Raw genomic sequence first — 55,284 nt, 5'->3', positions numbered from 1 at the left:
CCGCGTATTCGTCCCAGTTCATGCCGCCGCGCCCTTCAGCCTTTGATGGATGGAATTTGTCTTCCACGACAGGTCTTCGTCGATCTCGACGATTTCCAGCGATACGATCATGTGCGGCTCGCGCAGTTCGCTGGCAAAGAAGGTCTCTGCCGCCGCCATCAGCGCCTCGCCGACCTCTTGCCGGGTCTCAACCGACCGGCCGGTGCCCATGCGCAACACCATATCGGCGCAAACATTGTCCCGATGCCCGTCTGCCAGCGCCTCTGCCGGGACGGTCCAGGCGCGCACGCGCACCCCGCCGGGATCAAAGCAGCGCTGCGCGATCAGCACCTGTCGAAGCTGGTCACAAAGCACAGTCATATCGTGGCGCTGCCCGAGCGCCGGAGAATGCTGAATTGTCAGATGTGGCATGAGGGTTCCCGCGCAGCGTTGACGCGAACGTGGGAAACTTCGGCGCGTGTGTCAATGCCGCTGACCGGACCGGACGGACCTGAACAGGGCAATATGGCCGCCCGGAACGCGCCGGGGAACAGGGACGGAAAAAGGGGGCAGCGCTGCCCCCTTCCCCCTGGTATCATTTCTGTTCGAAACACCCGGTCATCTGGTCCGTCATATCGGTCAGCAGACCTGCATAGAAATCCGCGCCCGGTGTGCGTTTCATGCCGACAGGGTCCAACTCTGCCGAGGGCACCCCGGCCCCGTCAGCCAAAGCAACCGTGAGAGAGGCCGAAAACTGCGGCTCCCGGAAAATACAGCCGATCTGCTCCGCCTCGACCAGTGCGCGCAGTTCATTCAACCGCGCCGCCCCCGGCGACACCGCATCCGAGGTCGCAATCGCGCCCGAGGCCTGAATGTCGAAGCGGTTCTCGAAATACTGATAGGCGTCGTGATACACCAAGTATCCCTTGCCCCGCACCGGCTCCAGTTGCGCATCCAGCTTCTGGGTCAAAGCCGCAAGCTCGGCCACGGCCGCATCCGCATTGGCGCGGTAGGTCGCGGCGTTCTCCGGATCGGCGTCGGCCAGCACATCGGCGATCACACCAAGCCAGACCTGCCCGTTCTGCGGGTCGAGCCAAGCATGCGGGTCGATCCCGTCATGGCTATGCCCGTGGTCATCATGGCCCGCATGATCGTCATGGTCATGATCGTCGTGGCCTTCATGTTCTTCATGATCGTCGTGACCTTCGTGATCGTCGTGACCTTCGTGATCATGGTCGTCATGGCCCGCATGGTCTTCGTGGTCATGATCGTCGTGACCTTCATGATCGTGGTCGTCATGATCCGCGTGTTCTTCATGGTCATGATCGTCATGCCCCCCATGGTCATGATCGTCATGGTCATGCCCCTCATGATCGGCGTGATCGACACGGCCTTCATGCGCATCATGATCGTCGCCCGCCACCTTGAACACGGCCAGTTTGCGCGAGTCCAGACGGATGGCCCCGTCTGCATCTATCAAGGGGACCGAGGTCGCATCGCTCGCCAGCCCGTCCATCGCGCGCTCCAGCCAGGGCGTCAGTTCAGGCCCGATCCAGAACACCACATCCGCAGCCTGCAACGCCGCCGCTTCGGACGGGCGCATCGCGTATCCGTGCGGTGACGCCCCCGGACGCAGCACCAGATCCGCCTCGCCAAGATCGCCAAGCACTTGCGCCACAAGGCTGTGTACCGGGGCGATATCCGTCACCACCTTCGGCGGGTCGGCAAGCAAAGCCGCGGGGAGGATACTCAGCGTGGAAGACAGAAGGATGGATCGGATCACGGCGGATAGCCTCCAAGTTATATTATAACAGTCGGAGCGCTTGTTAATGGAATTGATATATCATAACAAGACCAAATCTCATTACAGCCGGACGGAACAGATGGACACCCTCAGCTTCACACCGCATGACCACAGCGCCTGCATCGCCGACGCGGTGCGCACCGCCGAGCAAACCTGCCGCGAAAGCGGCCTGCGCCTGACCGCGCAGCGCAAGCGGGTGCTGGAAATCCTGCTGTCCGGGCACCGCGCAATGGGCGCATATGACATTCTCGATATCCTCAAGGAAGAAGGGCAAACCGCGCAGCCGCCGATCGCCTATCGCGCGCTCGATTTTCTGGTGCAGCACGGGTTTGCCCATAAGGTCGAACGGCTCAATGCCTTCATCGCCTGCGCCCATCCGGGCGAAGACCACGCGCCAGCCTTCCTGATCTGTAGCGATTGCCGCCGGGTGGCAGAGACTCCCTCCGCCCCCGCCCGCGCCCTTCTGGCCGAAGCCGCCGCAGAGGCCGGGTTCCGGATCGACACCGCCGTGATCGAAGCCGTCGGCCAATGCCCCGACTGCGCGGAGCCTGCCGCGTGACCCGGAATACGGCCCCCTTGGTCGAGGTGACGGATCTGACGGTGAGACTGGGCGGCCAGACCGTGCTGAGCCATGTGAACCTGACCATCTCTCCGGCGGAGATCGTCACAATCGTCGGCCCGAACGGGTCCGGCAAATCGACCCTGCTGCGCGCCGTTCTGGGCGCTGTGCCGGTGGCAAAAGGCACCGTGCGCCGCGCCGATGGGCTGCGCATCGGCTATGTGCCGCAAAAGCTCGCCATCGACCCGACGCTGCCCCTGACCGTGGACCGGTTTCTGTCCCTGCCCCGCCGGGTATCCGCGCAGCGCCGCAAGACCGCACTGGACCGCGCCGGGGCCGAAAACCTTGGCAACCGCCAGATGACCGACCTGTCCGGCGGGCAATTCCAGAGGGTTCTGCTGGCGCGCGCGCTTCTGGACACGCCGCAATTGCTGATCCTTGACGAGGCGACACAAGGGCTGGACCAACCCGGCTCTGCCGCCTTTTACGAACGCATTGCCGAAGTACGCAGCACGCTGGGGTGCGCGGTGTTGATGGTCAGCCACGAATTGCACGTGGTCATGGCCGCCTCGGACCGGGTGATCTGCCTGAACGGTCATGTCTGCTGCCACGGCACACCGGAGGTCGTGGCCTCCGCCCCGGAATATCGCGCCCTGTTCGGCACCGGCACCCATGGCGCGTTGGCGCTTTACCGGCACGAGCATGACCACAATCACGACCACACACATGACCATGGGCATCACCACGCCGACGACCACACCCACGACCATGAACCGACCCCATGACCGGACCTGCCTCCCCCTTCGAAAAGGCTTTGCCTGATGCTTGACGACTTCTTCCTGCGCGCGATCGTTGCCGGAATTGGCGTGGCCCTTGCCGCCGCGCCTCTGGGCTGCTTCGTGGTCTGGCGCCGCATGGCCTATTTCGGCGACGCGACCGCCCATGCCGCGATCCTTGGCGTCGCCATCGCGCTGGCGCTGGACATTCCGGTGTTCGGTGCGGCGCTGGTCGTGGCGCTGTGCATGGCGCTGGCCGTCACGGCACTGGCCGGGCGCGGCTATGCGACCGATACGCTGCTGGGGGTGATGGCACATTCCGCCTTGGCAATCGGGCTGGTCGCGGCATCGTTCCTCAGCGGGGTGCGCATTGACCTCATGGCCTATCTTTTCGGTGACATCCTGGCGGTCAGCAAAGGCGATATCGCCCTGATCTGGGGTGGCGGCGCGCTGGTCGTGGCGCTTCTGTTCTGGCGCTGGCAAGCGCTGCTGACCGCCACGCTCAACCCCGATCTGGCCATTGCCGCCGGGCTGGACCCGCGCCGCGAACAGCTTGTCCTGACGCTGACACTGGCGCTGGTCGTCGCCATGGCGATCAAGGTCGTGGGCGTCCTGCTGATCGCAGCGCTGCTGCTGATCCCTGCCGCAACCGCCCGCCCCTTCGCCCGCACGCCCGAGACAATGGCCGCCCTGGCCGCCGGGATCGGCGTATTGGCGGCCCTTGGGGGGCTGCGCGCCTCGTGGGTCTTTGACACGCCCGCCGGCCCCTCCATCGTCTGCGCCGCAGCCGCACTGTTCCTGCTATCGGTGATCGTGTCGCAACTGCGCCGGGCCCGCGTGGGCAGCTAACTGCCGGAAAACCGCACAATGCACGCGCCCTGCCAGCGCTGAAAGATTTGCGGCGCACAGTATTGGACACTTTTGTATAGACAGGTGAAAACGCGCGCCCTAGCGTCCTTGGAAACAGATCAGGGCGACAGGAGAGTCGGAGATGAAATCGCAGTATCGGGTTGTCGTCATTGGCGGCGGTGTCGTTGGGGCGTCGGTGCTTTATCACCTCGCGAAACTGGGCTGGACCGATGTGGTCATGCTGGAACGGCGGCGGCTGGCCTCAGGCTCGTCCTGGCACGCGGCGGGCGGCATCCACGCCCTGAACGGCGATCCGAACATGGCCGCGCTGCAAGCCTATACAATCGACCTTCTGTCCAAGATCGAAGAGGAATCGGGCCAGAATATCGGGCTGCACATGACCGGCGGCCTGTCGCTTGCCGGCACCCCGGACCGCTGGGAATGGCTGCAATCGAACTATCGCATCTTCCAATCCATCGGAATCGAAGACTGCGAATTGCTCACCCCCGAAGAGGCGCAAAAGCGCTGCCCGATCATGTCCACCGACGGCATTCTGGGCGCGATGTGGGCCGACCGCGAAGGCTATATCGACACGACGGGCACCGTGCAGGCCTATGCCACAGCCGCCAGGAAACGCGGCGCGGAGTATTACGAGAACACCAAGGTCGAAAGCCTGACGCAAACCGCCGATGGCTGGATCGTGAAGACCGACAAGGGCGACATCACCTGCGAACATGTGGTCAATGCCGCCGGGCTTTGGGCCAAGCAGGTCGGGCGCATGGCGGGGATCGAACTGCCGGTCTCGCCGCTCAAACACCACTACCTTGTGACCGATACGGTGCCCGAAGTCGCGGCGGCCGATTTCGAAATGCCCATGACCGTGGACCTCGAAGGGTTCACCTATATGCGGCAGGATCAAAAGGGCGTGCTGGTCGGCATTTATGAAGTCGATCACGAACATTGGGCCATGGACGGCGCGCCGTGGAACTATGGCGAAGAACTCTTTCAAGAGCAGATGGACCGGATCGAAAACGAGCTGACCCTTGGCTTCGCCCGCTATCCCGCGATCGAGAATGTCGGAATCAAGACATGGGTCAACGGCGCGTTCACCTTCTCGCCCGATGGCAACCCGCTGGTCGGCCCGGTGCCGGGCAAGCGTGGCTACTGGTCGGCCTGTGCCGTGATGGCGGGCTTCCTGCAGGGCGGCGGCGTCGGCAAGACCCTCGCCGAATGGATGATCGAGGGCGAACCGGAAGCCGATGCCTGGTCGATGGATGTGGCGCGCTATGGCGCCTATGCCGAGAACCGCCAGTATATCCGCGAAACTACCGGGCAATTCTATTCGCGCCGCTTCGTGATGACCTACCCGAACGAACAACTTCCGGCGGGGCGGCCTCTCAAGATGGCGCCGGCCCATGACGCGATGACCGCGGCCGGGGCGCGTTGGGGGGTCAGCTGGGATCTGGAAACGCCGCTCTATTTCGCGCCCGAGGGCTTTGTCGAGGCCCCGACGCTGCGCCGGACCAACGCGCATGACATCGTGGCCGCCGAATGCAAGACCGTGCGCGAAGGCGTCGGCCTGCTGGATATCACCGGCTTTTCCCGCTTCGAAGTCACCGGCCCCAATGCCGAAAGCTGGCTGAACCGGATCATGGCGACGAAACTGCCCGCGCCGGGGCGCGCACGTCTGGCGGTGATGCTGTCGGAAAGCGGGCGGCTCAAGGGCGATCTGACGCTGCTGAACTGGGGGCCGGATGCGTCTGGCACCCCCCGCTACTGGATCATGGGCAGCTACTACCTGCGGGCATGGCACATGCGCTGGTTCAACGACCACATGGCAGAGGGCGTGACGATCCAGGATCTTGGCGAGGATATGTGCGGCTTTGCCCTTGTCGGGCCGGACAGCCGCAAGGTGATCGAAAAGACGACAGAGGACGCGGTCGGCGCACTGCCATTCATGGGCTGTATGCGCGCCGATATAGGCCTGACCCGCGCCCATGTGGCGCGCATGTCGGTCACTGGCGAGATGGGGTTTGAAATGAACTGCCGCATGGGCGATCACGTGGCGCTGCGGCGCACGCTTTTGGCCGCCGGGGAAGAGTTCGGCATCCGCGAAGTGGGCTTCAACGCGCTATTGTCGCTGCGTCTGGAAAAGAGCTTCGGCATCTGGAACGCGGAATTCACGCAGGACCGCACCCCCGGCATGACCGGCATGGATCGCTGGATCGCATGGGACAAGGGCGACTTCATCGGGCGCGAGGCCGCTTTGGCCGAACGCGATGGCAGCGGCCCGGCGCAACAGATCGTCACGCTGGAAATCGACGCGGGCGACGCCGACGCCAGCGGGTATGAGCCGGTCTGGCAAGCAGGCAAGAAGGTCGGCTTCGTGACCTCTGGCGGCTATGGGCACAGCCTTGGCAAATCCTTTGCGCTGGCGATGGTTGACGCGGCCGCTGGCGCGCCCGGCACCGACCTGAGTGTGCATGTCGTCGGGGTGGAACGCGCCGCCAAAGTGGTGCCGCCCTCGCCCTATGACCCGGACGGCAAGGCGATGCGAGGATGACACGGATGCAGCCCAAGCCACACGCGGCAAAAGTCGGGGGACGGCACCATGGCTGAACGCTCTGGACGCCGCCGCGGCAAACAACGCGATGCCGCTCCCGCCCGCCGCACCGATTACAGCCGCCTGCGCAATCCCTTCCCGCCGATGGACGTGTTCTCTGCGGACGAGATCGCGGCGATGCACGAAACCGCCCTGCGCACGCTGGAAGAATTGGGCGTCAAAGTCCTGCTGCCAGAGGCGCGCGCGCTCTTCCGACAAGGCGGCGCGCGGGTGGATGACAGCACGCAGATGGTCACAATCGGCCGCGAGATGGTCGAAGCGGCGCTCGCAAGCGCCCCCAAATCCATCCTCGCACGGGCAGGCGCGCGGAACCGGGACGTGCTGCTGGAACTGGGAGTGCTCAACTTCCAGCCCGGCGCAGGCGCGCCCCATGCCACCGATCTGGAGCGGGGCCGCCGCCCCGGCACGGCCCGCGATTTCCGCGAACTGACCCGGCTGACACAGGCTTTCGACGTGCTGCACATGTTGCCGCCGCTGGTCGAACCGCAAGACGTGCCGACCCATCTGCGCCACTATTTCACGATGGAAGCGCAACTGACCGAATCCGACAAGCTGCCCTTTGTCTTTGCCCGCGGCACGCCGCAAACGCAGGACAGCTTTGAGATGCTGCAAGGGTTCCGCGGCCTGTCCGATGCCGACTTCGCCGCCGCGCCGCATTGCTATACGATCATCAACACAAACTCGCCGCGCACGCTGGATATTCCAATGGCGCAAGGCTTGATCGACTTCGCCCGCGCGCGCCAAGTCGCCATCGTCACCCCCTTCACACTGATGGGCGCCATGGCCCCGATCACCGTGGCCGGGGCGATCACGCTGAGCCATCTTGAGGCGCTGGCCGCGATCACGCTGTCGCAACTGGCCCAGCCGGGCGCGCCGATACTCTACGGCACCTTTACCTCGAACGTGGATATGAAATCCGGCTCTCCCGCCTTTGGCACGCCGGGGCATTTCCACGCCTCACTTGCCGCCGGGCAACTTGCGCGTCATATCGGCCTGCCCTGGCGCTCTGCCGCCGGATCGGCCGCCAATATGAACGACGTGCAAGCCGCCAATGAAAACCAGTTCGGCCTTTGGGGATGCCTCATGGCCGGGGCCAGCGTGGTGATCCATGCGGCGGGATGGCTCGAAGGGGGGCTGTCCGTCTCCTATGAAAAGCTGATCTGCGATATCGAAGTGCTGAACATGGTGGCCGAACTCTGCGCCGGGGCGCAGGCTGGCGCGGACGAGATCGGCTTTGACACCGCCCTGTCCACCGTCCAACCCGGCGGCCACTTCTTCGACGCGCCCCAGACCATGGCCCGCTATCAGACCGAATTCTACCAGCCGGTCGTCCACAGCTACGCCAATTTCCGCACATGGACCGAACGCGGCGCGGAAGACACCTCTGCGCGGGCAACCGGCATCTGGAAATCCATCGTCGAGGCCGGGCCGGGCATCACGCCAGACGCCGCGCGCGTCGCCGCCATGCAGGACTTCATCGCCAAGCGCAGCGCCGAAGGCGGCGCGCCCCCGGAAAGCTGATGCGCCGCCCTGCCCCGCCCCTGCACCGCGACGATCCCAAGAAGGAACCGTTGGTCGGCCATGTGAAAGTCACCCGCGAGGACTGGCTGAATGTCGCGCGCGACATCCTCGTCAGCGACGGCGAGGCCGAGGTCAAAGTGCTGACGATCTCCACCCGGCTGGAGGTCTCCCGCTCCTCCTTCTACTGGTATTTCAAAAGCCACAAACACCTGCTGGACGCGCTTCTGGACGAGTGGGAGAACTGGAACACCCGCCTGATCCGCGAACATTGCGAACTGCCCGCACCGACGATCACCGCCGCCGTGTGCAACTTCTTTCGCTGCTTCATCGACCCGGCCCGTTTCGATCAGGGGCTGGACTTTGCAGTGCGCGAATGGGCCCGCCGCGATGGCAAGGTGCGCGCCCGGATCGACCGGGCCGACAGCGCCCGACTCAAGGACATCGCGGCGATGTTCGCCCGCTTCGACTATTCCGCGGACGAGGCCGACGCGCGCGCACGTATCCTTTATTTCCAACAGCTTGGCTATCACGCACTGGAACAGACCGAAGCGCTTGAGGACCGCATGGCCCGCCTGCCGCACTACCTGCTTGGCTTCACAGGCCGCGCACATACCGGCGACGAATGCGACGCGCTCAACGATTTCGCCCGCGCCGTTCTGGCCCCGCCGCAGGAGTGAAGCGTTTGACGCCGCAGCGCCGCTGCCCGAAGATGCGCCACCCGACCTAAACCCGAGGCCAAGGCTCCCATGACCAAACCCTGCATCATCTGCGTTGCCATCACCGGCTCCGTTCCGACCAAGGCCGACAATCCCAACGTGCCCACCACCGTGTCAGAGCAGATCGAAAGCACCCATGCCGCGTTCGAGGCCGGCGCCACGATCTGCCACGCGCATGTGCGCAATGCCGACGAGTCCCCCTCCAGCGATCCAGAGAAATTCGCGGCCCTCAAGGAAGGCGTCGAAAAGCATTGCCCCGGCATGATCGTCCAATTCTCCACCGGTGGGCGTTCCGGCGCAGGCAAGGAACGGGGCGGGATGCTGTCGCTGGCCCCTGATATGGCCTCACTTTCGGTCGGCTCGAACAACTTCCCGAAACGGGTATACGAGAACGCGCCCGACCTTGTGGATTGGCTGGCCTCGGAAATGCGGCGCTACAAGATCAAGCCGGAAATCGAAGCCTTTGACCTAAGCCATATTCATCAGGCCGTGGCCCTGCACCGCGACGGGCGCATCCCGCAGACGCCCTATATTCAATTCGTCATGGGCGTGAAAAACGCCATGCCCGCCGACAAAAACGTGTTCGATTACTACGTGGAAACCGTCAAACGCCTGAGCCCCGACAGTGAATGGTGCGCCGCCGGGATCGGTCGCCACCAGCTAGAGGTCAACGAATGGTCCATCGCCGCAGGTGGCCACGCGCGCACCGGGCTGGAGGACAACATCCGCCTCGACGCAGCCACGCTGGCCCCGTCCAACGCGGCGCTGGTCGAGCGCACGGTCGAGGTCTGCGCGCGCTTCGAACGCCCCGTCGCCACCCCCGCGCAGGCCCGCGCCCTTCTGGGCCTCAGGGCCGCGTAAGGGCCATGCGGATGGCCGCGCCACTGCATAGGACGGGTTGACGGGATGGAGCGTATACTGATCTCCGCCTGCCTGATCGGCCAACCGGTTCGCTATAACGGCACTGACAAACGCTCCGGCGCCGAGGCGATACTAAGCCGTTGGCAGGAAGAAGGACGTCTGGTCCCGATCTGCCCGGAACTTGCCGCCGGTCTGCCCGTGCCCCGCCCGCCTGCGGAAATCATCGCAGCCCCGGACAAGGCCGGGCCGCACCCCGATGGCGCGGATGTGCTGGCCCGGCGCGCAGAGCTGCGCGATGTCACCGGGGCCGATCTGTCGGACGCCTTTCGCCGCGCCGCAGACCACGCCGCCCGGCTCGCCGCCCGACACGGATGCCGCCACGCCGTGCTGACCGACGGCTCGCCCTCTTGCGGGGTGACGTTTATCCACGACGGGACGTTCACGGGCCGAACCGTGCCGGGATTCGGCACCACGACAGCCGCCCTGCGCGCGGCGGGGCTCACCGTCTGGCCCGAAAACCGCATCGCCGCGCTTGACGCGCTCTTGCAGGCGCAAATCTCTGAAAATCCGCGAAAACATTAACCATAGCCGCAGCGCAGTATCTTGTCGCCGCCCCTCGCCACAGATACGGTCCCGGTGACAAATGCTGCCTAAGGACCGGACCATGGATGACTTGCTACTCGGAAGCGTAGAACAGCTTTCGCAAGCGATAATGAGCAAGAAAGTGTCCGTTTCCGAAGTATTGGAAGCGACCTTCGCGCGGGTCGACCGGATCAATCCCGACGTGAACGCCGTGATCTGGCAGGATCGCGACGCGGCGCGGCGGGAAGCGGCGGCCTGTGACGCCGATATCGCCGCAGGCAAGTTCCGCGGCCCGCTTCACGGCATTCCCGTAACCGTCAAGGAAAGCTTCGACCTGACAGGCGCGCCTTCGACCTGGGGCGTTCCCGAATGGGCCAACAACATCGCGTCCGAAGATTCCGACGCCGTGGCCCGGTACCGCGCCGCGGGGGCGATCGTCTATGGCAAGACGAACGTGCCGCTCAAGCTGATCGAATGGCAAAGCTTCAACGAAATCTACGGCTCCACGTCGAACCCTTGGGATGTGACACGCACGCCGGGCGGCTCGTCTGGCGGCTCTGCGGTGTCGCTGGCAACCGGGATGGCGGCGCTGGAAGCGGGCAGCGATATCGGATCCTCCATCCGCAACCCGGCGCATTACAATGGCGTCTTCGGCCTCAAACCCACGTGGAACGCGGTCTCGACCTGGGGCCATACGCCACGCGGACAATACGGATCGAAAGACATTGCCGTTGCCGGGCCGCTGGCTCGCAGCGCAGGCGATTTGGCGCTGGCCTATGGCATCTTGTCCGGGGCCGACCGGTTCACCGCCGACGCGTGGCAATTGCGGCACCTGGGCGACAAGCGGCAAAAGCTGTCTGAGTTCCGCGTGGCGCTCTTGCTGGGGGATTCGGCCTCTCCCGTGGATGAGAACTATCTGAATCTGCTCGAAGATTTCGCGGACGAGCTGGAAGAAGCCGGGGCCAGCGTGGCCCGCGCCGACTGGCCCGATGTGGATAGCGAGGCGCATTTCACGCTTTATCTGCGGCTCTTGGGGGCGGCCATGTCCTTTGGGTTGAGCGATGCGCAAGTGCAAGAACAGATGGACATGCTCAAAGACGCGCCCGAAGACATCCGGCGCATTCAGGGCAACCGTTTCGCGGGCATGACGCTGAGCCACCGCGAATGGCTCGCGCTGGACAATGCACGGCTTCAGGCGCGGATGCGCTTTGACGCCTTTTTCGAGAATTACGACGTGATCCTCACCCCGGTCGCCGCCTCTGCCGCGTTCAAAAAGGACGAGGTCGGGCCGCGCTGGCAACGGCGGATACCGATCAACGGGCATCAGCAGTTGGAAAACCAGCAGCTGTTCTGGTCCGGTTATTCCGGTGTGGTCGGGCTGCCATCCGTGGTGGGACCGATGGACAAGCTGGACGGGCTGCCCGTCGGTTATCAGGCGATCTGCGGCTATGGCCGGGACATGACGGCGCTGGCCTTTGCGCGCGCTGTGGAACGTGAAATCGTCGGCTATACCCCGCCGCCCATCGCGCTGAGCGAGCCTGACAAAATCAAATTCTGACCAGCGCAGGCTGAACGCTGCGGCCACGCGCATCACGCGCCGAAGGCTGGCCCTTTCGCCCGATTTTCGGCTAACATGCCGCAAGGCGCGGGCCGCGCTTGACGAAGGGGGGGAACATACATGACCGTATTGATTGCCGGCGCAGGTATCGCAGGCCTGACACTGGGTCTGACGCTACACCAGATCGGCCAGCCCTTCCGCATCTACGAATCCGTCGCAGCGCTGAAACCGCTTGGCGTCGGGATCAACCTGCAACCCAACGCGGTGCGCGAACTCTTTGAACTGGGATTGGAGGATGTGCTTGACGGCTGCGGCATCCGTACGCAGGAGTATGGCTTTTTCACCAAGACCGGGCTGGAAATCTGGACTGAACCGCGCGGGCTGGGCGCGGGATATCACTGGCCGCAATATTCCGTCCATCGCGGCAAGTTGCAGATGGGTCTGTATGCCGCGCTGCTTGAGCGCGCCGGGCCCGATGCAATCGTGACAGGACGCCGGGCAGTCGGCTTTGACAGCCATGACGACCACGCGGTTTTGCATCTGGATGGCGGCGAAAGCATACGCGGTGCGGCAGTCATTGCCGCCGACGGCATCAACTCCGCCCTGCGCGCGCAGATGTACCCGGAAGAAGGCGCGCCGATCTGGAATGGCGCGGTGTTGTGGCGGGCCACCACGCAGGCAAAACCTTTCCGCACCGGGGCCTCCATGATCCTCGCAGGGCATGACCACGAACGCATCGTCGCCTACCCGATCAGCCCGGTCGATCCCGATACCGGCCTGGCACAGATCAACTGGATTGCGGAAATTCGCCGCGACCCGGCCGGGGGTTGGCGCGCGGCCGATTACAACAAGGCCGTCGATATCGACACGTTCCTGCCCACCTTCGCCCACTGGGATTTCGGCTGGCTCGATTGTGCGGCACTGATCCGCGGCGCGGAAAAAGTTCTGGAATATCCAATGATTGACCGCGACCCGCTGCCGCGCTGGACCCATGGGCGTGTCACCTTGATGGGCGACGCGGCGCACCCGGCCTATCCTGTCGGCTCCAACGGGGCGAGCCAAGCCATCGTCGATGCGCGCCTCATCGGGGCGCAGTTTCAGGCCAAGGGCGTCAGCACCGACGCGTTGCTCGCCTTTGAGGAAATAGTCCGCCCGCAAATGGCCAATGTCGTCGCCGCCAACCGATCCGGCAATGGCCCCGATGGGGTCATGCAGATGGTCGAAGACCGCTGCGGCGGCACGTTCGCCCGGATCGAAGATGTGATCCCCCGCGCCGAACTCGCCGCCCATGCGGAAAAGTTCAAAGCCTTGGCAGGCTTCGGGATCGACGCGCTCAATGCGCGTCCGTCGCTGATCCGGACCTGAAGCGCGCGCTTAACCGGCAAAGCTGATAGTCGCTCCAACGGCCCGTTTCCACGTGGCATAGCGGGCCGCGCGCATATCCTCTGGCATCGCAGGATCAAAGCGGGCGTCCACCGCCCAGCGGGCCGCGAACTCCTCCATCCCCGGATAGATTCCGGCCTTGTGCCCGGCCAGCCACGCCGCGCCCATCGCCGTGGTTTCCAGCACGCGAGGCCGTTCCACCGGCGCGCCAAGAATGTCGGACAGGAACTGCATCGTCCAGTCAGAGGCCGTCATGCCCCCGTCGACGCGCAGCGCCGTTTCGCCCAGCCCCGACCAATCGGCCTGCATCGCCTCCAGCAGATCGCGGGTCTGGAACCCGACGCTTTCCAACGCTGCCCGCGCCATCTCTGCCGGGCCGGAATTGCGCGTCAGCCCGAACACCGCGCCGCGGCTTTCCGCGTTCCAATAGGGCGCGCCCAGCCCGGTAAACGCGGGCACGAGGATGACCTCTTGCCCCGGATCGGCCTGCCCGGCCAAGCCTGCCGTCTGCGCGGCGTCGTCGATCAGGCCCAGCCCGTCCCGCAACCATTGCACCACAGCCCCCGCGACAAAGATCGACCCTTCCAGCGCATAGGTGGTCTGCCCGTCCAGCTGATAGGCGATGGTGGTCAGCAAGCGGTTATTCGACCGCACCGGATCGCTGCCGGTATTGAGCAGCGCAAAACATCCGGTGCCGTATGTAGATTTCATCATGCCCGGCTGAAAGCAGGCCTGCCCGACACAGGCTGCCTGCTGATCCCCCGCCACGCCAAGGATCGGCACGGCGCGACCGAAAAGCTCTGGCATGGTGTCGCCAAACGCGCTGGCGCAATCGCGCACCTCCGGCAGCATCTGCATCGGGATATTGAGCCGCGCGCAAATCTCCTGCGACCACGCGCCCGAACGAATATCATAAAGCATGGTGCGCGCCGCGTTGGTGGCATCCGTCACATGGGCCGCCCCGCCGGTAAGGTTCCAGATCAGCCAGCTATCGACCGTGCCAAAGGCCAGATCGCCCGCCTCTGCCCGTGCGCGCGCGCCTTCGACATTGTCGAGTATCCACGCCAGCTTGGTGCCCGAGAAATACGGATCAAGCAGCAGCCCGGTCTGCGCCGTCACGGTGTCCTCGAACCCCGCGTCCCGCAGGCTGCTGCACAGCGGCGCGGTGCGGCGATCCTGCCAGACAATCGCATTATGTACCGGCACGCCGGTCGCCCGATCCCAGACCAGCGTGGTTTCGCGTTGATTGGTGATCCCGATGGCGGTCACCGCGTCGATGCCGACGCCTGCGGCCTTCAGCGCGGCGCGGCAGGTCTCCAACGTGGTGGTCCACAAATCCGCCGGATCATGTTCAACCCAACCGCTTTGCGGGAAATGCTGCGGGAACTCCTGCTGCCCGGTCCCGGCAATTGCGAACTGGTCGTCGAACAGCATCGCCCGGGTCGAGGTCGTGCCCTGGTCGATTGCGAGAATATAGGTCATGTGCCGCCCTCCCTTGCGGTCCAAACCGTAAGCCGCGCGCCTAACCGGTGCAATCGGCCCCGTGCCACCGGACCCAACGTCCATGGAAGTCGGCGCGGCCCAACACCAGCTCGTCCCCGCCCGGCCACATCCGCAACAGGATCGGCGCGCCGCCCTGCCCGTGCAGGTCGCCGTCGGTTTCAAGCTGCATCCATGCCAGCGGGCGCGTTTGCGTGGCGCGCGCCCCGGCCGCGTCGATCAGCGCCCGTCCGCGCGCCTGCGCCTCTGCCGGGAAATACTGCCACGCCACGGTGTTCTGGATCAGATGCACCTGCCCCTCGGACGCGGCGTCCAGTCGCGCCGCAAGCCAGTCGATCGCATCCCCTTGATCCACGGGCGCAGGCACGGCCCCGGCAGCCGCGCGCGTGTTGGTCAACCGGTGCGGCTGGTCGGGCCAGAGATAGGCCGTGAGCCGCAGCAAATCTTCGTCATCCGTCGGATCAAGCGGCGACAGGTCCACGCCGCGCCGTGATGCAATGACCGGGTCCGCACCGCCGGGGGCCGGGCCGTCCCATTCCGGGCGCAGCGTGACCACCGCATCGGCGGGGCCGACACGCCAATCCGCCGCCTCCAGCGCGAAGCGGTCCCACATCAGGTTCAGCCCGCCCGATGCGCCAAGTTCCGACAATGTGATCGGCAGGCCGAACCGCGCCGCCACCAGCCGTGCCGCCGGGATCAAGGCCGCAGAACGGCGCAGTTCATTCGTCTGCGGCGGGCTTTCGACCCATGCGGTCAGGAAATCGTCATGGCGCTCCAGAGCGTCCAGAATGGCCGCGCGGAAGGGGTCGTCTGCAACGTCCTGTGGTGGATAGACCGCCGCCAGCGCCGCATCGCCGCGCAGCCGCAACGCATGAAGCCCGCCCGCAACACGCAGCGGAACTGAAACCGACGCCGGGCCAAGATCACCGGTGAAGGCAGCACAGCGCGCCGCCAGCCGGGACCGGGTCGGCCAGTCCTCTGCCAGCAGCGACAACAGCCGCCCCATGAAGGGCGAGCCGAGCGTCGTGCAGGCTTTCGCCTGATCCGCAAAGGCGGTCTGCAATTCCGCGCTCATTTGAATTTCTCGACAAGTTTCTGGAGGGCGGACCGCGTGTCCGGCTCTGGTACCGGGTCCGGTTTGGGCGCGGGTTTCGGCTGCGGCGTTCCGGTCTCTTTCGCCTTGGTCGCGGCAGCCGGTTTTTCCCCGGACGCGCCGCCCTTGGCAGTGCCGGTACCTGAACGCGGCGGGTTCACACGCAGCGCCACGGCGTTCTGGAACTTGCCCCAATCGCCTTCCGCCAGATGCGCGGCCCCATCGGAAATGCCGCGCAGCATGTCGTCCAGCCAATCCTGATCGGCCTTGGCGAAATCGCGCAGCACATAGCCGGGCACGGCCTCTTTCCGGCCCGGATGCCCAACGCCCAACCGCACGCGGTTGTAGCTTTCGCCAATATGCCCATGGACCGAACGCAGCCCATTATGCCCCGCATGACCGCCGCCCTGCTTGCAGCGCAGCTTGGCCGGGGCAAGGTCGATCTCGTCATGCAGGACGATCACATCCTCGGGCTCCAGTTTGTAAAAGCGCATCGCCTCGCCAACCGATTGGCCGGACAGGTTCATGAAGGTTTCGGGTTTCAGCAGCACGACCTTTTCGGATCCAAGCCGCCCTTCGGCCATCAAGCCCTGAAACTTGGACTTCCACGCGCCAAAGCCGTGATCTTCGGCAATGCGGTCAACCGCCATGAAGCCGATATTATGCCGATTTCCCGCGTATTTCGCGCCGGGATTTCCCAGCCCAACGATCAGTCTCATGCGCCTGCCCCTGTTTTGCGCGCAGACCATACCAGCGTCCGCCCCGGTGAGGCAATCGCAAGGAAACCTGCGTAGAACCCGGCCCCGTAGCTACATTGCGCGTCTGCGGCGGCCCAACGTCGCGGCGCGACCGATCAGGACAGATGGTGTCCCTTGCACGCTTTCCGGCGGCTTTGACACGGCCCCGGCGCCATCGCTTGCCCATGCGGGCCCGCAGCCTGACGTTTCGCCACCCTTTAACGCGCCTTCCCCTGCCCGGCCCTTGATGCCGCGCGGGGCCTTCGGCGTGGCACTTACCAAAACGGGGCCGGGTTTCCCCTGCCCCGATACCGGAAGCGCGCGAATGCGGGCCGCCCGACCGCCCGAAACCACGGGCCCCGGGCGCTGCGGCCTTAGTCGGCTTCGCCCATCTCCAGCCCCAGCGCGCGGGCGACGGTAAAGATGTCTTTGTCGCCGCGACCACACATGTTCATGCAGATCAGGTGATCCTTGGGCAAATCCGGCGCGATCTTCATCACATGGGCCAGCGCATGGGACGGCTCCAACGCGGGGATGATCCCCTCAAGCTCACAGCAAATCTGGAACGCCTCCAGCGCCTCGGTGTCGGTGATCGAGACATATTGTGCGCGGCCAATATCGTGCAGCCACGAATGTTCCGGCCCAATGCCCGGATAATCCAGCCCCGCCGAGATGGAGAACCCTTCAAGGATCTGCCCGTCATCATCCTGCAACAGATAGGTCCGGTTGCCATGCAGAACGCCCGGACGCCCGCCGGTGAGCGAGGCGCAATGCTCCATCTTTTCGTTCACGCCCTTGCCACCCGCTTCGACGCCGATGATGTTCACCGACTTGTCGTCAAGGAACGGGTAGAACAGGCCCATCGCGTTGGACCCACCGCCAATCGCGGCGATGATCGTGTCGGGCAAGCGGCCCTCGGCCTTGTGCATCTGTTCCTTGGCTTCCTTGCCGATGATGGCTTGGAAATCGCGGACCATCGCCGGATAGGGGTGCGGCCCGGCCACGGTGCCGATGCAATAGAATGTGTCGCGCACATTGGTCACCCAGTCGCGCAGCGCGTCATTCATCGCGTCCTTCAGCGTGCCCCGCCCAGAGGTGACCGGCACGACTTCCGCGCCCAGCAGCTTCATGCGGAACACGTTGGGCTTTTGCCGCTCGACATCATGCGCGCCCATATAGACGATGCATTTCAGGCCGAACTTGGCACAGACGGTTGCGGTCGCCACACCATGCTGGCCCGCGCCGGTTTCCGCGATGATGCGGGTCTTGCCCATACGGCGGGCAAGGATGATCTGGCCCAGAACGTTGTTGATCTTGTGCGCGCCGGTGTGGTTCAACTCGTCCCGCTTGAGGTAAATCTTGGCGCCGCCCAGATGTTCGGTCAGCCGTTCCGCATGATAGAGCGGCGACGGGCGGCCCACATAATGGGTCCACAGATCGTCCATCTCCGCCCAGAAGGTCGGATCGGTCTTGGCCTTTTCATACTCCGCTTCCAGATCGAGGATCAGCGGCATCAGCGTTTCGGATACGAACCGACCGCCGAACTTGCCGAACCGACCTTTTTCATCCGGACCGGTCATGAAGGAATTGAAAAGGTCATTCATCACGCGCACTCCTCTTGGCTGCGCTTCGATGTAGCGCCAAGCCCACATAGGGTAAAGCGGTCTTGTGACGCATTTGCCCGTGACGGGCGGCGGCCCGGCCCGCGATTACAGCCCCGGACAGATGATCTTGTTCAGCAAGCCATAGCAGCGCAGCGGATCGCCTTGCCCCAAACGCAGCGTCGCGGTGGAATACAGCACGCGGTCTTCCCAGCGGATGTCCATCAGCGATCGGACAAGACGCGCGCAGCCCGAGGCCCCGAACTTGCAGCCTGTCAGCAACAGCCGCGTTGCCTCGTCTTCGGCATCGTTCGGGTCCATCGCCTCGATCTGGGCGACGATCTGTTCTTCGACCTGCGCCTCGAACATAGCCCGGTTCGGCGAGGTGGCAAAAAGCGCGCCCGCCGCAATGGCCAGCAGCGCCACAAGGATCAGCGCACGCATCATGGGCGCGCCCCTCCGGGTTGTGCCGCCTGCCCTGCCTGCGCCGCCGTCACGAAATCATGGATCAACACCGCGTCCTTGACGCCCGGTGCGCTTTCCACGCCAGACGACACATCGACCTGCCGCGCGCCGGTGGCGGCCACGGCCTCGGCGACATTCTGTGGGGTCAGACCACCGGCCAGCATCCATGGCTTTGTCCATTCGCGCCCGGCGATCAGCCGCCAGTCGAACCGCAGTCCGTTCCCGCCCGGCAAATCCGCATGGCGCGGCGGCTTGGCATCGACGAGGATCTGATCGGCCACGGCCTCATAGGCGGGCAGCGCCATCAGGTCTTCGCGATCCGCGATGCCCACCGCCTTCATCACCGGAAGCCCATAGCGCGCCTTGATCTCGGCCACGCGCTCCGGCGGTTCGGAGCCGTGCAGTTGCAACATGTCCAGCGGTACGGTCCGGGTCAGATGATCTAGGAAGTCGGTTTGCGCATTGACCACCAGCGCCACCTTGGCCAGCCCCGGCGGCGCCGTCAGCGCAAGCGCGCGCGCCGCATCGGTTTCCAGATGGCGGGGGGATTTGGCAAAGAAGACGAAGCCCGCATAGCGCGCCCCGGCATCCGCGACAGCCGCAAGCTCGGCCTGCAACCGCAGCCCGCAAATCTTTACTGCAATGGCCAAGGTCTTAGCTGGCTTCGTCCAGCAGGGCGAGAACCTCGTCCTTGCCTTCGTGCTTTTCACCCTTGAGGCGGCGCACCTGGCGTTCCAGCTTGCGCTTTTCGCGCGCCATCTTGGCCGCTTCGGCGCGCTGGCTGTATTCGCGCATCCATTCCCAGATGAAGCCGACCAGCAGACCCGCCAGAATACCGCCAAAGATCACGGCAAACAGCGGCAGCTCTATCCGCGGCGCAAGAGAGAACCAACCGGCAATCTCGGAGGGCAGCAGCTTGAGTTCGACCATTTGGCGATTGGCCAGAGCAACCGCAATCAGCGCCACCGCAAAAATGGCAATCGACATATACCGAATATAACGCATCAGGCTTTCCCGTTCAGACGATCACGCAGCAGCTTGCCGGTCTTGAAGAACGGCACGTGCTTTTCTTCCACTTCGACACTTTCGCCCGTGCGCGGGTTGCGCCCGGTGCGCGCATTGCGCTTCTTGACGGAGAACGCGCCAAAGCCGCGCAGCTCCACGCGATCACCGCGCGACATCGCATCAGTGACCTCATCGAAAATCGTATTTACGATACGCTCAACATCACGTTGGTAAAGATGCGGATTTTCATCCGCGATACGCTGAATCAATTCCGAGCGGATCATGTGTATCCTCCCCATCCCCGAACCGGGTGGTTATGTTTTATCCGGTGACTATAGAAACAAACCGATCAGTTCGGAAGTCGCCGCTTTGCGCTTCGCACCGATTTTCCCCGGTGTTTTTCGCAAGTTGGCACGAAATTGCCCGTCTTTGCTCGCCCATCGCGCGTTTTGCACAGCCCGTCCGCCCGTATGACGAAATCTGCGATTCGCGTCGATTTCATCGGCGGGTCGGTGATTCTGCGCCGCGCCGGAGGGAACGCTTGGGCGTTCCGGCGGGTGCTCGGTTGCATGGTCCCGCAAAGGAAAAAGGCCCCGCGTTACCGCGAGGCCCCTGATCTTGTGTCAGCTTCAGCGAAGCCGCGACGGATTACTCGTCGCCCTTCAGCGCTGCGCCGAGGATATCGCCCAGCGATGCACCAGAGTCGGAGGAACCATACTGTTCGACGGCCTCTTTCTCTTCTGCGATCTCACGTGCCTTGATGGACACGCCCAGACGACGGCTCTTGGCGTCGATATTGGTGATGCGCACGTCGACCTTGTCACCGACAGTGAAGCGCTCGGGGCGCTGCTCTGCACGGTCACGCGACAGGTCGGAGCGGCGGATGAAGGATTTCATGCCTTCGTATTCCACTTCGACGCCACCATCTTCGATCGCGGTCACTTCCACGGTCACGATGGAGCCACGCTTCACGCCGCCAACGGCTTCTGCGAACTTGTCACCGCCCAGCGCCTTGATGGAGAGCGAGATACGCTCTTTCTCGACGTCGACTTCAGAGACAACGGCCTGAACCATGTCGCCTTTGCGGTAGTTCTGGATCGCATCCTCGCCACGCTCGTCCCAAGACAGGTCGGAGAGGTGAACCATGCCGTCGATGTCGCCGTCGAGGCCGATGAACAGACCGAATTCGGTGATGTTCTTGACTTCGCCTTCGACCTCGGTGCCTTCCGGGTGTGTCTCTGCAAAGACTTCCCACGGGTTGCGCATGGTCTGCTTGAGGCCCAGGGAAACGCGGCGCTTGGCGCTGTCGATTTCCAGAACCATGACTTCGACTTCCTGCGAGGTCGACACGATCTTGCCCGGATGGACGTTCTTTTTGGTCCAGGACATTTCGGACACGTGGACCAGACCTTCGACGCCCGGCTCCAGCTCAACAAAGGCACCGTAATCGGTGATGTTGGTGACGCGGCCGGTATGCGTGGATTCCAGCGGGTACTTGACCGCAACCAGATCCCACGGATCTTCCTGCAACTGCTTCATGCCAAGGCTGATGCGGTGCGTCTCTTTGTTGATCTTGATGACCTGAACATTGATCGTCTCGCCGATCGACAGGATTTCGGACGGGTGGTTGACCCGGCGCCATGCCATGTCGGTAACGTGCAGCAGGCCGTCAACACCGCCCAGATCGACGAATGCGCCGTATTCGGTGATGTTCTTGACAACGCCTTCCACGGTCTGACCTTCGGTCAGGTTGCCGATCACTTCCGCACGCTGTTCGGCGCGGGATTCTTCGAGGATCGCACGGCGCGACACAACAATGTTGCCACGGCGACGGTCCATCTTCAGGATCTGGAACGGCTGCTTGAGACCCATCAGCGGGCCMGCGTCGCGCACGGGGCGCACATCAACCTGAGAACCGGGCAGGAACGCAACCGCGCCGCCCAGATCGACAGTGAAGCCGCCTTTGACGCGGCCAAAGATCGCGCCTTCGACACGTGCGTCGTCGGCATATGCTTTTTCCAGGCGGTCCCAGGCTTCTTCGCGGCGGGCCATCTCGCGGGAGACGACTGCTTCACCACGGGCGTTTTCAGCCGCGCGCAGGTAGACTTCTACCTCGTCGCCGACTTCCACTTTCGGGGCTTCACCGGGTTCTGCGAATTCTTTCAGATCGACGCGGCCTTCCATCTTGTAGCCGACATCGATGATGGCTTGGCCCGCTTCGATTGCGATGACCTTACCTTTGACAACAGACCCTTCTTCGGGCGTGTCCATCTCGAAGCTTTCTTGCAGGAGGGCTTCGAATTCCTCCATGGTTGTATCAGCCATATGGCGTTTCAAGTCCTTTTCAATTGTTGCTGGCCGCGCGGTTGTCTCCGCCGGTCTTTGGGTTGGTTGAAATAAACACAAACAGGGCCGGATTTCCGACCCTGCTCGCCTGTGCGGGTGTTTCCCCGCTTCAACGCGGGCGCGTATACGTGAAGATCGGCCCGTTTGCAAGAGCACCGCCCTGGAACGCCCCCGAAAACCGCTTGCCACCGCCCAACTGGCGGAATTCCTGACTTGCGGCATTTCGGGGCCGCCTCGTACGCTAATCGCACCGGGTCGAGTTTGCCCCGGATATTTAAGTGAAAAGGAGATGTTCATGACGATTTTTCATAGAACCATACTACCCCTCGCTGCTGCCGGCGCCATGTGGCTTGCCACAACTGCGTCTGCTGCGGTTATCGAACTGGACGTGACGGCCAGCTGGACTGCCGCTGATTTTGACGTCAGTTCCACCGGCACCTCAAGCCCGTCCGCTCCGCCGGAAGACAATGATGATCTCGTCTTCGGCATCGCGCCGTCCGCGGGATCGATCAACTTCACGCTGTTGGTGGATACCGCCAGCGTCGTCAGCTATCCCGCCGGAGGGTCGGTCGCCGTAGTCCATGATCATTTCGGTTATTCCGACGTGTCGCTGAAAGATCCGGTCACCCTAGGCAGCGCGACGTGGGAAACATCGGATATCCTGACAACCCTTATTGGACCCGATGGCGCAGAGGCCGCCCTGTGGACCGATACCGACCTGACCGCCGGTGATCCGACCCTTCTGTCCTTCCGCATGTTCGGGGAATGGGCAGGCACAGGCGGCACGGGCACGGCCGACTTGTTCTTTGGCAGCCGCTCCGTCGGCCCGTCGGGGTATCAGATTTCCGACAGCTTCCTGGCTTGGGAGTATTTTGGTGGCGAGGAAATCCGCACCACCGGCTATTCGGCCAGTGTCGCGCCGGTGCCACTGCCAGCCGGGGCCGCCTTGCTGGCCACCGGTCTGCTTGGCTTTGCCGCAACCCGCCGCCGCAAGAGCTGATCTGGCGCGGTAGAGATACCGCAACGGGCGGAGCCATGCCCCCGCCCGTTGTCTAATTTTGCCTCGTTTCGGGCAGCCTCAGGCCAGTTCGGTGACGAATTCTTCGCGCGGCTTGCGGACTTTCTTCATGTTCACCAGCCAATCCTTGTCGGCCTCGCGGTAGCCCAGCGGCAGCAGCAGGACGGACCGCAGCCCCTTGTCCTTGAGGCCGAGGATTTCATCGACCTTCTCAGGGTCGAACCCTTCCATCGGCGTGCTGTCGACATCCAGTTCCGCCGCCGCAGCAAGCGCGAAGCCCAGCCCGATATAGGCCTGACGCGCGGCGTGGTTGTAGTTCACCTCGGCATCGCGCGGCAGGTAGTTAGCCTTGAGGTTCTCGTAGTAATTGGTCAGCAGTTCGGCCTTGCCGCGCTCTTGCTCAAGCTGCGACAGAACCGCGTCGATCCGGCCTTCGGAATAGTTGTCCCACGCGGCGAAGACCAGCAGGTGCGATCCGTCGGTGATCTGCGCCTGATCCCATGCCACCTTGCGGATTTCCGCCCGTGTTTCCGGGTTGGTCACGACAAACAGGTGATAGGGCTGCGTGCCCGACGAGGTCGGCGCCATCCGCACCGCTTCGACGATCTTGTCGACCTTTTCCTGCGGAACCGGCTTGGACGGGTCCATCTTCTTGGTTGCGTAGCGCCAGCTCAACTTGTCAAACAGGGTCGTGCTCATGAGAGTCCTCATCACAGTGGTATAAATTTGTAACTGGCGATATAATCGACACTGACGCGCCTGCAAGAAGGCACATTTCGGAATGTCGGTTACAAAAAGGGAACCACCCATGATGGACGGCTCGGATTGCCCCGATTGCTCCCGGATCAACGAAGTGCTGTCGCGGATCGGCGACCGCTGGAGCATGTTGATCGTGATCTCGCTGGATTACGCAGAGGTGATGCGCTTCAACGAACTCAAGCGGCATCTGGGCATCTCGCAGCGGATGCTCAGCCTGACCTTGCGCGATCTGGAACGCGACGGGCTGGTGCGCCGCACCTATTACCCGACGATCCCGCCCAAGGTCGAATATGCGCTGACCCCGCTGGGCAAATCCTTTTGCGCACCGGTCCGGGCGATGGGGGAATGGGCGCTCAAGAATCTGCCCAATATCGACGCGGCCCGCGCCAAGTTCGATGCCGAAGCGGCGCGCACGGTGGAACCGGTCTGACCCGGCGCCGATCAGGGTGCGGGCACTGGCATGTGCGGGTCTATAGCGCCTCGCCCTTTTTCAGAAGCTCTTCGAGAAGGCCGCGATAGATGTCATTCGTGTCGCCGCCGCCAAAGATCATCGCACCGCCCGAATAGGCCGATCCATAGGTCCGGGCGAGGTTGATCGTCTGCACCAGCCCCGACAGGAATTGCTCGCGCTCCAACGGTGAAAGCGGGTGGATGAACACGCCCCACAGCCGCCCCTGCGCCACCGCGTAGCGCGCATCCAGCGCCGAATCGAAATTGGCCTGCATCAGCCGCATCAATTCGTCCGGCGACAGCCCCTCGGCAGAGCGGATCGGCACCATCGCCCGCATCCGGTCCGCGCGTATATCGGCCACCACGATGATGGGAATGTCGTCCAGCGTGAATTCGACACCATTGCCAAAGACCCGCGCCTCCGGATCAACAGCCGTCACGATCGCGGCCAGACGTGCAAAGGTCATCGGCGGTTCGACCGCAGGGGGTTCAGAGGCGGGCGGCTGCGGCAGTTGCGGGTCCGGCTTGGCAGAACCCGGCGCGTCCTGCGCCATCGCCATGGCCGCACAAAGGCAAAGCCCCAGCGTGGCGGCAATTCCCCGACCCGGTGCCAATAGTCTGCGTTGCATGTCGATCCCCCCGTTGCTGGTCTTGCCAGCCTAGCGCGGGTCGCCCCAATCCCGAAACCACTCTGTCGTGATCGCCTGTGAGGCTTAGCAATACCGCTCTGGCCCGACCCACTGATCCGCCGAATAGCGGTCGCCATGCGCCCAGCCCACCGGCAGAACGGTCTCGATCCGGGCCACGTCCTCGGGCTTCAGCTCCGCCTCGGCCCCGGCCAGCAACTCGCGGAAGTGAGCGACCGAGCGCGTGCCCGGTATCGGGATCACATGATCGCCCTTGGCCAGGCACCACGCCACCGCAAGCCCGGCGGCGGGCAGGCCCATTTCGGCGGCCAGCGCGCGGAACGGTGCGGTGAGTTCCAGATTGCGCGCGTAGTTGGGCGGCGCAAAGCGCGGGTTGGGCGCAAGGAAGGGCAGGCTGGGAATGATGTCGGCATCCAGCGGATGGTCGGTCAGAAGCGACCGCCCCACGGGCGAGAACGCGACCAGCGCCACGCCCAGTTCGGCACAGGTCTGCACCAGCCCCAGTTCCGGCGCGCGGGTTTGCAGCGAATATTCCGACTGCACCGCCGCCACCGGATGCACCGCATGGGCACGCCGCAGCGACGAGGGCGCGATTTCGGAAAAGCCGACGGCGCGCGTCTTGCCCTTGGCGACCAGACGGCCCAGCGTTTCGGCCACCTCTTCGATGGGGCGTTCAGCCTCGCGCCGGTGGACATAGAACAAATCCACACACTCGATCCCCATCTTCTCGAGCGAGGCATCAAGTTCGCTTTCCAGATGCTCGGCCGAGTTGTCGAAGAACCGCGCCCCGTCCCGCCGGGTGATCGCCGCCTTGGTCGCGATATGGAAGCTGTCGCGCGCGCCGGGATGGTCCTTCAGATATTGGCCGATGGCCTTTTCCGATCGGCCCATGCCGTAGACATTCGACGTGTCGATATGCGTCACGCCCGCGTCGCGGCAGGCATCGAGTATGGCGAAGGAGTTTTCTTCCGTTGTCGGCCCGTAGAATTCGGCAAAGGACATGGCCCCATATCCCAGTGCCGACACCGCCGCTTCACCGATTTTGCGCTGTTTCATCGCCGCCCCTCTTGTCGCCCGATTTTCCGGGTCACAGTGACCGGCAGGCGCGGACTGTCAAGCCCGGCGCGGGGAGGTTATGCGCCCTTGCGGGCCTCGATCGCGGCAATGGCAGCGGCAATGGCGGCGTCGATGTCCAACTCGGACGTGTCGATCAGCACCGCACCCTGCGCCGGTTTCAGCGGCGCTTCGCTGCGTTCCATATCGCGGGCATCACGGGCTTTGACATCGGCCAGGACCGTGTCGAAATCGGCCTCGATCCCGCGCCCGATCAGTTCCTTGCAGCGGCGATCCGCCCGCACCTCTGCGCTGGCGGTGACGAACAGCTTTGCCTCGGCCCGTGGGCAGATCACCGTGCCGATGTCGCGCCCATCCAGCACCGCGCCACCTGCCCGGCGGGCAAAGGCGCGCTGAAAGTCGAGCAGCGCGGCACGCACCTCGCCGATGACCGCCACCTTGGAGGCCGCCTGCGCCACATCCGGCGTGCGCAAGCTGGGGTCTTCCAGATCCTCGGGCACCAGCGATTGCGCGGCCACGATCGGGTCCACCCCGGCCAGCAGCTTGGCCCCCACCGCCCGATACAGCAGCCCGGTATCCAGATGGGCAAAGCCGAAATGCGCCGCGACCGCCTTGGAGATCGTCCCCTTGCCCGCCGCCGCTGGCCCGTCGATGGCGATAGTGAAGGCCATCAGTCGCGCCCCCGCACCAGCGTCACCAAAAGCCCAAGCACCGCCAGCATCGCCGCCGCAAGCAGCGCGACCCATTTGCCCTGCGTGGCCGAGGATGCGATCAGCACGGCATCCGCTGTCACCCCGTCGGCCCCCGTGCGCAACAGCGCCGCGACAGAGGCGTTTTCGACGTAATCGGCCACCACGTAGCCCGCCGAAACGAGGATACCCAGCACCGCAATGGCGGGCGCCGGACGCCACCACAGCCCCCAGATCGCCGATGCGACGACACCGAAGACCGCCACGGGAAAGACCGTGTCGATCCAGCGATAGAATGTCAGATAGGCGCCGGTTTGCCCGCGCGCGTCCAGATCGCGCAGATAGTCCTGTGTGCTGGTCAGGTCATAGCCGCCAAAGCGCAGATCGAAGGGCAGCGTTTCGACAGCCGTAAGGCCCGGCACCAGAAAACGGAACGCGGCGAGGCACAGGATCGCGACGACGAGGCTGAGGATGAAGAACCGGCCCATGATCACACAGCCTCGATCCGGGCTCCCAATGCGTGCATCAGGTCGGTGAAAATCGGGAAAGAGGTCGAGATCGGGCCGCCATCATCGACGCTAACCGGCGCTTGCGCGGCCATGCCAAGGATCAGGAAGGACATCGCGATACGGTGGTCCAGATGCGTCGCGCAGGTGCCGCCGCCGGGCACCCCTTGCGGGCCGAGCCCGTCGACCGCCCACCAATCCTCACCCTCGTCCACGGTAACGCCATTGGCGCGCAGCCCCGTGGCCATCGCATCGATCCGGTCGGATTCCTTGACCCGCAACTCCTTGACGCCCGCCATCATGGTGCGCCCGCGCGCGGTGGATGCGACAATCGACAGGATCGGGTATTCGTCGATCATGGAGGCCGCACGCTCTGGCGGGACGTCGATCCCCACCATGTCGGGCGAATACCGCGCGCGCAGGTCCGCCACAGGCTCGCCGCCCTCTTCGCGCTCATTCTCATAGGTCAGATCCGCGCCCATTTCGCGCAGCGTGGTAAACAGCCCCGCCCGCGTCGGGTTCAGCCCGATGCCCGGCACCAGCACATCCGATCCCGGCGTGACAATGGCCGCGCAGACAGGGAAGGCCGCAGAAGACGGGTCCCGCGGCACGGCGATGTCCTGCGCGGTCAGTTCCGGCTGCCCGGTCAGCGTGATGACGCGGCCTTCTTCCCTGTCCTCGACCGAGAGCTCGGCGCCAAAGCCGCGCAGCATCCGTTCCGTATGGTCGCGGGTGGCTTCCTTTTCGATCACGACCGTCTGACCCGGCGCACCAAGACCCGCCAGCAGAACCGCCGATTTCACCTGCGCCGACGGCATCGGCACCACATAGCGCACCGGCACAGGTTCTGCCGCGCCGACGATGGTCATGGGCAAGCGCCCGCCGGACCGGCCCACCGCCTGCGCCCCGAAGAGCGCCAGCGGATCGGTCACCCGCGCCATCGGCCGCTTGTTGAGCGAGGCATCGCCGGTAAAGGTCGCGCTGATCGGCGAGGTCGCCATGCAGCCCATGATCAGCCGCACACCGGTGCCGGAGTTGCCGCAATCGATCACCTGGTCCGGCTCCGCAAAGCCGCCAACGCCAACCCCATGCACATGCCATGTGTCGCCGCGCTTTTCGATCTCGGCCCCGAAGGCGCGCATCGCCTTTGCGGTATCGAGCACGTCCTGCCCTTCGAGAAGGCCCGTCACCCGAGTCTCCCCCACGCTCAGTGCCCCGAGGATCAACGCGCGGTGGGAAATCGACTTGTCGCCGGGCACATCGGCCACGCCTGTAAGCCCCGTCACCGGGTGGGAGATCATCGGAACCGGATCGCCATGACCTGACATCGGCCACTCCTTCTTGAGATATTGCCGCCTGATACCAATCCCGCGCGCGAAGGTCCATCACCGGGACGTTCCAGGCGCGCGCCGGAAACCGGCACGGTTTCCGGGACGGATTTCGTGCCGAAATCCGGCACCCGGCCTTAGATTTTGCGGAAAGTCAGGTAATGCGGCACCCGGCCCTCGCGCAGCGCCTTTTGTTCGTAGCGCGTCGAAATCCAGTCATCCCACGCGACCCGCCAATCCTGTGGCCCTTCGGCCAGCCATTCGAATCCATGACGCGGCACCTGTTCCAGCGTCTGGCGCACGTAATCGGGAATATCGGTGGCCACGCGGAACTCCGCCCCGGGCTTGAGCACCCGTGCCAGCGGCTCCAGATGTTCGGGCGTCACAAAGCGGCGACGATGGTGGCGCGCCTTGGGCCACGGGTCGGGATAGAGCAGAAACGCCTTGGAAATCGACGCGTCCGGCAGCACGTCGAACATGTCGCGCGCATCGCCCGGATACACGCGCAGATTCTGGACACCGGCCTTGCGGATCTTGCCCAGCAGCATGGCCACACCGTTGATATACGGCTCACACCCGATGATTCCGACATCCGGGTTCTGCGCGGCCTGATGCACCATGTGCTCGCCGCCGCCGAACCCGACCTCCAGCCACAGATCGCGCCCGCCGAACAGCGTCGCCACATCCAACGGTGTCCGGTCCGGGTTCACGTCCCAGTCCACCGCGCCGGGGCTCAACGCGGCGAGGTCTTCTTCGACATAGCGTTCTTGACTGGCCTTCAGGTGCTTGCCCTTGCGGCGGCCATAGAAATTGCGGTGCGGGCGTTCAGGAGTTGTCATGGCCCGGGCCTTTACCCGCGCCGCCGCACCGGGGCAAGCGCCAGAGCGGCCACGGCCGCTGAAACCATGCCGCGCGGCGGCCGCCCCCTTTCCGAAAAGCAACAGGCGCCCCCGGAATGGGAGCGCCCTCGAATACCACTTGCCAGAACAGGCCCGATCAGACGGCTTTCTTCAGCGCCTCGACCAAATCGGTCTTTTCCCAGCTGAACCCGCCATCGGCTTCTGGCTCGCGGCCGAAATGGCCATAAGCCGCCGTGCGTTCATAGATCGGCTTGTTGAGGTCCAGATGCTCACGGATGCCGCGCGGGGTCAGATCGACCACCTTGCCGATTGCCGTTTCGATCACCGCATCGGGAAGTTCGCCCGTGCCGTAGGTATCCACATAGATCGACAGCGGCTTGGCCACGCCGATCGCATAGGACAGCTGCACCGTGCATTTCTTTGCCAGACCCGCCGCCACGATATTCTTGGCCACGTAGCGCGCTGCATAGGCCGCCGAGCGGTCCACCTTGGTCGGGTCTTTGCCGGAGAACGCCCCGCCCCCGTGCGGCGCCGCGCCGCCATAGGTGTCCACGATGATCTTGCGGCCCGTCAGACCCGCATCGCCATCCGGCCCGCCGATCACGAAAGTGCCGGTCGGGTTGACCCACCATTCAGTTTCCTCGGAAATCCAGCCAGAAGGCAGAATCTCGCGGATGTAAGGTTCCACGATGGCGCGGATATCGTCGGAGGTTTGATCCTCGCTTTCATGCTGCGTCGACAACACGATGGAAGACACCCCAACCGGCTTGCCGTCTTCATAGCGCACGGACAGCTGCGATTTGGCGTCGGGGCGCAGCGTGGGCTGCTCGCCGGATTTACGCACCTCGGCCAGACGGCGCAAAATTGCGTGGGAATACTGGATCGGTGCCGGCATCAATTCGGGGGTTTCGTCGGTCGCATAGCCGAACATGATCCCCTGATCGCCCGCGCCATCCTTGTCGACGCCCTGCGCGATATGCGCCGATTGCTCATGCAGGAAGTTCAGCACATGGCAGGTGTTCCAGTGGAACTGCTCTTGCTCATAGCCGATATCGCGGATGCAATCGCGCGCAATCTGGCCGATGCGGCCCATGTAGTTCTTCAGCTTGTCCTGATCGGACAGCCCCACCTCGCCACCGATGACCACCATGCCGGAGGTCGCGAAAGTCTCGCACGCGACGCGCGCTGTCGCCTCCTCTGTCAGGAATGCGTCAAGGATCGCATCTGAAATGCGGTCGCACACCTTGTCGGGGTGCCCCTCCGAAACGGATTCCGAGGTGAAGGTGTAGTTCTGTCTGGACATGAAAGTGCTCCGTTATGATACGTCGCTGCTACGCCAGGAAGCCGTTGTAGCAGCCGTCGAACCGACATACGCGGGCGTCAGGCGACGGTCAATGCGATTTCCCTTTCCGCGCGAGACCGGGCGCGGCGTTCACCAAAAAGAAACCCGCCATGAGCACGAAAAAGGCAACCCAATCGCCGGTGCGCGCATAGAATGTCGGTGGCAGCGGCGCGGGCAAAGGCGCATCGACAAAGCCATGGGTGCCCAGCGGCAAGGACGCCAGAACCTGCCCGGTTGGGCCGATCATCGCGGAAATCCCGGTATTTGCCGACCGGACCAGCGGCAGGCCCTGTTCGATGGCGCGCATCCGCGCCTGCGCCAGATGCTGCTGCGGGCCGGCATAGGTCCCGAACCACGCATCATTGGTGATCTGAAGCAAGAGATCGGGCCGCCCTTCTGCCGCGCGGCCATATTGCGGGAAGACGGCCTCGTAGCAGATCAGCGGAAGCGCGCGCAAACCGCTGGCCGTGATCATGCGCGGCCCCGGCCCGGCGCTGTAGCCGCCATCGGCCCGTTCGGCCAAGCCGCGAATCCCGAGGTTTCGGAACAGCGCAGGGAACGGCATGTATTCCCCGAAGGGCACAAGGTGGTGCTTGTTATAGATGTCAGACACGGTGCCATCCGCCGCCACCACGATCAGCGCGTTATAGAACCGCTTTTGCGGGTCCATCCGTTGAATACCAAGCACGACATCGGTGCCGCCCGCAGCCCCGGCCACGATGTCCAGCGCCTCATGCGCGTTGTTCAAGAGCATCGGAATCGCGGTTTCGGGCCAGACGATCAGGTCCGGGTCGCCTGCGGCCTCTGTCGCTTCGACCTGCCGCCAAAAGAAATCGCGCCACTTATCGGGATCGAATTTCTCGTGCTGCGGCGCGTTGGGCTGCACGATGCGGATCACCGGGCGGGCCGTGTTCGCATCCGCTGGAACCGGGGCCAGACGCACGGCCAACCCCGCCAGCAGCAGCGCCGCCCCAGCGCCCAGCGCCGCACCGCGCCAGTCGCGCCCGGCCAAAGCGGCGATGCCGAAACTCGCCAGCAGGGTCAACAGCGCCACGCCATGCGGCCCCGCCACGGAGAGCGCGCCAGAGATCGGCGTATCGACCCAGATTTGCGCCAGCCCCGCCCAGGGAAAACCCGTAAACAGATAGGCCCGCGCAAATTCCGCAAGGCACAGCGTCAGCACCAGCCAAATCCCGCGCCGCCCGGCCCCGAAGCGGATCGCGCTCCATCCCGCCGCGCCCCAGAAAAGCGCCAGCCCCGCCGCCATCAGCGCCAGCGCAAACGGGGCCATCCAGCCGAAAATATCGGCCTCTACCTGAAAGGGTTCGAGAATCCAGCGCAGCCCGGTGACGAAATACCCCGTCCCGAAGGACCAGAGCCAGAACGCCCCCTGCCACGGCCCGCGTGCCTGTGCAAACAGCGCAAGCGCCGCGCCAAGGGCGATCAGCGTGACAAACCAAAGGCCCAGCGGCTGCAAACCTGCCGCCGACAGACAGCCCAGCGCGGCGAAGATCACCGGAAAGCTCCAACGCGGCAAACGCGCCGCCGCGTCCAAAATCATTCCTGGAGGTCCGGCACCCGGACACGAAGCCGCTTGATCCGGCGTGGGTCGGCGTCGATCACTTCAAATTCGGGCCCTTCCGGGTGCGGAACGACCTCACCGCGCGTCGGCACCCGGCCCGACAGCATGAAGACAAGCCCGCCAAGCGTATCGATTTCTTCTTCGTCGACCTCGTCATGGGCGGTCAGCGACTGGCCGATCTCGGCCTCGAATTCCTCAAGCGGGGTCTTGGCCAGTGCGGTATAGACGCCGGGTTTTTCCACGACCCAATGCTGATCTTCGTCAACGTCGTGCTCATCCTCGATCTCGCCGATGACCTGTTCGATGAGGTCTTCGATTGTCACAAGCCCGTCGACACCGCCGTATTCGTCGATCACCAGCGCCATATGCCGCCGTTCCGCCTGCATCTTCGTCAGCAGCACACCGATGGTCATCGATGGCGGCACGAAAAGCAGCGGGCGCAGCATGTCGCCCAGGTCAAAGCTGTGTCCATCCCCGTTGAACCCATGGCTCAACGCGAGATCCTTGAGATGCGCAAACCCGATCGGGTTGTCCAGCGTGCCGTCGTAAACCGGCAGGCGAGTCAGCCCGCTTTCCTTGAAGACCGAAACAAGTTCGGGCAGCGTGCATTGCAACGGCACCGCGACGATGTCCGCCTTTGGCACGGCCACGTCCTCCACCCGCATCCGGCGCAGGTTGACCATGCCGGTTGTGCGCGCGCCTGTGACAGGCTCCTGCGTCGGTTCCACTGTTTCGTTCGTTTCGGCGGGGCTGAACGCCTCGATCATGCGGGAAAAGAACCCGCCCGAAGTTTTTGCCATTTCCGTGTCCGGCTGCGCGCCCTGCGCTGCACCAGACGAGCCGTCCGTATCGCCCATCGTCCCTTTCCAGATACCGCGCAGCAGGGTTCGCCGCGCCGTTTCACGTATATGGGTCAGAAAGACCCAATTTGCCAAGTACCACGACCTCCAACCCCTCCATCAATGTGGCATCTTCGTCGCGGATGTGGTCGTAACCTAAAAGATGAAGGATTCCGTGAACAAGCAAATGCGTCACGTGATCGGCCATGGGCTTGCCCTGTTCGGCGGCTTCGCGCGCACAGGTGTCATAGGCCAGCGCAATATCGCCAAGGGGCAGACTGCCATCGGGATCGGCCTCTGGCGCTTCGGGCGGGACAAGATCCTGCGCGGGCCAGCTGAGCACATTGGTCGGGCTCGGCTTGCCCCGAAATTCGGAATTGAGAACGGCGATCCGGTCATCGTCACAGGCGAGAATGGCGATCTCTGCCGCGTCGGGGTCCAGATCGAGATGGGTCAGCGTCGCGGTGATGGCCGTGGCGGCCAGCGCCTCCAGCCCCAGATCCGCCCAGCGCGCATCTTCTTCAACGATATCGGGGGTCACGCGCTGCCCTTTCGCCCAAGGGCGCAAGCCAGCCGGTGACAGCGCGCCCCGTTACAGACCGTCGACATCGGCCTCATACGCTTCGATGATCGCCGCCACGAGCGGGTGACGCACCACGTCCTTGGAGGTGAAATAGTTGAAGCCGATCTTGCGGATGCCCTTGAGCAGTCGTTCCGCGTCATGCAGCCCCGATTGCACCCCGCGCGGCAGGTCGATCTGCGTGCGGTCGCCTGTGATCACCATGCGCGAGCCTTCGCCAAGCCGCGTCAGGAACATCTTCATCTGCATCGACGTGGCATTCTGCGCCTCGTCCAGCACCACGAAAGCCCGGCTGAGCGTGCGCCCCCGCATGAAGGCCAGCGGCGCGATTTCGATCTTTTTCTCTTCGATCAGCTTGGCCAATTGCTTGCCGGGCAGGAAATCATGCAGCGCGTCGTAGAGCGGCTGCATATAGGGATCGACCTTTTCCTTCATGTCGCCGGGCAGATAGCCAAGCTTCTCGCCCGCCTCCACCGCCGGACGGCTGAGAATGATCCGGTCCACCTCGCCCGAGATGAACATGTTCACCCCCACGGCCACCGCCAGATAGGTCTTGCCGGTCCCTGCCGGGCCGATCCCGAAGGCCAGATCGTTCTCGAACAGGCTTTGGACATAGGCCTTTTGCGCATCCGTGCGCGGCTCGACCAGCTTCTTGCGTGTCTTGATCTCGACCCGCGGGCCGCCCACATCCATTTCCAGCTGGTCGCCCTCGCGGCTGCCGGTGCCATCCTCGGACCCGCCCATCCGCAATTCGCGGTCGATATCCTCCGCCTCGACGCTGCGACCCTGTTCGAGCCGGGTATAGAGCGTTTCAAGCAGCTTCACCGTTTCGGCCTGCGCGTCACCATCGCCCATGATCGCCAGCTCATTGCCGCGCCGCACGATCTGAACGCCTAGGCGTTGTTCTATGTCGGACAGGTTGCGGTCGAATTCGCCGCATAGTTCGATCAGCAATCGGTTATCAGGGAAAGCTACGAGGGCCTCTGACACCCCATCGGAATGTTTGACGTCAGCGGACGTGAATGTACCGATGTCCAAGGGCTGCTCCTGAGTCTTTTCGTTGTCTTGAGGGTGCCACCGGCGGGCGATTAGCGCAAGCGCCGCGGGCCTGTTTCCGGCGGTGATTTGCCCCCCGGATGCAAAACGGCGCACCCATGGGCGCGCCGTGTGATGTTCGGCAATATCTGCGGGGCTGACGCGACCGCAAGATCATTCGGTCGGGATCACCGTTGGAACGCCGGATGGCCCCGGTATGCGGTCCGTCACCCCGGAATTGCTGCTTTGATACGGACCGACCACCGTGCCCGGCGGATAGGCATCGTTGCAGATCGGCTTGCCGGAGACCGGATCGTACCGGTTGTCGGCATAGGCCTCTACCCCGTCATCGATATACCAGACCTGGCACCCATCGGGCGTGTAGACCACGGCAGGATGGCTATCCTGGAACGGGCCTTCATCCTTGCCCTTGTCCGTATTGGTCGCGATCACCGAATTGGGCCCGCTATAGGTGCCAGTGCCTTCGACGCAGGCGCCAAGCGCCGCCAGCGCGGCACAAGGCAGGATCAGCCGGCTTTTCAGAATTGCTTTCATCGCGATTACCACCTGTAGCAGATCACTTCGACGCGGCGGTTGGCCTTGCGCCCCGCTGCGGTCTTGTTCGTCGCCCGGGGACGTGTTTCCCCGAACCCGTATTGCTGTTCGATCACCGCCCCGACAGAGCGCCCGTAATTCGCAACCGCCGCTGCGCGCCGCTTGGACAGGCCGCGGTTATAGGCATGCGAGGCGCGGCTGTCCGTATGGCCATAGACCGCGTATCCAAAGACGTCCTTTTGCGTGAAGACCTTGTGCAGATTCTTGCGGGCATGGGCCGTCAGATGCGCGCTGTCGGTGGCGAAATGGGTATCCCCCTCGCCGACATAGCATGTGTCGCGCTTCAGGCAGACCGGCTTGCCGGTTTCGGGATGCAGACGCGAGACCATGACCCCTTCGATCCCGCCATCGGCCCACCAGTGCATACAACCGTCCGGGTCCACATAGACGCCCCATTCGATCTTGCCGGAAGGCTGACCGCGCGGAATATCCTGCGCCACGGCGGTCGATGAAACAGCGAATGCCGCAACCAGGGGCAGCACCAGCTTCTTGAAAATTCCTGTCATCGGTCCCCCTATTTGAACGCTATATATGGCAGCAGCGCTGGCACCCGATAACAATATCATGGCAGCACTTCCCCGCGCTGCAAAGCAAAATGTCACCTGAACCGGCGGCTTTTTCGACTTGAGGTTGCAAATCGCCAGTTATCTTCGCGTCACGCCGCACGCAGGCCGGGAAGACGGCGCTCCATCTTGGGATGCACCGAGGGGCCGTCATCTCGGCGCGCCGTCCTTCGCGCCGGGCGGCACCGCGCGTGCCCAATGTTCGGCGATATCCCCGGCGCGGGTCAGCCAGACCTCGTCCCGGTGGCCCGCCACATGGGTCAGCGCGCGCGCCAGATGGCGCAGCCGAAAGGGTTGCCCGACGATATACGGGTGCAAGGCTATGCCCATCACAAGGCTTTGCCCCTGCGACTGGTCCAGCATCTCGTCAAAGTTGTCCACGATCATATCGGCAAAATCGGACGCGCTGTCCTTTCGCGCGACGATGGCGGGAATGTCGTTCACCTCTTGCGGATAAGGAACGCTGAGCAGCGGGCCGGAGCGGGTTCGCATCCAGACCGGCTGATCATCCATGCACCAGTTGAGCGTATAGCGATACCCCGCCTCGGCCAGCAGGTCCGGCGTGACCTTGCTTTCTGCGATCCAGGGGCTCAGCCAGCCCGTGGGCGCCACACCTTCTGCCGCATGGATCGTGCGCGTGGCCTCTTCGATCATGGCGCGTTCCTGCGCCTCGGACATGGTGCTTTGCCGATCGCTATTGGTGCGGCCATGACCGGCCACCTCGTCGCCACGCGCGCGCACCGCCGCCATCAGTTCCGGCGTGTAGCCATACATGGCGCTGTTGGCCAGCACGGTCGCGGGAAAGGACAGCCGGTCCAGCAGGTCAAGCATCCGCCACGCCCCGACCCGGTTCCCGTAATCGCGCCACGCATAGTTCAGAATGTCGGGCTGCGGGCCACCGGGCGCGAGCTCTGCCCCCAGCCCTTCTGCGAAGGCGAAATGTTCCAAATTGAGCCCGATATAGACGGCCAGCCGCTTGCCCTCGGGCCAGGTCACCTCTGGTCGGCGCGTGATCGGCACATAGTCATAGCGCCCGTGATCCGGCAGGCTCATAGCGGTGCCTCGGCCAGCCCGGCCCCATGCAGCAGGATTTCGGCGCTGTCATTCCAGACCTGCGTTTCCACGATCAGCCCGTCCTTGACCACAAAGATATCGATATAGCGATTGCCGTCGAAGGCCGTCCCGTCCGGCCATTCCCCATAAAGATGCCCTGTATTATAGACGCGCACCTCTCCGGTTTCGGCGTCCAGCGCGGCATCGGTCCGCAGGAACCGCTTCTTCACCCAGGCATAGCGTTTGGCGTTGAACGCCGCCGACTCCGCGGGCGAGGAAAACCGCCGCCCGCCCGTGAACACCATGCGAAACTCCGGCGCAACATGGCGCGCCGCGCCCTCCGGATCGGGAACCATCGACAGTTCGAGATAGCGTTCGACCACATCCTTCGCGTGGCTGAGAGGATCTTTCGACATTATGCTCGCCCTTTCGCGCAGAAATCGCCGCACCATAGAACCGTGCCGGACCGGAGCACCACCGCCAAGCCGTGTTTCGGCCCGCGTCGGGGTGGCATCCGGGCGGAACTGCCCGACAAATAACCACCCGCCGCCGCCCGGCCCCGGTGGGTGACCTTCGGCAAGAGGCTGGACCGACGGGCGCGACGGTAGTCTGGGGCATTGGCAATTCTTCACCGCACCGTGTGTTAAAAAATGATTCGCAAGTTATTTGGGCATTCGTATATTTTTGCTTTGTAATTCTTTTCCCTATTTCTTTTTGCCGGACAATCGCATCCCTATTTCCAAATTCTAGCTTCGCCCAATTAGTAGGCAAAATCGACCCCACTTAAGTGAGAGCGGTCTTATTCGGATACAGTGTGTTTCCATTCAGGAAACCAAAATAATTGACTCGTCAAAAACCTTTCGCACTTCGGCGCCATGAAATCCGGGGGCTTTATCGCATTGGGCACAATATCCCGCGCTTTGCAATGGGACCAACTTGGGCCCGAACGGCCATGTGTCACCGCTGCGGGCGCCCACCCACCATGGGGCTTGCCGTCGTCGACCTCGGGGATGCAAAAAAAGGCGCAGGGTTTCACCTGCGCCTTTGAGCTTATGCTTTGCTCAGGCGTACGCCTGCGGAATGCTGTCTCGCGGCCGCGTCAAGCGGCGCGCTTTTTCTTGCGATGCAGGCCAGCGACACCGGCCAGTCCGGAAAGCAGCAGCAACCCGCCCGCAGGCAACGGCACGGCTGCCGGCTGCGCTGGTGCGCCGAGGGTGTTGATGGTGCCGGACAGCTTGCAACCGCTATACTCGGTGCAGTCACCGAACATCGACGACTGACTGAAACTGCCGAATGGGGAGTTATCGCCAAAGAGGCTCACAGTCATAAATGCACTTTTGAAGCTATCCAAAGATCCCTGTCCAAGAGTCAAAAATTCGTCCCATGAACTGCTGGGAAACAGGGTGTTAGGGCCGACGAAATTCACCCCAAAGTCCTGAACGCCAACGCTAGGATTGAGGGACGACCTCACATGGGCGGAATCCGTCGATGTTTGATTGACGATCTGCAAACCATAATCCTTCGGTCCGCTTTCAAGTGCGGGAAGGGTTCCGATGGTCAACGTATGCGAAAGGATCGGGTAATACGCGGTGAAACCGTAGTCGAGCGTCTTGGCGGCCGCGTCGTCAAGCACAACGCTGCCGGAAAATGCAACGCCCTCTGTCACGGTCGCGTTGTCCAGGCCACGAACAGTGTCCAGGACGCCCGAATAGGTCAGCGTATAGGTTGCAGCCGTGGACGAACCTGCAATTGCAGTGACGGCGATTCCGAAACACGCAGCGGCGAGAGATTTAAGTTTCATAGTTTTGGCACCTTTAAAATTGTGGCAGTTGCACAACACCGATCAGAACTGGGAACCCAATTCACTGATGATCCATACAAATTTTCTTTCGTAAGAACGTATTAATTGAATAATATTGTCCCAACTAAGGCTGGATTTGGAACAAGTCGGCACTTAATCAGCGCTTTCTTGTGTTGCCTCAAATTTCTGGAAATCATTTCAAAATGACAGCCGCCTTTCGGAAATGGCGCTTTTCCCTTTTGATCACGCGAAATTCCCCCTTTGAAATCCCGAAATTGCTTGGGGTGACGAAGATGAACGGCGGCTGGCGCCTCATGGCGGCGCGTCGTCCGGCCGGTATGAAATGGCGCAGCCGCCCAATTCACCATTGGCGCAATATGCTGGAAAACCGCCGCCGCTCTTCCCTTTGCCTCCGGACTTGACGCAGCAGCCTGCACATCATACCAGCGGATCAACCGCCCGCCGGGACGACCCGGCCTTGAACGGGCTTTCGCCAGGACGACCTGCAGGAATGGAGGTCTTTATGGCTTGGATCTATCTTCTCATCGCTGGCGGGTTGGAGGTTGCTTGGGCTGCCGGTCTGAAACGGCTTGGTCTGGGGTTCTCCTGGGGTCTTGGCGCGCTGACGCTTCTGGCAATGGCATTCAGCCTGATCGCCCTTTATGCCGCCATGGCCAAACTGCCGCTTGGGATCGCGTACCCGATCTGGACCGGGATCGGCTCTGTCGGGTCGGTTCTGGTCAGCGTTGCGTTTTTCCACCAGAGCCTGAGTTTTGCGAGTATCGCGGGCCTGACCCTTTTGATCGCCGGGATGCTTCTTCTTGGCTCGGATGCACATTGAAGTACGGAGATGACCGAAATGACCACAAAGACGAAACAAGCGCGCAAGCTTATCGAAGGTCGGCCAGCCCTGATCGTGATCGACATTCAGAAAAGCACGTTCATCGATGACAGCGCGGAGCGGTCGATCGACAATATGCCGGGCTACAAGGATCGCATGATCGCGGCCCGTGATCTGGTGGATGCCGCACATGAGAACGGCGTGCCGGTCATCTTCATCCAGGAGGTCCACCGCCCCGACCTGATCGACTTCGGCCGCGAGCTGGACGGCGATGAAGATGTCCACTGTCTTGAAGGCGATCCCCGCACCGAGCTCGCCAAGGAGGAAATGGGCTTCCGCAAGGGAGATTACGTGATCCCGAAGCGGCGCTATTCCGCGTTTTTCGGAACGGATTTCGAGATTCTGCTGCGCGGCCTCAAGATCGACACGTTGATCTTGTGCGGCGGGCTGACGGATGTGTGCGTGCATTACACATTCGTGGACGGGCACCAGTCCGACTATTTTTGCCGCGTCGTCGAGGATTGCGTGGGCGGATCGTCCGTCGCGGCGCATGATGCGGCACTCAAGGCGATGGAGTATCTGCAAACCGGGGCAGTCAGACGCCGCACGGCTGTGATCGACGCCTTGTCATCGGGCGGGCACGCGGGCGGGTAGTCGCGCCGCGCTTGGCCGCGCTGGCCTTGGGAGATCAGTCCAGCAGTTCGCCGCGCAGGGAATTCGCCCCGGACTCGACGATGCGCACGCGGCGCAGATCACCGGGCTGAAGCCCTTCGGCCTGCACGTGAACGGCGTGCAGGTAATCGGATTTGCCGACCATCTGCCCCGGCTTGCGGCCCGGCTTTTCGAACAGGACGCCCATCTCGCGCCCGACCATCTCGTTCTGGATGGCGCGTTGGTCGCGGGTGATCAGGGCTTGCAGCCGTTGCAGGCGGTCATCGGCCTCTGCCGGATCGACCTGCGCGCGCTCTGCCGCGGGGGTGCCGGGGCGCGTCGAGTATTTGAAGGAATAGGCGTAGCCGTAGCGCACCTCTTCCACCAGATCGAGCGTGGCCTGGAAATCCGCCTCTGTCTCTTCGGGAAAGCCCACGATGAAGTCGCCGGACATCAGGATATCGGGACGCGCGGCGCGGATGCGTTCGATCAGCCGCAAATAGCTTTCGGCGGTGTGCGACCGGTTCATCCGTTTCAGGATGCGGTCCGACCCCGATTGCACCGGCAAATGCAGGTAGGGCATCAGCTTATCGCAGGTGCCATGCGCTTCGATCAGGGCATCGTCCATGTCATTGGGGTGCGATGTGGTAAAGCGGATGCGTTCCAGCCCGTCGATATCGTTCAGCGCCCAGATCAACTGCGCCAGCGTCCACTCCCCTCCCTGCGCCGCGCCGTGATAGGCGTTGACGTTCTGGCCCAGCAGGGTCACTTCGCGCACACCCCGTTCGACCAGATCGCGCGCCTCTGCCAGCACGCGGTCCACCGGGCGCGACACCTCGGCCCCGCGCGTATAGGGCACCACGCAAAAGGCGCAGAACTTGTCGCAGCCTTCCTGCACGGTCAGGAACGCGGTCGGGCCACGCTTGGCCTTGGGTCGGGTTTTCAGCTTTTCGAACTTGTCCTCTTCGGGGAAGTCGGTGTCGACCACCTTGGCCCCGTTATGGGTGCGCGCCTCCATCTCTGGCAGGCGGTGATAGGATTGCGGCCCCACCACAAGGTCCACCATCGGTTGGCGGCGCATGATCTCTTCGCCCTCGGCCTGTGCCACGCAGCCCGCCACCCCGATCTTGAGGTCCGGCTTTTCCGCCTTCAGCCCCTTGAAACGGCCCAGTTCGGAATAGACCTTCTCCGCCGCTTTTTCGCGGATATGGCAGGTGTTCAGCAGGATCATATCCGCGTCGTCGGGGGTATCGGTCTGCTCATACCCTGCCAGCGCCTCGGCCATGCGTTCACTGTCATAGACATTCATCTGACAGCCATAGGTCTTGATATAGAGCTTCTTGGGCGCTGACATCGCGGTAACCTGTTAAGGGAGTGGAAAGGCGACGCCGCACATACAGGAGCGGCCAGCATCTTGCAATGCACGCGCGGGTAGACGAATGATGAGCGATGGAACGGCATTTCACTTCGATTGACGATTTTCTGACGGATGCGCGCGCGTGGCTGAAAGGCCCCGTGGCCATTGTGCTGGTCGAGGATGAGGTCGAAGTCGCCACGACGTTGCGCCACAATCAGCAGTTGGGATTCCGCACCGTTCTGTCGCTGATGCCGCGCAGTTTCGCATTGCCCCGCGATCTGGAGGCGACGGTCTATCGCATCGATTACGACACGACCGCACCGGGGGCCGGAATCGCGGCGGTGAACCGGTTGATCGCGGCGGTGCCGGATTTGTGGATGTATTACTGCTATAACGCGGAATTCCTGTTCTTCCCCTTTTGCGAAACGCGCACCATTGGCGAAATGCTGGCCTTTCACACCGAGGAACGGCGCAGCGCGATGCTGACCTATGTGGTGGACCTGTATGCCGATGATCTGGATCGCAGCCCCGATGCGGTCAGCCTTGACCGGGCGCATCTGGATCGGTCCGGCTATTACGCGCTGGCGCGGCGTGGCGCGGACGGGCCGAAAGAACGCCAACTGGATTTCTTCGGCGGTCTGCGCTGGCGGTTCGAGGAACACGTCCCGCAAGAGCGGCGCAAGATCGACCGCATCGCGCTGTTCAGATCGAAACCCGGCCTGAAGTTGAGCGAAACCCACACGTTCAATGACGAAGAATACAACACCTATGCCTGCCCGTGGCACAACAATCTGACGGCGGCGATCTGTTCGTTCCGCACGGCCAAGGCCCTGAAAACCAATGCTGGCAGCGCCTTTGACATATCAAGCTTTACTTGGCACAATTCAGCACCTTTTGAATGGCATTCGCGCCAGCTTCTCGACCTTGGGCTCATGGAGCCGGGGCAATGGTTCTGACAGAACCTACGCAACAGAAGGCTTCGACCCAAAGCAGACAGGCGCCTCGGGTTTCAGTTTTTGCGTTTGATGTGTGTGACCAAGAGTTGAGTTGAATTTTTCCACGTTGCAAATTGGGTGTGTCTCAAAATGCGATCGTTTTATGATATTGATCAGCAGGACGTCATCGTTGGCATCGGTGGCGACTGGGATACCTTTGCGCTTCAGAATGACAGCCCCTCTGCGCAAGCGGCGGAAGTGACCGGATACCCGCTGTGGGACAGTGTCGAGGGGTTTGAGACGATGTCCTATCTCAATGCGCTGTTTTTCGCGGTGCGGCGCAAGGGCATACCGTTGAACCTGCGCTATCGCTGCGACAGTCCCAAGATGGCACGGCTGTTCAACATGACGATTTCACCGCTGCGCGAGAACGGATTGCGGGTCGAACATGTTCAGATCGCGCCCGGCCCGCATATGCAGCACCAGACCGCCGTCGACTTTTCACTGCATTATTCGCCCAAGAAATGCTCTGTCTGTTGCGCGTTTCTTATTGGCGATGAGTGGGTCGACCCATTCACCCTGCCCACCACCGTGGATTTCCCGAAAGGCGTGGGCCTGTGCGAACACTGCAAGAAAGAGGCGCTGAACGCCATCGCGCAGCATGACACCGATTTGCACGGAAAGGTCATCCCTTTCCGCTGATCCCCCCCCGGCGGTCCCTTGCCGGCCTTTGGAAATGGCAACGCCCCGGCTTGTGCGACACGGATGTGTCGTATTTTCTGTCTAGCGTCGTTTACGAACAATTTGTTCCCCATAATCAACGGTTACGATTCTCGTGCCACGAGCCGCCAAAACATGTCGAAGGCCGCTCCCCGTCTGCTTTGACCGCAAAGAGAGAGAGAACTCCCATGCTCCATGACGAAACCATTCATCCCGCCGCGCGCGCCTATGCCGATGAAGCTGCGGCCGGCACCCTGTCGCGCCGTGAATTCCTGACCCGCGCCACTTCGCTGGGGGTGACCAGCGCTGCGGCCTATGGCCTTTTGGGCGCCGCCAAGCCCGCACAAGCCGCGGGCCACGTGCAACAGGGCGGCACGCTTCGGATCGAGTCGCTGGTGAAGGGCCTCAAGGATCCGCGCACATATGACTGGCCGCAAATGTCCAACTTCACACGCGGTTATCTTGAATATCTCGTGGAATATCAGACGGATGGATCGTTTGAGCCTGCCCTTCTGGAAAGCTGGGAAGTCAATGAGGACGCCACCGAATACCTGTTGAAAGTCCGTCAGGGCGTCACTTGGAACAATGGCGACCCCTTCACCGCCGAGGACGTGGCCTTCAACATCGCGCGCTGGTGCGAGGCCGAGGTCGAGGGCAACTCCATGGCGTCGCGCATGGGGTCGCTCGTGGATTCAGAGACGAAAAAGGCCCGCGATGGCGCGATCACCGTGGTCGATGAAACCACCGTGCGGCTGACGCCCGGCAACCCCGATATCACGCTGATTGCGGGCTTCTCCGACTATCCGGCGGCCATCGTGCACCAAAGCTTCAATGGCGACCCGCTGGACAACCCGATTGGCACCGGCCCCTATATTCCTGCGGAATTCGAGGTCGGCGACCGCGCAGTTCTGGTGCGCAACGAGAACCATACCTGGTGGGGCGAAGGCGCCTATCTGGACCGGATCGAGTATCTCGATTTCGGCACGGATATGGTCGGCATCGTGGCCGCGGTGGACGCGGACGAGGTGGATATGGTCTATGAATCCATTGGTGACTTCATCTACCTGCTGGATGATATCGGGCTGACCAAATCCGAAGCCGTGACCGCCAATACCGTCGTGATCCGCGCCAACCAATTGGCCGAAGTGGAGGGCAAGACGCCCTATGCCGATGCGCGGGTGCGCCGGGCGCTGGCCATGGCGGTGGACAACGCGGTGCTGCTGGAACTGGGCTTTTCCGACAATGGCCGCGTCGCGGAAAACCACCATGTCGCGCCGATCCATCCCGAATATGCCGAACTGCCGCCCCCTGTCTTCGATCCCGAAGGCGCGTTGGCGCTGATGGAAGAAGCCGGGATGGCCGATTTCGAGCATGAGCTGATCTCTATCGACGACACGTGGCGCAAGAACACGTCCGACGCCGCAGCCGCGATGATGCGCGATGCGGGGCTGAACGTGAAACGCACCGTGCTGCCCGGCGCGACATTCTGGAACGACTGGGCGAAATACCCGCTGTCCTCGACCGACTGGGCGCAGCGCCCCTTGGGCGTGCAGGTGCTGGCCTTGGCCTATCGGTCGGGTGAGCCGTGGAACGAAAGCGCCTTCGCGAACGAGGAATTCGATACCCTGCTCGCCGAGGCGATGGCGCTTGCCGACGCTGACCAGCGGCGCGAGGTCATGGCGAAACTGCAAAAGATCCTTCAGGACGAAGGGGTTGTGATCCAGCCTTACTGGCGGTCCACCTATCGGCACCACAAGGAAAACGTGGTCGGCGCAGAGATGCATCCGACCTACGAGATTCACGTTGCCAAGCTGGGTTTTTCCGCCTGAGCCGCTCCGCATGATGATCCCGATCCGCGCGCGCAGCGCGGGTCGGACCCACCTTGCGCCTAGGCGCGCAGAACCGGGAACCAGTCTTCGCGCAGCCGCGCACCGGGCGTCATGTCATGGCCCGGAAACGGCGGAGAGGTCGGGCCGGGCCGCGCCACATAGCGCGCATCCTCCCCCACCAGACGCAGCGAAAACGCCCGCCGCCGACTGCCTGACTGATTGCCCCGCGCGCCATGCAGAGTGCGGAAGTTGAACGCGACGGCATCGCCGGGCGCCATCTCCCATTCGCGGATATCCATGCCTTCGGCCTCTGGGTCGGGAAGCGGCATGTAATCGCCTTCAAAGAACGCCTCTTGCGAGACCCAGCGCGTCGGCAGCACGTCCTTTTCCCACAGATGGGAGCCCGCCACACAGCGCAGCGAAGCATCCGTCACCGGATCGAGCGGCACCCAGAAGCTGACGGTTTGCTGCCCCTGCACGAAGTAATACGGCCCGTCCGAATGCCATGGTGTCGCCATGGAGGTGCCCGGCTCTTTCACCAGCACGTGGTCATGGAACATCTGCACCCGTTGGCTGCCCATCAGCGCGCCCGCAGCCGCTGCGATGGCCGGATCGCGCACGACCTCGGCGAATTCGGGAATCCGTTCCCAATTGCAGTAATCGTCGAAGAACCGGCCTGTCTCGCCCGCCTTGTCATTGTTCGATGCGTAGGGCCCCGGCGCGTCCAGATTGCGCGCCACGCCCGCGCGCAGCGTCTCCACATGATCGGCGAAAAGCCCACGCAACAGCACGACCCCGTCGCGCGCATATGTGTCGATATCCTGCTTGCCCGGCATCATGGTCCGATCCCTTCCCTGCTGCGGCCCGTTTCGCCGCGCAGATGATCAGACGCGCCGACGCCTCGCAAGCAGCAAACCACCCGCGCCCAGCAAAAGCAGCCCCGGCGCGGGCAGCGGCACCGGCGCGACAAAGACATTGCCGGAAAGCTGCGCCGCCGTGATGCCGGTATTGTCGACGATCAGGCCCGCCATGGTGACCCCGTCCAGAAAGTCACCAAGCCCATAGGCCGGGTCGAACCACGAATGATCGTTTTGGATCGACAGGAATTGCGCCGCCCAAAGCGCCCGCGCCGTGTCGCCCATATATTGCGTCGGCACGCGGATTTCCGCGAACAGCCCCACAATCGCGTCCACACCCGTCGTCAGGTAGTCGGGAAAGGCGTCCAGAACGAAGGCGGGCAGCAGGTCTTCGATCGGGGCCGGGTCAAAGCCCAGAAGCTCCCGAAGGGTCAGGTAATCCGGCAGACCGTGGTCGCGCCCGCGATTGATGTTGGTGGCATACAGGTCGATCAGAAAGCTCGCCCCGGCGGCGGGCACCTGCGCATTGCGCAAGGTATCATCGATCACCGTGTCGATCGCCATCGACGGCTGCACGGAAAGCCCGAATAGCTGGTCATCCAGCGAAGCGCCCAACAGGCAGGCCATGTTGAAAAAGCAATCGGCCAGCGGCACGTCCTGCGCTGCGCCGCCCGGGGCCTGTACGCGGATCGTGTCGGGCACCATCGTATGACCGATGCGCCCGGCTGCGGCGGAAAACTCCGTCAACATGCCGTCGATCCGGGCCACGATGGTCGGGTCCGGCAACAGGCTGGCCAGATCATCCGTGCCCAGAAAGACCGGCAGCAATTCGTCGTAGAACACCTTTTCCTGCTCTGCCGCGACCAGGTGCCGCGCGCCTTCGAAAATCTGATCGCCGGTGCAGGTCAGTCCCTGCGCCGCACAAGCCGCTGCGATTTCGTCCGCAAGCCGGTTATGTTCCAGCACGAAAAGCGTATGGAGGCTTTGCAGGCTGGGGTTTTCCGCCACGCGCCCATCCCCCGCGACGGGGCGGCCATCCACCATCGGCAAGCCGCCATCCGGCCCGGTTTTCATCCTGCCGGTCCCGTCAAGGCTGCGCAGCGCCATCGTGGTGGCCATATCGCTGCCATACACGGTCGATCCGTCGAAGATATGGGTCAGCGCATTGGTCTGCTCGCGCACGCCGTCCACTTCTGTGTAAAGCGACCGGTCCATCAACATCACCGGCGCACCGCCGCCCGCCTGCGCCACCGGATCATCTGCCGGGACCGGGATGTTGATCGTTTCGCTCCCGGTTTTGGTATGGGCGGTCTCGTGGCTGGCAAGAAATTGCAGCATCGCAACGCCCAGATTGCTGAGCGGCGGCAGTTCGTCCTGCGCTGCATGGGCCGGTTGGCTGAGCGCGTTGGAAATGTCGCGCGGATTGCCGCGATCCACCAATGCGCCGGCCCCATCGGCATAGGTCGCCGGGGCGAGGCGCGACAAGATGTCGTTCGGCGGCAGGGCCGGCACGGCAGGGCCGCTTAGCCCGGCGGCGACCTTCACCGCGTAATCGTCGATGAAGGCGCTGATCGATCCGGCCTGCACGGGCATGGCCCCGGCCAGGGCAAGAAGGACGGGCATCGCACGCGACAGGCGAAGCGGACCCGAACGGAGGGCAGTTGAAAATTTGGTCATCAAAAAAGGCTCACGTAATGCGTCAGGAAACACGCCGCGACAACGCAACGCACGCGGCGCATTCCGAAGAGTATCACGAAAACGTGAGCAAAGCTTCCGGCAGCTCGGGTCAGAGCTGACACAAATCGTCGCTAAATCAGAAACAATTGACGGTTATTTGCGTCTTAGGCGAATAACCACGTCCACGGCGGCGATTTCCACACCCTCGGGCGCTTGCGGCAATTGGGAGATAACCAATTGATCGGCGGGCGCATCCGACAGGCGCGACTCGTCTTCCCAGAAGAAATGCGGGTGATCGTGGGTGTTCGTGTCGAAGTAGCTTTTGGAGCCATCGACCGTGACTTCCTGCACCAGACCTGCATCGCAAAAGGCGCGCAGCGTGTTGTAGACAGTCGCCAGCGACACAGCCTCGCCCTGCGATTTGGCCGCGTCGAACAGGCTTTCGGCGGTGACATGACGGTGTTGGCCATCGCCGACCAGAAGCGCCGCCAGCGTCACCCGCTGCCGTGTGGGCCGCAGACCCTTGGTCTCCAGCCACTGCGTTCCGATCTCATGCGCCGTGCGCGTCATAGCTGCCTCGTACCGTTACAGTATTATCTATAAAGTCCTTATGCCTGTAGTTTCAATTGCAAATCAGTCGCAGGTCAACCCCGGTGACACGCAAACCACACCCAGTTGCGGCCAATCCCTTGCGGGGCAGGCAAACCCGGTGCTAGAGGGGTTCGACCTTTGACCTGCCGAGGAGACATGCGCGCCATGGCCCAGTACCCCAACAGTTTCGATCGCGAGGATCTGCTGAAATGTGCGCGTGGAGAGTTGTTCGGCCCCGGCAACGCGCAATTGCCGGAACCGCCGATGTTGATGATGGATCGCATCACCGAGATTTCGGAAGATGGCGGCAAACATGGCAAGGGCCATGTGGTGGCGGAATTCGACATCACCCCGGACCTGTGGTTCTTTGACTGCCACTTCCCCGGCAACCCGATCATGCCCGGCTGTCTGGGTCTGGACGGTCTGTGGCAGCTGACAGGGTTCAACCTTGGCTGGCGCGGCTGGCCCGGTCGCGGCATGGCCGTGGGCGTGGGCGAGGTAAAGCTGAAAGGCATGGTGCGGCCGGATCGCAAGATGCTGACCTATTACGTGGACTTCACCAAGGCGATGCAGACCCGCCGCCTGACCATGGGCGTTGCCAATGGCATCGTGGAGGCCGACGGCGAAGTGATCTATGAAGTCACCGATATGAAGGTCGTGTTGAGCGAGGCATAATTCCTGCCCGCCACGCGGCTGTCCTGTCCGGCGAGGGGCGGTGATTTCGCGGCGACACGCATCACCGGCGTTGACGACGAGACGACCAGAATCAGTTATATTCGGGGCGGCGCCACAGGCGGTCTTCCCGATCCGCTTCGGGCAGCCGCGCCAAGCGCCCCGCGCGGCGGTCCAATTTGTGAATAGATGCTCACCGCACAGTGCGCTCTTCAACCTGCTTGCACCCGCGCCGTGGGCTGACTTAAAAGGCCGTAACCCACAGGAGGAGTGCGCGCATGCGCCGAGTAGTTGTGACAGGGATGGGCATTGTCTCGTCCATCGGGAACAATGTCGAAGAGGTTCTTTCCTCTCTCAAGACCGGCACATCCGGTATCAAGGCCAGCCCCGACATGGCCGAACACGGCTTTCGCAGCCAGATCGCGGGCACGCTGGATATCGACCCGGCCGAGCATATCGACAAGCGGACATTGCGGTTCATGGGGCCCGGCGCGGCCTATGCCTATATCGCCATGTCGCAGGCCATCGCGGATGCCGGGCTGGATGAAAGCCAGATCGTGAACGAACGCACCGGGCTGGTTGCCGGATCGGGCGGGCCGTCCACATCTGCCATGCTGTCGGCGCATCAGACGGTTCTGAAAACCGGCGCGACCAAGCGGATCGGCCCCTTTGCGGTGCCCAAATGCATGTCGTCGACGATCAGCGCCAACCTTGCGACGGCTTTCAAGATCAAGGGCATCAACTATTCCATCACCTCGGCCTGTTCGACCTCGCTGCATTGCATCGGCAACGCGGCAGAGCAGATCATGCTGGGCAAGCAGGACGTGATGTTCGCAGGCGGCGGCGAGGAACTGGACTGGACCCTGTCCTGCCTGTTCGACGCGATGGGCGCGATGTCCTCGAAATACAACGACGCCCCGGCCACGGCCTCCCGTGCTTTTGACGCCAATCGCGACGGGTTCGTGATTTCCGGCGGCGGCGGCATCGTGGTGCTGGAAGATCTTGAGCACGCCCTTGCACGCGGCGCGAAGATTTACGCGGAAGTCACCGGCTATGCGGCGACCTCCGACGGGCATGACATGGTCGCCCCGTCCGGCGAGGGCGGCGAGCGCGCCATGCGTCTGGCCCTGTCCACCATGCCCGAAGGTCGCGAAGTCGGCTATATCAACGCGCATGGCACCTCGACACCGGTGGGCGATGTCGGCGAAGTGGAGGCCGTGCGCCGCGTCTTTGGCGAAACCCATCCGCCGATTTCCTCGACCAAGTCCATGACCGGCCACGCACAAGGCGCGGCAGGCGCGCTGGAGGCGATCTTCAGCCTGTTGATGCTGGAACATGACTTCATCGCCCCGTCGATCAATGTCGAAACGCTCGACCCTGCCCTGCGCGAAGGCGAAATCGCCACCGCGCTTCAGGAAAACGCCGGGCTGGACAGCGTGATGACCAACTCCTTCGGATTTGGTGGCACGAACGGGTCGATGGTCCTGTCGAAGTACAAGGACTGACATTCGCACAAACAGCGTTAGAGGCGCGCAGGGCCACGGGCCACCGCAATTGGCCCTGCCCCGCCCCTGTGCGGCCCGCGTGGCATCCAGCGCCGGCAGCGCCCGCCCCGCCCCGCGCAGTCGCTTGACGCTACGGGGGAATTCGGCCAAACCCATCGGGAACGTATTGCGGGGGTGACATGCTGTCATTGCAGGGAAAACGCGGGCTTGTCATGGGCGTAGCCAATGACCGCTCTATCGCATGGGGCATTGCAAAAGCCTGCGCCGAAGCCGGAGCCGAACTGGCCTTTACCTATCAGGGCGACGCTTTTGGCAAGCGGCTGGAGCCGCTGGCGGCCTCTGTAGGGTCCGACTTCATGGTGGATGTGGACGTGACGGATGACGCATCGCTGGACCACGCCTTCGATCAACTGTCGCAGCGCTGGGATCGCCTGGACTTTCTGGTCCACGCCATCGCCTATTCCGACAAATCCGAGCTAACCGGCCGGATTTTGAACACCACCCGCGACAACTTCAAGAATTCGATGGATATCTCCGTCTATTCCTTCATCGAGGTCGCGCGCCGCGCCCACCCGCTGATGGTTGAAAACGGCGGCACGCTGCTGACGCTCACCTATATGGGCTCCACCCGCGTGACGCCCAATTACAACGTGATGGGTGTCGCCAAGGCGGCGCTGGAATCGACCACGCGCTATCTGGCCAATGACCTTGGCCCCGATGGTATCCGCGTCAACGCGATCAGCCCCGGCCCGATGAAAACGCTTGCCGGTTCGGCCATTGCCGGGGCGCGCAAGACCTACAAGCATACCGACCAGAACGCGCCGCTGCGTTCCAACGCGACGTTGGAGGCCGTGGGCGGCACTGCCGTATACCTGTGTTCGGATGCGGGCGCTTGCACGACCGGAGAGATCATCCGCGTCGATGGCGGCTTCCACGTTCTGGGCATGCCGCAGCAGGAAAACCTGTAAGCCACGATGATCACCAGCCCGCCGCGCCGTGCGCTTGCCTTTGCGGTGGATTGGGTTCTGGCAAACATGATCTGCGGCCTCGCGCTGCCGGTGGTGTTTGCCCTGTCTGCCGACCCGATGCGGGTCAGCTTTGTCCTTGCCCCGATCCTGACAGCCGCCGCGATGCTGATGCTGGCCCTGCTGAACCACGGCAACACGCCGGGCAAGCGCTGGCTCAAGCTGGCCGTGTCCGGCGCGGGCGCATCATCTGCCGGGAGGTCCGGCGCCTTGGCTGGGTGCTGCTGGCCAGCCTATACGCGCTGGCCGATGTCGCGCTTTTGGGCGCGGGCACCTACGTGCTGACGGCGGCGGCGCTGTGGTTCGGGATTGCGATTGGGATACCGCTGCTGCGCGGGCGGCCGGAGTTTCCGCATAACACCGCAACCGGCTTTGCCGTGACGCACGCCTGAGCGCGCCATCGGCGGGAGGTCTTCCAGCACTTCCGGCAAGGCCATCCGCCCTGCCGGAAGCGCCAAGGATCACGCGGCGTCGACGGCCACGACTTCGATATCGAAGGTCAGGTCTTTGCCCGCCAGCGGGTGGTTCGCATCCAGCGTCACTTCGCTTTCGGTCACCTCAAGCACGGTCACCGGGACGATCTGGCCTTCCGGGCTTTGCATCTGAAGCTGCATACCGATTTCCAGCGGGATTTCCGCCGGGATACCCTCACGCGGGACGGCTTGCTGCATACCGGGGTTGATCGGGCCATAGGCCTCGTCGCAAGGCACTTCGACCTTTTTCTTGTCGCCGACAGCCATGCCGGGCAGCGCCTTGTCGAGACCGGGAATGATCTGCCCGGAGCCGACTTCGAAGGACAGCGGGTCGCGCCCGGCCGAACTGTCAAAAGTCGCGCCATCGCTAAGCGTGCCGGTGTAGTGAATCTGTACGGTGTCACCGTTCTTGACCTGGGTCATATAAGTCCAATCTGTCGGGGGGATGGGTTCTGAGGCCGCAGCGGATCGCGCGGGTTCTCGCTCTGGCGCGCAGAGTAACGGTTTTGTCGCCGGAATACAACGCGAAGGCCGCTTTCCCTTCGCCCGGCTCTGTGCAAATCTGCGCGCGACCGCCACGGAGGGAGCCCCGCAATGCCGATCAAAACCTGTGTCTTCGATGCATATGGCACCCTGTTCGACGTGGCCGCCGCCGCGCGTCAGGCTGCGACAGAAACCGAATTTCCGCAATTGATCGACGCATGGGCCGCGTTGGCCGAACATTGGCGGCTCAAACAGCTGCAATATTCGTGGCTGCGCGCCATAACCGGCGATCATACGGATTTCTGGACCGTGACGCAGAACGCTCTGGACTGGGCGTTGGAGAAGGCCGACCTGTCGCCCAATGCCGCGCTGCGTGAGCGGTTGCTGCAACTTTACTGGGAATTGCAGGCCTACCCGGAAGTGCCGGAGATGCTGACGCGGCTCAAGCAGGCCGGTCTGAACACGGCGATCCTGTCCAATGGCTCGCCCGAGATGTTGGACGGCGCGGTGCAATCCGCCGGGATTGGCGCAGAACTGGACGACGTGCTGTCGATTGAATCGGTGGGCATCTTCAAGCCTGCGCCGCAATGCTATGACCTTGTGCAGCAGCGTTTTGGCGGCACGCGGGACGAGGTTCTGTTCGTGTCCTCCAATGGCTGGGACGCGGCGGGGGCGGCGGCCTATGGCTTTGACACCGTGTGGGTCAACCGCGCGGGCGATCCTGTGGACCGCCTTGCAGGCCAGCCGCGCCACATCCTGACCCATCTGGCGGCGATCCCCGAACTGGCAGGTGTGGCATGAGCCGCTTCACGACCTCGGACGGGCTGTCGCTGCATTACGAAGACAGCGGCGACGGGCTGCCTGTACTGTGCCTTGCCGGGCTGACCCGAACCTCCCGCGATTTCGACTATGTTGCGCCGCATCTGGCCGGGGTGCGCCTGATCCGCATGGATTACCGGGGGCGCGGGCAGTCCGATTGGGGCAAGGAATGGGCCGAATACGCGCTGCCGATCGAAGTACGCGACGTGATGGAACTGCTGGAGCATCTCGGCCTGCCCAAGGTCGCGGTTCTTGGCACCTCGCGCGGGGGGCTGAACGCCATGGGCATGGCCGCCGCCGCGCCGGATGTCCTGCTGGGCGTGGCTTTCAACGATGTCGGCCCCGTGATCGAGGATAAGGGGCTGGATGTCATTGCCGAATATATCGGGCGCCACCCGCATGCGGCCACCCATGAACAGATGGCTGCGGCGCTGGCACATGTGATGCAGGGGTTCGACAACGTGCCGGCAGACCGCTGGCTGCAAGAGGCCCGGACCCAATATCGGCAGACCGACACAGGGCTGGAAATCACCTATGATCCGCGCCTGCGAGACGCGACACTGGCCGCGCGCGAGGCGGGCTTGCCTGACCTGTGGCCATTCTTCGATGCCCTGCCCGACGTGCCGCTGGCGGTGATCCGCGGTGCCAATTCCGAACTTCTCTCCGAAGAAACCGTGGCGCAGATGAAGGCCCGCCGCCCGAATATTCTGACCACCACCGTACCGGGGCGCGGGCATGTGCCGTTCCTGGACGAGCCCGAAAGCGTTTCCACTCTCACCACATGGATCGAGGCCATGACATGAATATCGATATGATCCGCGCCTCCGCCGCGCGGGCGCAGGGCCATGTCCGCCGCACGCCCCTGCTGAACTCCCCCTTTCTGGACGAGATCGCCGGGCGGCGTGTCTGGGTCAAACCCGAATGTCTGCAACATACCGGATCGTTCAAGTTCCGGGGCGGCTGGTCGGCGCTATCCGCAATGGATGAGGACACCCGCAAGCGCGGCGTGATTGCCTTTTCGTCCGGCAACCACGCGCAGGGCGTTGCGTTGGCCGCGAAACTGCATGGCGCGCCTGCGGTGATCGTCATGCCGGCCGATGCGCCCAAGCTGAAGATCGAAAACACCCGCGCCCTTGGGGCAGAGGTGGTCCTGTATGACCGGGCGAACCACGAAAGCCGCGAAGACATCGGGGCCAGCCTTGCGAATGAAAGAGGGCTGACGCTGGTCAAACCCTATGACGAGCCGCAGGTCATCGCCGGTCAGGGCACCTGCGGGCTGGAGATCGCCGAACAGGCCGCCGAACAGGGCGTGACCGAAGCAGAGGTGCTGGTCTGCACCGGCGGCGGCGGGCTGCTGTCCGGCGTCGCGCTGGCGCTGGAAGCCGACGCGCCGGGAATGCGCGTGCGCCCGGTAGAGCCGGACGGTTTCGACGATGTGCGCCGCTCGCTCGCCTCCGGGCGGATCGAACGCAATGCCAGCACGACCGGCAATATCTGCGATGCGATCATCACCCCGCAGCCGGGCGACATCACCTTTCCGCTGATGCAGCGCCTTTGTGGGCCCGGTCTGAGTGTCAGCGAAGATGACGCGCTTCGGGCGATGGCGCAGGCCTTCTTGCGGCTGAAAGTCGTGGCCGAGCCCGGCGGCGCGGTGGCTTTGGCCGCGGCGCTGTTCCACGGCGACCAGTTGGACGCCGCCGATGTGATCGTCACGATCTCTGGCGGGAATGTCGATCCGGCAATGTTCGCGCGCGCGCTTCAAACGCTCGGCTAACGGGCCCGGACCCAGTATCGAGGATTGCCAGATGACCCGTTTCAGTATCGCCAGCTTCAACGTCAAGAACCTGATCGGCGCGGATCAGGAATACTACAAGTTCCAAAGCTACACGCCCGAGGAATTTGCGTGGAAGGCCGATTGGATGGCCGATCAGCTTTTGACGCTGGATGCGGATATCATCGGGTTTCAGGAAATCTTCGAAGAGCAGGCCCTGCGCGATGTGATCGCGGAAACGGACCGGCGCGGGGCCGATGCCAATGCGCTGAACCTGCCGGACCGGTCGAAGAGCTATCGCAAGAAAGCGATTTTCCGCAAGCTGGCCTATCAGGGTTATGCCGATGCGGCGCTGGCCTTTGCGCCCAACATCCACGAT

General features: G+C 63.3%; 60 protein-coding genes and 1 riboswitch (2 of these 61 running past the window's edge). Of the genes, 25 read left to right on the top strand and 35 right to left on the bottom strand.

Translation table 11 applies throughout. The features are described 5' to 3' along the window. From E4Z66_RS09630 to E4Z66_RS09620, 3 genes are all read right to left on the bottom strand, one after another. Positions 1–22, bottom strand: the 5' portion of a protein-coding gene (locus E4Z66_RS09630) for a pyridoxal phosphate-dependent decarboxylase family protein (protein ID WP_136462778.1). The gene continues 1,394 nt to the left of window position 1, outside the view; 22 of the gene's 1,416 nt are visible here — the first part of the coding sequence; its start codon is at positions 20–22; the stop codon falls past the left edge of the window. Then, complete coding sequence (locus E4Z66_RS09625; protein ID WP_136462777.1) at positions 19–411, bottom strand: 5-carboxymethyl-2-hydroxymuconate isomerase; 393 nt, start codon at positions 409–411, stop codon at positions 19–21. The genes E4Z66_RS09630 and E4Z66_RS09625 overlap by 4 nt, the downstream gene beginning before the upstream one ends. 163 nt (positions 412–574) lie before the next feature. Further along, positions 575–1,762 carry a zinc ABC transporter substrate-binding protein gene (locus E4Z66_RS09620; RefSeq protein ID WP_211097131.1) on the bottom strand — a complete coding sequence of 396 codons (1,188 nt, stop codon included), beginning with the start codon at positions 1,760–1,762 and terminating at the stop codon, positions 575–577. 100 nt (positions 1,763–1,862) lie between these two features. Here E4Z66_RS09620 and E4Z66_RS09615 point away from each other — a divergent pair, with 100 nt between their 5' ends. The 10 genes from E4Z66_RS09615 to E4Z66_RS09570 all read left to right on the top strand — a co-directional run bounded on the left by E4Z66_RS09615 (position 1,863) and on the right by E4Z66_RS09570 (position 13,193). After that, on the top strand, positions 1,863–2,342 hold the full coding sequence (locus E4Z66_RS09615; protein ID WP_136463082.1) for a Fur family transcriptional regulator: 480 nt from the start codon (positions 1,863–1,865) through the stop codon (positions 2,340–2,342). Beyond that, complete coding sequence (locus tag E4Z66_RS09610; protein WP_246035948.1) at positions 2,339–3,127, top strand: metal ABC transporter ATP-binding protein; 789 nt, start codon at positions 2,339–2,341, stop codon at positions 3,125–3,127. The genes E4Z66_RS09615 and E4Z66_RS09610 overlap by 4 nt, the downstream gene beginning before the upstream one ends. 36 nt (positions 3,128–3,163) lie before the next feature. Continuing rightward, a complete protein-coding gene (locus tag E4Z66_RS09605; protein WP_136462774.1) occupies positions 3,164–3,967 on the top strand; it encodes a metal ABC transporter permease in 804 nt (267 codons plus the stop codon). Between the two features lie 142 nt (positions 3,968–4,109). Further along, the gene (locus E4Z66_RS09600) at positions 4,110–6,530 is read left to right on the top strand and encodes a GcvT family protein (RefSeq protein WP_136462773.1); all 2,421 of its coding nucleotides are present in this window, start codon (positions 4,110–4,112) and stop codon (positions 6,528–6,530) included. Positions 6,531–6,578: 48 nt separating this feature from the next. Beyond that, positions 6,579–8,111: a trimethylamine methyltransferase family protein gene (locus E4Z66_RS09595; RefSeq protein WP_136462772.1), complete on the top strand. Its 1,533-nt coding sequence runs from the start codon at positions 6,579–6,581 to the stop codon at positions 8,109–8,111. Next, positions 8,111–8,788, top strand: coding sequence for a TetR/AcrR family transcriptional regulator (locus E4Z66_RS09590; RefSeq protein WP_136462771.1), 678 nt, complete (start codon positions 8,111–8,113; stop codon positions 8,786–8,788). Before E4Z66_RS09595 ends, E4Z66_RS09590 begins: the two co-directional genes overlap by 1 nt. A 69-nt stretch (positions 8,789–8,857) precedes the next feature. Beyond that, positions 8,858–9,688, top strand: coding sequence for a 3-oxoadipate:acetyl-CoA acetyltransferase (locus tag E4Z66_RS09585; RefSeq protein ID WP_136462770.1), 831 nt, complete (start codon positions 8,858–8,860; stop codon positions 9,686–9,688). A gap of 45 nt (positions 9,689–9,733) precedes the next feature. Further along, positions 9,734–10,270 carry a 2-thiouracil desulfurase family protein gene (locus E4Z66_RS09580; protein ID WP_136462769.1) on the top strand — a complete coding sequence of 179 codons (537 nt, stop codon included), beginning with the start codon at positions 9,734–9,736 and terminating at the stop codon, positions 10,268–10,270. Positions 10,271–10,352: 82 nt separating this feature from the next. After that, positions 10,353–11,828, top strand: coding sequence for an amidase (locus E4Z66_RS09575; protein WP_168797767.1), 1,476 nt, complete (start codon positions 10,353–10,355; stop codon positions 11,826–11,828). A gap of 120 nt (positions 11,829–11,948) precedes the next feature. Next, positions 11,949–13,193: a flavin-dependent oxidoreductase gene (locus E4Z66_RS09570; RefSeq protein ID WP_136462767.1), complete on the top strand. Its 1,245-nt coding sequence runs from the start codon at positions 11,949–11,951 to the stop codon at positions 13,191–13,193. A gap of 9 nt (positions 13,194–13,202) precedes the next feature. Here the strand turns inward: E4Z66_RS09570 and glpK are convergent, their stop codons facing one another. From glpK to rpsA, 9 genes are all read right to left on the bottom strand, one after another. After that, positions 13,203–14,693 carry a glycerol kinase GlpK gene (glpK, locus tag E4Z66_RS09565; protein WP_136462766.1) on the bottom strand — a complete coding sequence of 497 codons (1,491 nt, stop codon included), beginning with the start codon at positions 14,691–14,693 and terminating at the stop codon, positions 13,203–13,205. Positions 14,694–14,733: 40 nt separating this feature from the next. Beyond that, positions 14,734–15,786 (bottom strand): DUF2332 domain-containing protein, encoded by a 1,053-nt coding sequence (locus E4Z66_RS09560; RefSeq protein WP_136462765.1) that lies wholly within the window; start codon positions 15,784–15,786, stop codon positions 14,734–14,736. Next, positions 15,783–16,523 (bottom strand): aminoacyl-tRNA hydrolase, encoded by a 741-nt coding sequence (pth, locus tag E4Z66_RS09555; RefSeq protein ID WP_136462764.1) that lies wholly within the window; start codon positions 16,521–16,523, stop codon positions 15,783–15,785. The genes E4Z66_RS09560 and pth overlap by 4 nt, the downstream gene beginning before the upstream one ends. 392 nt (positions 16,524–16,915) lie before the next feature. Next, a complete protein-coding gene (gene trpB / locus E4Z66_RS09550) occupies positions 16,916–18,145 on the bottom strand; it encodes a tryptophan synthase subunit beta (RefSeq protein ID WP_425456126.1) in 1,230 nt (409 codons plus the stop codon). Between the two features lie 105 nt (positions 18,146–18,250). Next, positions 18,251–18,589 carry a hypothetical protein gene (locus tag E4Z66_RS09545; RefSeq protein WP_136462762.1) on the bottom strand — a complete coding sequence of 113 codons (339 nt, stop codon included), beginning with the start codon at positions 18,587–18,589 and terminating at the stop codon, positions 18,251–18,253. Next, positions 18,586–19,257, bottom strand: coding sequence for a phosphoribosylanthranilate isomerase (locus tag E4Z66_RS09540; protein WP_136462761.1), 672 nt, complete (start codon positions 19,255–19,257; stop codon positions 18,586–18,588). The genes E4Z66_RS09545 and E4Z66_RS09540 overlap by 4 nt, the downstream gene beginning before the upstream one ends. Positions 19,258–19,261: 4 nt before the next feature. After that, positions 19,262–19,612 carry a LapA family protein gene (locus E4Z66_RS09535; protein ID WP_136462760.1) on the bottom strand — a complete coding sequence of 117 codons (351 nt, stop codon included), beginning with the start codon at positions 19,610–19,612 and terminating at the stop codon, positions 19,262–19,264. Next, positions 19,612–19,896, bottom strand: a complete 285-nt coding sequence (ihfB, locus tag E4Z66_RS09530) for an integration host factor subunit beta (protein ID WP_136462759.1) — start codon at positions 19,894–19,896, stop codon at positions 19,612–19,614. Before ihfB ends, E4Z66_RS09535 begins: the two co-directional genes overlap by 1 nt. Before the next feature lie 364 nt (positions 19,897–20,260). Continuing rightward, positions 20,261–22,180 carry a 30S ribosomal protein S1 gene (rpsA, locus tag E4Z66_RS09525; RefSeq protein ID WP_281276213.1) on the bottom strand — a complete coding sequence of 640 codons (1,920 nt, stop codon included), beginning with the start codon at positions 22,178–22,180 and terminating at the stop codon, positions 20,261–20,263. Between the two features lie 73 nt (positions 22,181–22,253). Here rpsA and E4Z66_RS09520 point away from each other — a divergent pair, with 73 nt between their 5' ends. Then, entirely contained in the window at positions 22,254–22,958 is a 705-nt protein-coding gene (locus tag E4Z66_RS09520; protein ID WP_168797766.1) for a VPLPA-CTERM sorting domain-containing protein, read from the top strand. A 78-nt stretch (positions 22,959–23,036) separates the two neighbouring features. On the opposite strand, the gene E4Z66_RS09515 is transcribed toward E4Z66_RS09520, so the two are convergent. After that, complete coding sequence (locus tag E4Z66_RS09515) at positions 23,037–23,675, bottom strand: NAD(P)H-dependent oxidoreductase (RefSeq protein ID WP_136462756.1); 639 nt, start codon at positions 23,673–23,675, stop codon at positions 23,037–23,039. A gap of 109 nt (positions 23,676–23,784) precedes the next feature. On the opposite strand from E4Z66_RS09515, the gene E4Z66_RS09510 reads away from it, so the two are divergent. After that, positions 23,785–24,165 carry a winged helix-turn-helix transcriptional regulator gene (locus tag E4Z66_RS09510; protein ID WP_342773446.1) on the top strand — a complete coding sequence of 127 codons (381 nt, stop codon included), beginning with the start codon at positions 23,785–23,787 and terminating at the stop codon, positions 24,163–24,165. A gap of 40 nt (positions 24,166–24,205) precedes the next feature. Here the strand turns inward: E4Z66_RS09510 and E4Z66_RS09505 are convergent, their stop codons facing one another. The 17 genes from E4Z66_RS09505 to E4Z66_RS09425 all read right to left on the bottom strand — a co-directional run bounded on the left by E4Z66_RS09505 (position 24,206) and on the right by E4Z66_RS09425 (position 39,154). Further along, the gene (locus E4Z66_RS09505; protein ID WP_136462755.1) at positions 24,206–24,814 is read right to left on the bottom strand and encodes a hypothetical protein; all 609 of its coding nucleotides are present in this window, start codon (positions 24,812–24,814) and stop codon (positions 24,206–24,208) included. 84 nt (positions 24,815–24,898) lie between these two features. After that, positions 24,899–25,888 (bottom strand): aldo/keto reductase, encoded by a 990-nt coding sequence (locus tag E4Z66_RS09500; protein WP_136462754.1) that lies wholly within the window; start codon positions 25,886–25,888, stop codon positions 24,899–24,901. A 77-nt stretch (positions 25,889–25,965) separates the two neighbouring features. Next, positions 25,966–26,577 carry a (d)CMP kinase gene (locus E4Z66_RS09495; protein ID WP_136462753.1) on the bottom strand — a complete coding sequence of 204 codons (612 nt, stop codon included), beginning with the start codon at positions 26,575–26,577 and terminating at the stop codon, positions 25,966–25,968. Beyond that, positions 26,577–27,083 carry a hypothetical protein gene (locus tag E4Z66_RS09490; protein ID WP_136462752.1) on the bottom strand — a complete coding sequence of 169 codons (507 nt, stop codon included), beginning with the start codon at positions 27,081–27,083 and terminating at the stop codon, positions 26,577–26,579. The genes E4Z66_RS09495 and E4Z66_RS09490 overlap by 1 nt, the downstream gene beginning before the upstream one ends. 2 nt (positions 27,084–27,085) lie before the next feature. After that, on the bottom strand, positions 27,086–28,429 hold the full coding sequence (gene aroA / locus E4Z66_RS09485) for a 3-phosphoshikimate 1-carboxyvinyltransferase (RefSeq protein WP_136462751.1): 1,344 nt from the start codon (positions 28,427–28,429) through the stop codon (positions 27,086–27,088). Positions 28,430–28,566: 137 nt separating this feature from the next. After that, complete coding sequence (gene trmB, locus E4Z66_RS09480; protein WP_136462750.1) at positions 28,567–29,268, bottom strand: tRNA (guanosine(46)-N7)-methyltransferase TrmB; 702 nt, start codon at positions 29,266–29,268, stop codon at positions 28,567–28,569. A gap of 157 nt (positions 29,269–29,425) precedes the next feature. Next, positions 29,426–30,592, bottom strand: coding sequence for a methionine adenosyltransferase (gene metK / locus E4Z66_RS09475; RefSeq protein WP_136462749.1), 1,167 nt, complete (start codon positions 30,590–30,592; stop codon positions 29,426–29,428). A 5-nt stretch (positions 30,593–30,597) separates the two neighbouring features. Then, positions 30,598–30,648, bottom strand: a riboswitch (SAM-SAH riboswitch). Between the two features lie 32 nt (positions 30,649–30,680). Then, complete coding sequence (gene lnt / locus E4Z66_RS09470; RefSeq protein ID WP_136462748.1) at positions 30,681–32,192, bottom strand: apolipoprotein N-acyltransferase; 1,512 nt, start codon at positions 32,190–32,192, stop codon at positions 30,681–30,683. After that, positions 32,189–33,070 carry a hemolysin family protein gene (locus tag E4Z66_RS09465; protein ID WP_136463080.1) on the bottom strand — a complete coding sequence of 294 codons (882 nt, stop codon included), beginning with the start codon at positions 33,068–33,070 and terminating at the stop codon, positions 32,189–32,191. Before E4Z66_RS09465 ends, lnt begins: the two co-directional genes overlap by 4 nt. A gap of 43 nt (positions 33,071–33,113) precedes the next feature. Next, the gene (ybeY, locus tag E4Z66_RS09460) at positions 33,114–33,593 is read right to left on the bottom strand and encodes an rRNA maturation RNase YbeY (protein ID WP_136462747.1); all 480 of its coding nucleotides are present in this window, start codon (positions 33,591–33,593) and stop codon (positions 33,114–33,116) included. A 51-nt stretch (positions 33,594–33,644) separates the two neighbouring features. Then, entirely contained in the window at positions 33,645–34,664 is a 1,020-nt protein-coding gene (locus E4Z66_RS09455) for a PhoH family protein (RefSeq protein ID WP_136463079.1), read from the bottom strand. Positions 34,665–34,841: 177 nt separating this feature from the next. Further along, positions 34,842–35,222, bottom strand: coding sequence for a hypothetical protein (locus tag E4Z66_RS09450; RefSeq protein ID WP_136462746.1), 381 nt, complete (start codon positions 35,220–35,222; stop codon positions 34,842–34,844). A gap of 5 nt (positions 35,223–35,227) precedes the next feature. Next, a complete protein-coding gene (locus E4Z66_RS09445; protein ID WP_246035947.1) occupies positions 35,228–35,788 on the bottom strand; it encodes an OmpA family protein in 561 nt (186 codons plus the stop codon). Positions 35,789–35,995: 207 nt separating this feature from the next. After that, positions 35,996–36,898: a polysaccharide deacetylase family protein gene (locus E4Z66_RS09440; protein ID WP_136462745.1), complete on the bottom strand. Its 903-nt coding sequence runs from the start codon at positions 36,896–36,898 to the stop codon at positions 35,996–35,998. Then, the gene (locus E4Z66_RS09435) at positions 36,895–37,314 is read right to left on the bottom strand and encodes a nuclear transport factor 2 family protein (RefSeq protein ID WP_136462744.1); all 420 of its coding nucleotides are present in this window, start codon (positions 37,312–37,314) and stop codon (positions 36,895–36,897) included. The genes E4Z66_RS09440 and E4Z66_RS09435 overlap by 4 nt, the downstream gene beginning before the upstream one ends. A gap of 683 nt (positions 37,315–37,997) precedes the next feature. Then, the gene (locus tag E4Z66_RS09430) at positions 37,998–38,699 is read right to left on the bottom strand and encodes a VPLPA-CTERM sorting domain-containing protein (protein ID WP_136462743.1); all 702 of its coding nucleotides are present in this window, start codon (positions 38,697–38,699) and stop codon (positions 37,998–38,000) included. Positions 38,700–38,800: 101 nt separating this feature from the next. Beyond that, positions 38,801–39,154 (bottom strand): hypothetical protein, encoded by a 354-nt coding sequence (locus E4Z66_RS09425; RefSeq protein WP_136462742.1) that lies wholly within the window; start codon positions 39,152–39,154, stop codon positions 38,801–38,803. A 68-nt stretch (positions 39,155–39,222) separates the two neighbouring features. Here E4Z66_RS09425 and E4Z66_RS09420 point away from each other — a divergent pair, with 68 nt between their 5' ends. Together E4Z66_RS09420 and E4Z66_RS09415 are read left to right on the top strand one after the other, a co-directional pair. Further along, positions 39,223–39,540, top strand: a complete 318-nt coding sequence (locus E4Z66_RS09420) for a DMT family transporter (RefSeq protein WP_211097130.1) — start codon at positions 39,223–39,225, stop codon at positions 39,538–39,540. An 18-nt stretch (positions 39,541–39,558) separates the two neighbouring features. Further along, on the top strand, positions 39,559–40,194 hold the full coding sequence (locus E4Z66_RS09415) for a cysteine hydrolase family protein (RefSeq protein ID WP_136462740.1): 636 nt from the start codon (positions 39,559–39,561) through the stop codon (positions 40,192–40,194). A gap of 34 nt (positions 40,195–40,228) precedes the next feature. Here the strand turns inward: E4Z66_RS09415 and miaB are convergent, their stop codons facing one another. Then, positions 40,229–41,545 (bottom strand): tRNA (N6-isopentenyl adenosine(37)-C2)-methylthiotransferase MiaB, encoded by a 1,317-nt coding sequence (miaB, locus tag E4Z66_RS09410; RefSeq protein ID WP_136462739.1) that lies wholly within the window; start codon positions 41,543–41,545, stop codon positions 40,229–40,231. A 95-nt stretch (positions 41,546–41,640) separates the two neighbouring features. Here miaB and E4Z66_RS09405 point away from each other — a divergent pair, with 95 nt between their 5' ends. From E4Z66_RS09405 to E4Z66_RS09395, 3 genes are all read left to right on the top strand, one after another. Further along, a complete protein-coding gene (locus tag E4Z66_RS09405; protein ID WP_136462738.1) occupies positions 41,641–42,504 on the top strand; it encodes a hypothetical protein in 864 nt (287 codons plus the stop codon). A 129-nt stretch (positions 42,505–42,633) separates the two neighbouring features. Further along, positions 42,634–43,185: a hypothetical protein gene (locus tag E4Z66_RS09400; RefSeq protein WP_136462737.1), complete on the top strand. Its 552-nt coding sequence runs from the start codon at positions 42,634–42,636 to the stop codon at positions 43,183–43,185. A gap of 206 nt (positions 43,186–43,391) precedes the next feature. Then, entirely contained in the window at positions 43,392–45,032 is a 1,641-nt protein-coding gene (locus E4Z66_RS09395) for an ABC transporter substrate-binding protein (protein ID WP_136462736.1), read from the top strand. A 59-nt stretch (positions 45,033–45,091) separates the two neighbouring features. On the opposite strand, the gene E4Z66_RS09390 is transcribed toward E4Z66_RS09395, so the two are convergent. The 3 genes from E4Z66_RS09390 to irrA form a co-directional block, all read right to left on the bottom strand. Further along, complete coding sequence (locus tag E4Z66_RS09390; RefSeq protein ID WP_136462735.1) at positions 45,092–45,871, bottom strand: phytanoyl-CoA dioxygenase family protein; 780 nt, start codon at positions 45,869–45,871, stop codon at positions 45,092–45,094. Positions 45,872–45,916: 45 nt separating this feature from the next. Beyond that, complete coding sequence (locus E4Z66_RS09385; protein WP_168797765.1) at positions 45,917–47,512, bottom strand: peroxidase family protein; 1,596 nt, start codon at positions 47,510–47,512, stop codon at positions 45,917–45,919. A gap of 207 nt (positions 47,513–47,719) precedes the next feature. Beyond that, the gene (irrA, locus tag E4Z66_RS09380) at positions 47,720–48,136 is read right to left on the bottom strand and encodes an iron response transcriptional regulator IrrA (RefSeq protein WP_136462733.1); all 417 of its coding nucleotides are present in this window, start codon (positions 48,134–48,136) and stop codon (positions 47,720–47,722) included. Positions 48,137–48,322: 186 nt separating this feature from the next. Between irrA and fabA the strand changes: the two genes are divergently transcribed. From fabA to E4Z66_RS09360, 4 genes are all read left to right on the top strand, one after another. Continuing rightward, entirely contained in the window at positions 48,323–48,832 is a 510-nt protein-coding gene (fabA, locus tag E4Z66_RS09375) for a bifunctional 3-hydroxydecanoyl-ACP dehydratase/trans-2-decenoyl-ACP isomerase (protein WP_136462732.1), read from the top strand. 275 nt (positions 48,833–49,107) lie between these two features. Then, positions 49,108–50,334, top strand: a complete 1,227-nt coding sequence (gene fabB, locus E4Z66_RS09370; RefSeq protein ID WP_136462731.1) for a beta-ketoacyl-ACP synthase I — start codon at positions 49,108–49,110, stop codon at positions 50,332–50,334. A 179-nt stretch (positions 50,335–50,513) separates the two neighbouring features. Further along, entirely contained in the window at positions 50,514–51,302 is a 789-nt protein-coding gene (locus E4Z66_RS09365; protein WP_136462730.1) for an enoyl-ACP reductase FabI, read from the top strand. A gap of 6 nt (positions 51,303–51,308) precedes the next feature. Then, a complete protein-coding gene (locus tag E4Z66_RS09360; protein ID WP_136462729.1) occupies positions 51,309–51,644 on the top strand; it encodes an RDD family protein in 336 nt (111 codons plus the stop codon). A gap of 176 nt (positions 51,645–51,820) precedes the next feature. Here the strand turns inward: E4Z66_RS09360 and E4Z66_RS09355 are convergent, their stop codons facing one another. Further along, positions 51,821–52,255 (bottom strand): FKBP-type peptidyl-prolyl cis-trans isomerase, encoded by a 435-nt coding sequence (locus E4Z66_RS09355; RefSeq protein ID WP_136462728.1) that lies wholly within the window; start codon positions 52,253–52,255, stop codon positions 51,821–51,823. Between the two features lie 171 nt (positions 52,256–52,426). Between E4Z66_RS09355 and E4Z66_RS09350 the strand changes: the two genes are divergently transcribed. The 4 genes in view from E4Z66_RS09350 to E4Z66_RS09335 are tightly spaced (at most 31 nt apart) and all read left to right on the top strand, a layout consistent with a single transcriptional unit that may run on beyond the window. Then, positions 52,427–53,116, top strand: coding sequence for a haloacid dehalogenase type II (locus tag E4Z66_RS09350; protein ID WP_136462727.1), 690 nt, complete (start codon positions 52,427–52,429; stop codon positions 53,114–53,116). After that, complete coding sequence (locus E4Z66_RS09345; protein ID WP_136462726.1) at positions 53,113–53,937, top strand: alpha/beta fold hydrolase; 825 nt, start codon at positions 53,113–53,115, stop codon at positions 53,935–53,937. Before E4Z66_RS09350 ends, E4Z66_RS09345 begins: the two co-directional genes overlap by 4 nt. Next, entirely contained in the window at positions 53,934–54,908 is a 975-nt protein-coding gene (locus E4Z66_RS09340; RefSeq protein WP_136462725.1) for a threonine ammonia-lyase, read from the top strand. The genes E4Z66_RS09345 and E4Z66_RS09340 overlap by 4 nt, the downstream gene beginning before the upstream one ends. A gap of 31 nt (positions 54,909–54,939) precedes the next feature. Continuing rightward, positions 54,940–55,284 carry the beginning of an endonuclease/exonuclease/phosphatase family protein gene (locus E4Z66_RS09335; protein WP_136462724.1) on the top strand. Its footprint extends 858 nt past the window's final position, so only the first 345 of its 1,203 coding nucleotides appear in the window; the start codon lies at positions 54,940–54,942; its stop codon lies off the right edge, out of view.

Origin of the sequence: Aliishimia ponticola (genome assembly GCF_004803475.1) — a bacterium.
GTDB classification, from domain to species: domain Bacteria; phylum Pseudomonadota; class Alphaproteobacteria; order Rhodobacterales; family Rhodobacteraceae; genus Aliishimia; species Aliishimia ponticola.
The sequence above is the reverse complement of the archived record's forward strand: the minus strand, read 5'-3'. Positions and strand labels throughout refer to the sequence as shown.

Bases quoted from the DNA above. Each gene is read 5' to 3' on its own strand.
- ihfB (WP_136462759.1), bottom strand. From the start codon at position 19,896: ATGATCCGCTCGGAATTGATTCAGCGTATCGCGGATGAAAATCCGCAT.
- E4Z66_RS09340 (WP_136462725.1), top strand. From the start codon at position 53,934: ATGAATATCGATATGATCCGCGCCTCCGCCGCGCGGGCGCAGGGCCAT.
- E4Z66_RS09395 (WP_136462736.1), top strand. From the start codon at position 43,392: ATGCTCCATGACGAAACCATTCATCCCGCCGCGCGCGCCTATGCCGAT.
- E4Z66_RS09510 (WP_342773446.1), top strand. From the start codon at position 23,785: ATGATGGACGGCTCGGATTGCCCCGATTGCTCCCGGATCAACGAAGTG.
- metK (WP_136462749.1), bottom strand. From the start codon at position 30,592: ATGTCCAGACAGAACTACACCTTCACCTCGGAATCCGTTTCGGAGGGG.
- E4Z66_RS09590 (WP_136462771.1), top strand. From the start codon at position 8,111: ATGCGCCGCCCTGCCCCGCCCCTGCACCGCGACGATCCCAAGAAGGAA.
- E4Z66_RS09615 (WP_136463082.1), top strand. From the start codon at position 1,863: ATGGACACCCTCAGCTTCACACCGCATGACCACAGCGCCTGCATCGCC.
- E4Z66_RS09430 (WP_136462743.1), bottom strand. From the start codon at position 38,699: ATGAAACTTAAATCTCTCGCCGCTGCGTGTTTCGGAATCGCCGTCACT.
- irrA (WP_136462733.1), bottom strand. From the start codon at position 48,136: ATGACGCGCACGGCGCATGAGATCGGAACGCAGTGGCTGGAGACCAAG.
- E4Z66_RS09580 (WP_136462769.1), top strand. From the start codon at position 9,734: ATGGAGCGTATACTGATCTCCGCCTGCCTGATCGGCCAACCGGTTCGC.
- E4Z66_RS09515 (WP_136462756.1), bottom strand. From the start codon at position 23,675: ATGAGCACGACCCTGTTTGACAAGTTGAGCTGGCGCTACGCAACCAAG.
- E4Z66_RS09560 (WP_136462765.1), bottom strand. From the start codon at position 15,786: ATGAGCGCGGAATTGCAGACCGCCTTTGCGGATCAGGCGAAAGCCTGC.
- E4Z66_RS09535 (WP_136462760.1), bottom strand. From the start codon at position 19,612: ATGCGTTATATTCGGTATATGTCGATTGCCATTTTTGCGGTGGCGCTG.
- E4Z66_RS09400 (WP_136462737.1), top strand. From the start codon at position 42,634: ATGCGATCGTTTTATGATATTGATCAGCAGGACGTCATCGTTGGCATC.
- E4Z66_RS09595 (WP_136462772.1), top strand. From the start codon at position 6,579: ATGGCTGAACGCTCTGGACGCCGCCGCGGCAAACAACGCGATGCCGCT.
- E4Z66_RS09390 (WP_136462735.1), bottom strand. From the start codon at position 45,871: ATGATGCCGGGCAAGCAGGATATCGACACATATGCGCGCGACGGGGTC.
- E4Z66_RS09350 (WP_136462727.1), top strand. From the start codon at position 52,427: ATGCCGATCAAAACCTGTGTCTTCGATGCATATGGCACCCTGTTCGAC.
- fabB (WP_136462731.1), top strand. From the start codon at position 49,108: ATGCGCCGAGTAGTTGTGACAGGGATGGGCATTGTCTCGTCCATCGGG.
- E4Z66_RS09465 (WP_136463080.1), bottom strand. From the start codon at position 33,070: ATGGGCGATACGGACGGCTCGTCTGGTGCAGCGCAGGGCGCGCAGCCG.
- aroA (WP_136462751.1), bottom strand. From the start codon at position 28,429: ATGTCAGGTCATGGCGATCCGGTTCCGATGATCTCCCACCCGGTGACG.
- E4Z66_RS09600 (WP_136462773.1), top strand. From the start codon at position 4,110: ATGAAATCGCAGTATCGGGTTGTCGTCATTGGCGGCGGTGTCGTTGGG.
- E4Z66_RS09545 (WP_136462762.1), bottom strand. From the start codon at position 18,589: ATGATGCGTGCGCTGATCCTTGTGGCGCTGCTGGCCATTGCGGCGGGC.
- E4Z66_RS09575 (WP_168797767.1), top strand. From the start codon at position 10,353: ATGGATGACTTGCTACTCGGAAGCGTAGAACAGCTTTCGCAAGCGATA.
- E4Z66_RS09365 (WP_136462730.1), top strand. From the start codon at position 50,514: ATGCTGTCATTGCAGGGAAAACGCGGGCTTGTCATGGGCGTAGCCAAT.
- E4Z66_RS09605 (WP_136462774.1), top strand. From the start codon at position 3,164: ATGCTTGACGACTTCTTCCTGCGCGCGATCGTTGCCGGAATTGGCGTG.
- fabA (WP_136462732.1), top strand. From the start codon at position 48,323: ATGGCCCAGTACCCCAACAGTTTCGATCGCGAGGATCTGCTGAAATGT.
- lnt (WP_136462748.1), bottom strand. From the start codon at position 32,192: ATGATTTTGGACGCGGCGGCGCGTTTGCCGCGTTGGAGCTTTCCGGTG.
- E4Z66_RS09625 (WP_136462777.1), bottom strand. From the start codon at position 411: ATGCCACATCTGACAATTCAGCATTCTCCGGCGCTCGGGCAGCGCCAC.
- miaB (WP_136462739.1), bottom strand. From the start codon at position 41,545: ATGTCAGCGCCCAAGAAGCTCTATATCAAGACCTATGGCTGTCAGATG.
- trmB (WP_136462750.1), bottom strand. From the start codon at position 29,268: ATGACAACTCCTGAACGCCCGCACCGCAATTTCTATGGCCGCCGCAAG.
- E4Z66_RS09445 (WP_246035947.1), bottom strand. From the start codon at position 35,788: ATGACAGGAATTTTCAAGAAGCTGGTGCTGCCCCTGGTTGCGGCATTC.
- E4Z66_RS09570 (WP_136462767.1), top strand. From the start codon at position 11,949: ATGACCGTATTGATTGCCGGCGCAGGTATCGCAGGCCTGACACTGGGT.
- E4Z66_RS09440 (WP_136462745.1), bottom strand. From the start codon at position 36,898: ATGAGCCTGCCGGATCACGGGCGCTATGACTATGTGCCGATCACGCGC.
- E4Z66_RS09505 (WP_136462755.1), bottom strand. From the start codon at position 24,814: ATGCAACGCAGACTATTGGCACCGGGTCGGGGAATTGCCGCCACGCTG.
- E4Z66_RS09355 (WP_136462728.1), bottom strand. From the start codon at position 52,255: ATGACCCAGGTCAAGAACGGTGACACCGTACAGATTCACTACACCGGC.
- E4Z66_RS09585 (WP_136462770.1), top strand. From the start codon at position 8,858: ATGACCAAACCCTGCATCATCTGCGTTGCCATCACCGGCTCCGTTCCG.
- E4Z66_RS09520 (WP_168797766.1), top strand. From the start codon at position 22,254: ATGACGATTTTTCATAGAACCATACTACCCCTCGCTGCTGCCGGCGCC.
- E4Z66_RS09490 (WP_136462752.1), bottom strand. From the start codon at position 27,083: ATGGGCCGGTTCTTCATCCTCAGCCTCGTCGTCGCGATCCTGTGCCTC.
- pth (WP_136462764.1), bottom strand. From the start codon at position 16,523: ATGAGACTGATCGTTGGGCTGGGAAATCCCGGCGCGAAATACGCGGGA.
- E4Z66_RS09500 (WP_136462754.1), bottom strand. From the start codon at position 25,888: ATGAAACAGCGCAAAATCGGTGAAGCGGCGGTGTCGGCACTGGGATAT.
- E4Z66_RS09415 (WP_136462740.1), top strand. From the start codon at position 39,559: ATGACCACAAAGACGAAACAAGCGCGCAAGCTTATCGAAGGTCGGCCA.
- E4Z66_RS09495 (WP_136462753.1), bottom strand. From the start codon at position 26,577: ATGGCCTTCACTATCGCCATCGACGGGCCAGCGGCGGCGGGCAAGGGG.
- E4Z66_RS09450 (WP_136462746.1), bottom strand. From the start codon at position 35,222: ATGAAAGCAATTCTGAAAAGCCGGCTGATCCTGCCTTGTGCCGCGCTG.
- E4Z66_RS09345 (WP_136462726.1), top strand. From the start codon at position 53,113: ATGAGCCGCTTCACGACCTCGGACGGGCTGTCGCTGCATTACGAAGAC.
- trpB (WP_425456126.1), bottom strand. From the start codon at position 18,145: ATGAATGACCTTTTCAATTCCTTCATGACCGGTCCGGATGAAAAAGGT.
- E4Z66_RS09405 (WP_136462738.1), top strand. From the start codon at position 41,641: ATGGAACGGCATTTCACTTCGATTGACGATTTTCTGACGGATGCGCGC.
- E4Z66_RS09385 (WP_168797765.1), bottom strand. From the start codon at position 47,512: ATGCCCGTCCTTCTTGCCCTGGCCGGGGCCATGCCCGTGCAGGCCGGA.
- E4Z66_RS09360 (WP_136462729.1), top strand. From the start codon at position 51,309: ATGATCACCAGCCCGCCGCGCCGTGCGCTTGCCTTTGCGGTGGATTGG.
- E4Z66_RS09435 (WP_136462744.1), bottom strand. From the start codon at position 37,314: ATGTCGAAAGATCCTCTCAGCCACGCGAAGGATGTGGTCGAACGCTAT.
- glpK (WP_136462766.1), bottom strand. From the start codon at position 14,693: ATGACCTATATTCTCGCAATCGACCAGGGCACGACCTCGACCCGGGCG.
- E4Z66_RS09420 (WP_211097130.1), top strand. From the start codon at position 39,223: ATGGCTTGGATCTATCTTCTCATCGCTGGCGGGTTGGAGGTTGCTTGG.